This window comes from Iodobacter sp. CM08 (genome assembly GCF_033446605.1).
GTDB lineage: Bacteria > Pseudomonadota > Gammaproteobacteria > Burkholderiales > Chitinibacteraceae > Iodobacter.
Genome location: NZ_JAWQUO010000040.1, coordinates 1 through 42,651, shown reverse-complemented (window position 1 = coordinate 42,651; position 42,651 = coordinate 1). Strand labels below are relative to the sequence as shown.

At 49.2% G+C, this 42,651-nt stretch carries 35 protein-coding genes; 14 read left to right on the top strand and 21 right to left on the bottom strand.

Going from position 1 to position 42,651, the window contains the following annotated elements:
• Window positions 1-432 precede the first annotated feature (432 nt).
• The 13 genes from R6242_RS18555 to gmk form a co-directional block, all read right to left on the bottom strand.
• Entirely contained in the window at window positions 433-1,602 is a 1,170-nt protein-coding gene (locus R6242_RS18555; protein WP_318429723.1) for an iron-containing alcohol dehydrogenase, read from the bottom strand.
• A gap of 501 nt (window positions 1,603-2,103) precedes the next feature.
• Complete coding sequence (locus tag R6242_RS18550; RefSeq protein ID WP_318429720.1) at window positions 2,104-3,489, bottom strand: aldehyde dehydrogenase family protein; 1,386 nt, start codon at window positions 3,487-3,489, stop codon at window positions 2,104-2,106.
• Between the two features lie 231 nt (window positions 3,490-3,720).
• Complete coding sequence (locus R6242_RS18545) at window positions 3,721-5,103, bottom strand: glutamine synthetase (RefSeq protein WP_318429718.1); 1,383 nt, start codon at window positions 5,101-5,103, stop codon at window positions 3,721-3,723.
• A gap of 411 nt (window positions 5,104-5,514) precedes the next feature.
• Window positions 5,515-6,909 carry an ethanolamine permease gene (gene eat / locus R6242_RS18540; RefSeq protein ID WP_318429716.1) on the bottom strand — a complete coding sequence of 465 codons (1,395 nt, stop codon included), beginning with the start codon at window positions 6,907-6,909 and terminating at the stop codon, window positions 5,515-5,517.
• Window positions 6,910-7,833: 924 nt separating this feature from the next.
• Window positions 7,834-8,172: a hypothetical protein gene (locus R6242_RS18535; protein WP_318429712.1), complete on the bottom strand. Its 339-nt coding sequence runs from the start codon at window positions 8,170-8,172 to the stop codon at window positions 7,834-7,836.
• The gene (locus tag R6242_RS18530) at window positions 8,169-9,530 is read right to left on the bottom strand and encodes a flagella assembly protein FlgT middle domain-containing protein (RefSeq protein WP_318429710.1); all 1,362 of its coding nucleotides are present in this window, start codon (window positions 9,528-9,530) and stop codon (window positions 8,169-8,171) included. Before R6242_RS18530 ends, R6242_RS18535 begins: the two co-directional genes overlap by 4 nt.
• Window positions 9,530-9,952, bottom strand: coding sequence for an LPP20 family lipoprotein (locus R6242_RS18525; RefSeq protein WP_318429708.1), 423 nt, complete (start codon window positions 9,950-9,952; stop codon window positions 9,530-9,532). Before R6242_RS18525 ends, R6242_RS18530 begins: the two co-directional genes overlap by 1 nt.
• 275 nt (window positions 9,953-10,227) lie before the next feature.
• A complete protein-coding gene (trmB, locus tag R6242_RS18520; RefSeq protein ID WP_318429706.1) occupies window positions 10,228-10,908 on the bottom strand; it encodes a tRNA (guanosine(46)-N7)-methyltransferase TrmB in 681 nt (226 codons plus the stop codon).
• 414 nt (window positions 10,909-11,322) lie between these two features.
• On the bottom strand, window positions 11,323-12,111 hold the full coding sequence (locus R6242_RS18515) for a thiazole synthase (protein WP_318429704.1): 789 nt from the start codon (window positions 12,109-12,111) through the stop codon (window positions 11,323-11,325).
• Between the two features lie 66 nt (window positions 12,112-12,177).
• Window positions 12,178-12,378 (bottom strand): sulfur carrier protein ThiS, encoded by a 201-nt coding sequence (thiS, locus tag R6242_RS18510; protein ID WP_293932192.1) that lies wholly within the window; start codon window positions 12,376-12,378, stop codon window positions 12,178-12,180.
• A 34-nt stretch (window positions 12,379-12,412) separates the two neighbouring features.
• A complete protein-coding gene (locus R6242_RS18505) occupies window positions 12,413-14,596 on the bottom strand; it encodes a RelA/SpoT family protein (RefSeq protein WP_412100568.1) in 2,184 nt (727 codons plus the stop codon).
• A 53-nt stretch (window positions 14,597-14,649) separates the two neighbouring features.
• Window positions 14,650-14,856 (bottom strand): DNA-directed RNA polymerase subunit omega, encoded by a 207-nt coding sequence (gene rpoZ / locus R6242_RS18500; protein WP_130106914.1) that lies wholly within the window; start codon window positions 14,854-14,856, stop codon window positions 14,650-14,652.
• A 123-nt stretch (window positions 14,857-14,979) separates the two neighbouring features.
• On the bottom strand, window positions 14,980-15,597 hold the full coding sequence (gene gmk, locus R6242_RS18495; RefSeq protein ID WP_318429699.1) for a guanylate kinase: 618 nt from the start codon (window positions 15,595-15,597) through the stop codon (window positions 14,980-14,982).
• 284 nt (window positions 15,598-15,881) lie between these two features.
• On the opposite strand from gmk, the gene R6242_RS18490 reads away from it, so the two are divergent.
• From R6242_RS18490 to R6242_RS18470, 5 genes are all read left to right on the top strand, one after another.
• Window positions 15,882-17,252 (top strand): efflux transporter outer membrane subunit, encoded by a 1,371-nt coding sequence (locus tag R6242_RS18490; RefSeq protein WP_318429697.1) that lies wholly within the window; start codon window positions 15,882-15,884, stop codon window positions 17,250-17,252.
• A 134-nt stretch (window positions 17,253-17,386) separates the two neighbouring features.
• On the top strand, window positions 17,387-18,508 hold the full coding sequence (locus R6242_RS18485) for an efflux RND transporter periplasmic adaptor subunit (RefSeq protein WP_318429694.1): 1,122 nt from the start codon (window positions 17,387-17,389) through the stop codon (window positions 18,506-18,508).
• 192 nt (window positions 18,509-18,700) lie between these two features.
• Window positions 18,701-21,742, top strand: coding sequence for an efflux RND transporter permease subunit (locus R6242_RS18480; protein ID WP_318429692.1), 3,042 nt, complete (start codon window positions 18,701-18,703; stop codon window positions 21,740-21,742).
• A gap of 54 nt (window positions 21,743-21,796) precedes the next feature.
• Window positions 21,797-22,051 carry a hypothetical protein gene (locus tag R6242_RS18475; RefSeq protein WP_318429690.1) on the top strand — a complete coding sequence of 85 codons (255 nt, stop codon included), beginning with the start codon at window positions 21,797-21,799 and terminating at the stop codon, window positions 22,049-22,051.
• A 33-nt stretch (window positions 22,052-22,084) separates the two neighbouring features.
• Entirely contained in the window at window positions 22,085-22,666 is a 582-nt protein-coding gene (locus R6242_RS18470; protein WP_318429688.1) for a GNAT family protein, read from the top strand.
• 475 nt (window positions 22,667-23,141) lie between these two features.
• Here R6242_RS18470 and R6242_RS18465 read toward each other — a convergent pair whose 3' ends face one another.
• The 5 genes from R6242_RS18465 to hutW all read right to left on the bottom strand — a co-directional run bounded on the left by R6242_RS18465 (window position 23,142) and on the right by hutW (window position 29,749).
• Window positions 23,142-25,700, bottom strand: a complete 2,559-nt coding sequence (locus tag R6242_RS18465) for an EAL domain-containing protein (protein WP_318429686.1) — start codon at window positions 25,698-25,700, stop codon at window positions 23,142-23,144.
• A gap of 713 nt (window positions 25,701-26,413) precedes the next feature.
• A complete protein-coding gene (locus tag R6242_RS18460) occupies window positions 26,414-27,175 on the bottom strand; it encodes a ChaN family lipoprotein (protein ID WP_318429684.1) in 762 nt (253 codons plus the stop codon).
• Between the two features lie 12 nt (window positions 27,176-27,187).
• The gene (locus R6242_RS18455) at window positions 27,188-27,868 is read right to left on the bottom strand and encodes an NAD(P)-binding oxidoreductase (protein ID WP_318429681.1); all 681 of its coding nucleotides are present in this window, start codon (window positions 27,866-27,868) and stop codon (window positions 27,188-27,190) included.
• A gap of 118 nt (window positions 27,869-27,986) precedes the next feature.
• On the bottom strand, window positions 27,987-28,478 hold the full coding sequence (gene hutX, locus R6242_RS18450) for a heme utilization cystosolic carrier protein HutX (RefSeq protein ID WP_318429678.1): 492 nt from the start codon (window positions 28,476-28,478) through the stop codon (window positions 27,987-27,989).
• The gene (hutW, locus tag R6242_RS18445; RefSeq protein WP_318429676.1) at window positions 28,475-29,749 is read right to left on the bottom strand and encodes a heme anaerobic degradation radical SAM methyltransferase ChuW/HutW; all 1,275 of its coding nucleotides are present in this window, start codon (window positions 29,747-29,749) and stop codon (window positions 28,475-28,477) included. The genes hutX and hutW overlap by 4 nt, the downstream gene beginning before the upstream one ends.
• Before the next feature lie 613 nt (window positions 29,750-30,362).
• On the opposite strand from hutW, the gene R6242_RS18440 reads away from it, so the two are divergent.
• From R6242_RS18440 to R6242_RS18420, 5 genes are all read left to right on the top strand, one after another.
• Window positions 30,363-32,498 (top strand): TonB-dependent hemoglobin/transferrin/lactoferrin family receptor, encoded by a 2,136-nt coding sequence (locus tag R6242_RS18440; RefSeq protein ID WP_318429674.1) that lies wholly within the window; start codon window positions 30,363-30,365, stop codon window positions 32,496-32,498.
• 207 nt (window positions 32,499-32,705) lie between these two features.
• Complete coding sequence (locus R6242_RS18435; RefSeq protein ID WP_318429673.1) at window positions 32,706-33,752, top strand: hemin-degrading factor; 1,047 nt, start codon at window positions 32,706-32,708, stop codon at window positions 33,750-33,752.
• Window positions 33,753-33,756: 4 nt separating this feature from the next.
• Window positions 33,757-34,566 carry a heme/hemin ABC transporter substrate-binding protein gene (locus tag R6242_RS18430; RefSeq protein ID WP_318429671.1) on the top strand — a complete coding sequence of 270 codons (810 nt, stop codon included), beginning with the start codon at window positions 33,757-33,759 and terminating at the stop codon, window positions 34,564-34,566.
• 504 nt (window positions 34,567-35,070) lie between these two features.
• Entirely contained in the window at window positions 35,071-36,096 is a 1,026-nt protein-coding gene (locus R6242_RS18425; protein WP_318429668.1) for an iron ABC transporter permease, read from the top strand.
• Window positions 36,097-36,098: 2 nt separating this feature from the next.
• Window positions 36,099-36,890, top strand: coding sequence for a heme ABC transporter ATP-binding protein (locus tag R6242_RS18420; protein WP_318429666.1), 792 nt, complete (start codon window positions 36,099-36,101; stop codon window positions 36,888-36,890).
• Window positions 36,891-37,107: 217 nt separating this feature from the next.
• Here R6242_RS18420 and R6242_RS18415 read toward each other — a convergent pair whose 3' ends face one another.
• Window positions 37,108-37,560, bottom strand: coding sequence for a rhodanese-like domain-containing protein (locus R6242_RS18415; RefSeq protein ID WP_318429665.1), 453 nt, complete (start codon window positions 37,558-37,560; stop codon window positions 37,108-37,110).
• A gap of 643 nt (window positions 37,561-38,203) precedes the next feature.
• Here R6242_RS18415 and groES point away from each other — a divergent pair.
• A complete protein-coding gene (groES, locus tag R6242_RS18410) occupies window positions 38,204-38,494 on the top strand; it encodes a co-chaperone GroES (RefSeq protein WP_046350280.1) in 291 nt (96 codons plus the stop codon).
• Window positions 38,495-38,560: 66 nt separating this feature from the next.
• Window positions 38,561-40,201, top strand: coding sequence for a chaperonin GroEL (gene groL / locus R6242_RS18405; RefSeq protein WP_318429662.1), 1,641 nt, complete (start codon window positions 38,561-38,563; stop codon window positions 40,199-40,201).
• 65 nt (window positions 40,202-40,266) lie between these two features.
• Here groL and R6242_RS18400 read toward each other — a convergent pair whose 3' ends face one another.
• Window positions 40,267-40,743, bottom strand: a complete 477-nt coding sequence (locus R6242_RS18400; RefSeq protein WP_318429660.1) for an acyl-CoA thioesterase — start codon at window positions 40,741-40,743, stop codon at window positions 40,267-40,269.
• A gap of 276 nt (window positions 40,744-41,019) precedes the next feature.
• Between R6242_RS18400 and R6242_RS18395 the strand changes: the two genes are divergently transcribed.
• Both R6242_RS18395 and R6242_RS18390 read left to right on the top strand, forming a co-directional pair.
• On the top strand, window positions 41,020-41,298 hold the full coding sequence (locus R6242_RS18395; RefSeq protein WP_318429658.1) for a hypothetical protein: 279 nt from the start codon (window positions 41,020-41,022) through the stop codon (window positions 41,296-41,298).
• Window positions 41,299-41,359: 61 nt separating this feature from the next.
• The gene (locus tag R6242_RS18390) at window positions 41,360-41,980 is read left to right on the top strand and encodes a hypothetical protein (RefSeq protein ID WP_318429656.1); all 621 of its coding nucleotides are present in this window, start codon (window positions 41,360-41,362) and stop codon (window positions 41,978-41,980) included.
• A gap of 382 nt (window positions 41,981-42,362) precedes the next feature.
• Here the strand turns inward: R6242_RS18390 and R6242_RS18385 are convergent, their stop codons facing one another.
• On the bottom strand, window positions 42,363-42,527 hold the full coding sequence (locus R6242_RS18385; protein WP_318429653.1) for a hypothetical protein: 165 nt from the start codon (window positions 42,525-42,527) through the stop codon (window positions 42,363-42,365).
• Between the last annotated feature and the right edge of the window lie 124 nt (window positions 42,528-42,651).

Below are 42,651 nucleotides of genomic sequence, written 5' to 3'. Positions count from 1 at the left end.
GTTGTTCGAGTACTAATTTAACGGCTTCTGCACGAAATGCAGCGGTATAACGACTTGCCATGACTTACCTCCAGAGATGATTTTATCTCAATTGAAGGTGTCCATATTTAGCAGCCTACATCAGCCAAGCCACAACCCCAATAACACGAAGGCCCCTGCGCTGCGGACAATCGAGTCGGCGGCGGGCGGGATTGGCTCGCTGCCTCGCTCCCTTGCCGAAATCCCGCCCCGCTTGTTCCTCGCTCCGGCGTGTTTCAAGGGGAGATTTAAGCCCACTGCCACTCATAGCGATACGAATCCTAATTGCTGAGTTTTGAAATACTTAAAACCTAGAAAGCAACGTAATTCAAGGCTTGTTTTTCTCCGTGAAACTCCGTGTTCTCTGTGGCCTCCGTGGTTCAAGATTTGGGTTTGGCAAAGCCCCAAAAACTTCTACAACAATCCGTCCAAAGCCGCCGCGCAAATATTGCGATATTGCTGTGGAGTAAACGGAATCGGGTTGGTGCCGTGCGAGCCATCCGCCACGGCCTCTGCACCGATGGTTTCCAGACAGGATTCATCTAGGCCTATGCTTTTTAAGGTATGTGGGATGCCAACTTCTTCGCGCAGACGCAAAATCCAGTCTAGAAAGGCGGCAAACGAAGGGTTGGGCAGGCCAAGGTAGCGGGCGGCGGCGGTGATACGCTCGTCAATGGCGGCCTGATTGGCTTTTAAAACATAGGGCATCAGAATGGCGTTGAGCATGCCGTGATGGGCATCAAAACGCGCACCCAGCGGGTGCGCCAAGGCGTGCATTGCACCCAGGCCGCGCTGAAACGCCGTCGCCCCCATACTGGATGCCACCAGCATTTGCATCCGCGCCTCCAGATCTGTGCCATCGGCAACGGCACGCGGCAGCCACTCACGTACTAGTTGCATGCCTTCCAAGGCAATACCGCTAGCCATGGGGTGATAAAACGGTGAGCAATAGGCTTCTAAGCTGTGGCTTAAGGCATCCATACCCGTGGCTGCGGTGAGCTTAGCGGGCAAGCCGGTGCTCAAAACAGGATCTAAAATCACAATGGCAGGCAACATGCGCGGGTGAAAAATAATCTTTTTAGCGTGCTCGGCTTCATGGGTAATCACCGAAGCTCGGCCTACTTCGGAGCCTGTGCCCGCCGTGGTAGGAATGGCAATAAGCGGAGCCATGCCTTCCGTTTTAATCCTCAGCCAGTTGTCCCCTTCATCCACATAATCCCAAAGCGGGCCGCTCTGCCCAACCATCATCGCCACCGCTTTGGCCGCGTCCAGCGCCGAGCCACCGCCCAGCGCAATGATGCCGTCATAGCCGCCCTCGCTGTAAGCCTGCACCCCGTCGGCCACATTTTGCCCAGTTGGGTTGCCCTTAATCTGATGAAACAGGCCTGCGTGCAAATCAGCCCCATCCAGCAAGGTCAGAGTGCTCAGTACGGGCGATAAAGTGGCCAGCCCCGGGTCGGTAATCAGCAATGGCTTTTTAATGCCTAAAGATCGCGCTAGCTGCGGCAAATCCCTCACCCGCCCCACGCCACATTTCACATTGGTGGGGTAATTCCAATTTACGGTGTAGCGATCGAGATTCATTTAAGTATCCTGTGGTTGATTTCAGTTTCCATCATCGTAGGGCGGGTGAAACCCGCCGCTTTTACCTTAGACTTGGCAAGTTGTAACGTAGATTAAAATCACAACAGATCTTTTAAGTGCCTTCGGCACAGTATTTAGGTGCGGTAGCCACCGCAGGGGCCTTCCTTTCTTGCTTCGCCAAGAAACGAAGCCAAAGAAGGCGCCCCCACGAAGCACGAAGGCCCCTCGCTGCGGATAATCGCCTCGGCGAAAAAGGCTGCGCGCTCGCTGCCTCGCTACCCCTTTTCCGAAACCCCGAGCCGCTTATTCCTCGCTCGGCGTGCTTCAAGGGGATTATTAAGCCCCATGCGGAGAGCCGAGATTTAAACTCCGTTTTCTGAAATTAAATCGACTCAAAACCCAATCACCTACTAGACCCTCGATGCTTTTCCTCCGTGAAACTCCGTGTGTCCTGTGGCCTCCGTGGTTGAAGATTTGGGTTTTTCTACATAAAGAAAAACATTACATCTGCTTCAAATGAAATGACTTCGGCCTTGTCAGGTAGTCGTACCCCAGTACCGATAAAGTCGCTCCCCGCCCAGTTTGTTTAATGCCGGTCCAAGGTAGAGCGGGGTCTAGGTAATCGCAACGGTTCATAAAAAACGTACCGCATTCCAGCTGATCGCCTAGGCTGAGCGCGATGTTTTCGTCGCGGCTAAATACGGCAGAGGTTAGGCCGTATGGGCTGTCGTTCATCAATTGGATGGCTTCTTCGTCGTTTTTTACCGGCATGATGCCCACCACAGGGCCGAAGCATTCGTCGGCCATCAGCTGCATATGGTGATTTACGCCGGTAAAAATCCTTGGGGCCAGATAAGCACCTTTGCCATCATCCAGCGTAAAGCGGCGGGTATCGACAATCTGGCTTGCGCCTTTAGCCAGTGCATCAGCCTCTACCGCTCGCACTGCATTGGCGGCGGCCACGCGCACCACAGGGCCGAGGGTGGTGGCGGCATCCAGCGGATTGCCCAAAACATATTGCTCGGTCAGCGCCAGTGCGCGATCGACAAAATCTTGATACACCGACTGGTGCACATAGATGCGCTGAGTACCGCAGCAGCTTTGCCCAGAGTTAAAAAACGCGCCATCAACCAGCGTATCCACGGCATGCGCAATATCGGCATCGCTACGCACTAGCGCCGCATCGTTGCCACCCAGCTCTAAACCCACGCCAATAAAACGCCCCGCAGCGGCCTGCTCCACGGCGATGCCGCCAGCGACCGAGCCGGTAAAGCAAACATGTTTGATTTCTTTAGCCTGAATCAGCTTTTGCGTGCTGGCGTGATCGGTATGCAAATATTGGAACACGCCAGCAGGCAGGCCTGCAGCCACAAAGGCGGCGTGGATTTGCTCGGCGCACAGCGGGGTTTGTGCCGAGTGTTTTAGGATCACCGTATTGCCCGCCATCAGCGCCGGAATAATCGCGTTCACTGCAGTTAGCAGCGGGTAATTCCACGGTGCCACCACCAGCACCACGCCCAGCGCTTCGCGGCGGATAAAGCGATTAAAGCCATCGATCGGCGTTGGCCGGATATCAGCCAATGCCTCAGGCGCAATCGCCATCATATGCCGCGCCCGAGTATCAAAACCAAGCACTTCATTGGGTGTATAGCGAATAGGCCGGCCAATCTGGCGCGTAATCGCCTCTGCAATCGCATCCTTATTGGCGGTAAAACCATCCACCGCCCGGCTCAGCACCGCCGCACGCTCCAGCAGAGAAACCTGCCGCCAATCCCGCTGGGCAATCTTGGCACGGCGTAAAGTAGCCGCGATATGGTGCTCATCGGCATAAGCACGCCGCACCACTTCGCTACCATCGATAGGACTCATCGTAATCAGTTCAGGCATAGCTACTCCAAGTGGGTGGAATGGTTTTTAAAAAAATTCTTTAAAAAGATCTGTAGACACAGAGAAAACTGAGCACACAAAGAACACAGAGAAAAATCTTCATAGGAAACCCTTGTAGGGTGAGCACAATGGTTTATCGTGCCCACGCGGAGAGTCACGCACAGCCCGCGTGGGCAAAAAACTTGCCCACCCTACATTCCTGTCCTCTGTGCCCACAGACCTTTTTCAGCGTCAGATAATCTCAAAATAGCGTTTTAATTCCCAATCCGTTACATGTTTGCGAAATTCTCTTTCTTCCCATTCGCGCGTGGCGACAAAGTGATTCACAAAGGGCGTGCCAAAGAGGGCTTGGGCGGCTTCGGATGCTTTTAGGCGTTGTGCGGCTTCCCCAAGGGTATTGGGCAGGTGTAAGCGATCTGGAAAGGTTTGGGTATAGGCATTACCCACCACCATTTCTTCTGGCTCCCACTGATGCTCAATGCCGTAGAGGCCTGCACCAAGCGCTGCGGCAAGGGCGATATAGGGATTGGCATCTGCCGAGCCGATGCGTACTTCCACCCTTTGCGATTTAGCCGATCCAGGGATAAGCCGCAGTGCGGTGGTGCGGTTTTCTAGGCCCCATGTGGCATCCAGTGGTGCCCAGTAGCCTGGCACCAGCCGTGAATAGCTATTCACCGTCTGACCAAACATCGCCATAAATTCAGGTAACAGCCTTTGCACCCCAGCTAAAAAGTGCCGCTGGGTTTTGCTCATATTGTGTGGCTGGGTAGGATCGTAAAACACCGATTTGCCGGTTTTAATATCATTTAAAGATAAATGAATATGGCCGCTTTGCCCTGGTAGCTCGGCCGACCATTTGGCCATAAAGGTGGCCATCAGATTATTTTGCTGCGCCAGCACCTTACAGAAAGTTTTAAATAAGAAAGCTTTATCCCCAGCGCGGCTGGCTTCATCCACGGCAATCGCGGCCTCTAATACGCCTGGGCCGGTTTCGGTATGCAGGCCTTCGATGCCCATATCCATGGTTTCACATAGCTTGAGCAGTTGATGATAAAAATCGGCATGCACCGTGCTGCGCAAAATGGAATACCCAAAATAACCGGGTGTCCAGGGGATGAGGTTTTGATAGTTTTTAGCCCGCACTGATTCTGGCGTTTCTTTAAACACAAAGAATTCGTACTCCAGCGCGGAATAAGCCAGATACCCCATATCAGCGGCTTTTTTAACGATGCGGCTTAAAAGCTGGCGCGGGCAAATGGCTTCGGCGTCGCCACTGAATTCGCCCAAGAAAAACAGCATCGGCTTGCCATCAACCATTTCTAGCGGCAGCTCACGGCAGCTTTCGGGAATAATATGCGCCTGAGCATCGGGGTAAGCGGTGTGCCAGCCGGTGTATTCCACATTGTCATAGAGCTGATCGTTGCTATCCCAACCCATCACCACATTGCAAAAACAAAGACCGCCTTTAAGTATGGAAAAAAACTTTTCTTTCGATACATATTTGCCACGCATCACGCCATCGATATCAGATATTCCCACTTTGATATGGCTCAGTCCGCTGGCTTCCACCACGGCTATTGCATCTTCTATTGTTTTCACTTCACGAGCTTGCATATTGATCCCCTGATGCGGTGTGCGTGAGAGTGGGTATTTACCCACTTACTTAAAGATTAAGTGCCTTCGGCACGTTGATTTTGGAGCGGTTGCCACCGCGGACCCTTCCTTTCTTGCTTCGCCAAGAAACGAAGCCAAAGAAGGCCACCCCACGAAACACGAAGGCCCCTGCGCTGCGGACAATCGAGTCGGCGGCGGGCGAGATTGGCTCGCTGCCTCGCTCTCTGGCCGAAACCCCGCCCCGCTTGTTCCTCGCTCCGGCGTGTTTCAAGGGGTGATTTAAAGCCCCGTGCGACGAGCTATGATATGGATCCAGATTGCTGGGCTTTAAGTAATTAAAACGCTTTTCTCCGTGAAACTCCGTGTCCTCTGTGGCCTCCGTGGTTCAAGATTTGGGTTTTAATGTTGGCCTTACTTCACCACATCCCCCACCGTTTGCAGCATTTCATCATGGGGTGCATCGTCTCTGGCTTGACGGGTAGCTAGGAAGTAGGCGTAGCCGCCGAGCATAAAGCCTATAAAAATCCAGAAAATAGTTTGGTTGAAATAAATCATGGCGACTAAGGCAACGAGGGCTAAGGCCAGCGCAACACAGGGGAAGATAGGATAAAAAGGCACGCTATAAGGGCGCTCTAAAGCAGGCTCGCTACGGCGTAATTTAAACAGGGCTGCCATAGAGATGATGTACATCACGATTGCACCAAATACCGACATGGTGATAATCGCGGCGGTAAGCGACATACCTTGCAGCTGGATCACTGAATCCGCATAAATGGCCGCCACACCCACCACACCACCCGCCAAAATCGCCCAGTGTGGGGTTTGAAAGCGCTGATTCACTTTGGCTAGCACGCTAGGCAAATAACCCGCCCGCCCTAGCGCATAGATCTGCCGTGAATAGCCCATGATAATGCCGTGAAAAGAGGCAATCAGCCCAAATAGCCCAATCCACACCAGCATATGCAGCCAGCCTGAATTCGTCCCAACCACCATTTGCATAGCCTTAGGTAAAGGCTCGTTGATATTAGCCAACTGACGCCAATCCCCCACACCGCCCGCAAACACCATCACACCAATGGCCAGCACCACCAACGTTAAAATGCCGCTGATATAGGCACGAGGAATCGTTTTACGTGGGTCTTCTGCTTCTTCTGCCGCCATGGCCGCGCCTTCAATCGCTAAAAAGAACCAGATGGCAAAGGGAATCGCCGCAAACATGCCGCTAATGGATGCGCTACTAAAATGATCCGCTCCCGACCAGCCGTGGGCCATAAAATTGCTCCATGCAAAGCCTGGCGCCACCACGCCCATAAACACCATCAGCTCTAAAATTGCCAAGATGGTGACACAAAGCTCAAAAGTTGCCGCAATGGTCACGCCAATCACATTCAAAAACATAAACACGATATAAGCACCCAAAGCCGCGTGTTTTGGGTCTAAGCCAGGAAACTGCACGCCTAAATAAGCGCCAATAGCCAGCGCAATAGCGGGCGGGGCAAACACAAACTCAATTAAGGTAGCCATGCCTGCGATATAACCACCTGTGGGGCCAAAGGCGCGCCTTGCATAGGCGAACGGCCCGCCCGCATGGGGAATCGAGGTGGTTAGCTCGGTATAGCTAAAAATAAAAGTGGTATACATGGCCGCAATCACCAAGGAGGTGATCATAAACCCCAGCGTGCCCGCCTTATCCCAGCCATAACTCCAGCCAAAATACTCGCCAGAAATCACCAAACCCACCGCAATGCCCCATAGGTGGATGGTTTTCAGCGAGCGCTTTAACTCCCGTTTAACTTGCTCTGCCATGATGTTTCCTTTATTAAAAAGTGAAAGCACTCGCATACAGAAACTAAATCGCGGCCAAAAACAAACTAAAAGCTGCGACTGAAAGCTGTGATGTCAGTTTATGGCGGGGGAATTTATGACGACAAGCACTATCGTTTTAGCTTATTTATTACTATTGCTTACACTTATCTTTGCGCGTTGCAACAATAATCTTTCAAGGCTGAAGAAATTAATAACAGAAGGTAGGCACAGTTGAGCCTAAATCCTCAACCACGGGAGGGCGCGGAGGACACGGCGTTTCACAGAAAAAAGGGAATATTGAATTAAGACATTATTTGAGTTTTAAGCGTTTTTAAGCTCAAACACAGGGCTTGAAAAACCCTTTAAAGATGAGGAATAAGGCAGGGTTTCGGCAAGCATGGCGCTGCATAGCATTAGTTTTAAGGCTAATCAAAAAGCGGAGGGGAGGAGGAACGATCCTGTCAACTTAAGCATTTTTAGGGTGGCCAAGATAAACCGCCTTTGCCCACCCTAAGAAAACCGATTTCTCTAATGACATCGCTTAAATTGACCTGATTATGCCTCTCGCTCATTTTTTGCCGTTTATCTAAGATGATCGACATTTATGGATATAAGCCGTAGGGGCGCTGCTTGCTGCGCCCACTGCATATTGGCCTACATGCAATTATATGGCTTTGTCTGAGCAAGAGACATAATCAGGTAAATTAATAGGATTGGAAACAGCAATGGTTGGCGAGTCGTTGCAATATTTTGCCCAACTAAGCATGGCCGTAGAGAACAACGCTGGGTGCGCCGCAATATCAACTTAACTGATGTTACGCAGGTCTTTAGGCGGAATGTGCTCTGTCGCTGATTGAGGAAATGGTAACCCATTAATTTTTAATGATGGGTGCGTAACATCAGAGCTTAATAATCAGTCTGCCCCTAAGGGTAGCTGTATAGCCGCCAGCGCAGCTCGTTTTCTTGTGCTGTGCTTAATTTTGGCTCGGAGTATGTCATGCCACTACTTGTCATCGGTGCTGCGGCCGAGCGCGTCAGAACCGTGGCAGGTAAGGTTTCAACATGCGGCTGTGGCCTAGCCTGCACCGTTGGCCCTGACTTACTGCTGGCTGTAGAGCCATGTGTGACCTTAGCTGGGGCTGGGGCCGGAGCATGCGCAGACACTCGGCGGCCATTGTGGCCAAAGCGATAGGGAGGAGAGGCTTCTACGGCGGTCATCGTCAACACGATAGTGGCCGCAATGCTTAGCCTAAGGATCTTCATCGGGATTCCTTCATACTAAAACGCACATAATCCCCCACCTCTGGGGTGATGCTGCCGTTTTCTAAAACTGCAATGGCAAACAAAGGTTGTACTTGGGTAATGGTCACCGCGCTAACCAATTCTTCTGGCATGCCCAAAGACATACTGCTATCCCCATTCAGCGCAGCCACCACTTGATTGGTGCTCTTTACGCGGAACAGCTGTAATTTATCACCTTTAGCCAATCTAGCCGTACTGCCTGCGTCAAGAAAAACACGGTTTTTTTCGACTCGGCTAATTCTGGCGGCAAACGCTTGGCAGGCTAAAGCATCATCCACACCCGCCACAATTTTGCCCAATTGCTGCTCAACCATCTGACCAAAATCAGTGTCATAAAAACGCCGTGATCCAAACACATAATCACTGCCTTGCATCACCTCGCCAGTGGCCGAATCCGTAAAGCGCTGCTGTTTTAATAGTGCACCACTGGCACCATCAAACACATAGAGATCGGCCTCAAACCGGCGCGAGGAAGGTTTTACTTTTAGCCCTAGTGGGGCAATGCTTGGCAAGCCGCTAGAAAGCTGCAACATAGGAATACTCGGGCTAATCCTACGCTCGCCGCTTTTTATATCATTCCCCCAAGCAAGACTATAGCGCTCACCATATGGGCCAATATCCCGCACCACGCCCCCCACCACAAACTGAGTGCCATAGCGGCGGGCTAGCTCTCTCACTCGTTCTGGTTGCAATATGGGGTCATAAAAGCCTGGCTGCAGATTAAAAGCGGCTTCATTGACCGTGCGCAGCGGCAGGTAATGATCAGATGCGGCAAGCAGCCGGCTCAGCTCTTGCTGAAAACCATCTTGAAAATGCACAATATCATTGGCATCCGCTGGGTTTTGCAACTGGAAATGCGCTAATAATAGTTTTTTTCTGTAGGCAAAATCTGCCTGTGGACACTGAGCATAACGTGGCGCAGTTGGCGGCAAAACATTGGCTGCAGCCATGCTCTCTGCGGGTTTTACTGCAGTAACGGCGCTGGCGACGGGGGCTTTGCTGAGCGGCACTTCTGGCGCTGGATCGCTCTCTATCAGTACATGATAAAAACTACCTTCACGCCATTCTCGCAGCAATTTATACCGGCTTAGCTCTTGCACCGGCACTACCCGTTGCAGCTCGCTGACGCGGCCTTCCTCAACCAAACTACTGGCTTCGACTTTTGCCCCATTCCACAAAGAAGCCTGCATCAAAGCATCTTGAATCGCCTCCTGCTTAGCCATAGGAACACCGCCTACGCCAATAGCAGATAAGCCCTCAATCTCTGCTGCATAGCTATTACTCAGCAGCAAACAGCTAAGCACACAGGCTTTGATCACTAACGACCTCGCATCATAAAGGGATGATTTGAGCTAGATTCGCCAGCAAATTTAGACATATCCAGCTCTAAAATAGTTTCATAAGCGCCCTCTGGCAGGGCATTCATCGATACCACACGTGCACCACGCAAATAGGCATCTACATAGGTGCGAAAGCTGTCATTTTGCACCGATAAAGCCGCCACCGTACTATTACCTGCCAATCTAAAACCCTGTACCGTTTCGGCCAAGGCACGATAGGCATCCAGCTTAGAAGCACGCATCGACATTAAGCGGCGCTGTGCGCCCGATAAACCTTCAATTTGCGGCGGCGCGCCATAGCCAGCGGCAGACACGACTTGATTACTACCGTCATCCGCGTAAGCAGTAGCAGCACAAGCCAGCATGGTCGCAAGCGACAGTAAAATATGTTTAATCCGCATTTTTATCCCACCTTTTAGGCTCTGCCGGTATTTAATCCACAGCTGCGAATCTAATACCAACAGCGCTTTATTTACTTTTTACCCACCATATTCTGACGAAAGAACAGGCTCATCACTGGGTTATCGGCAAGTATCAGGAAAAATAAAGCGCTATTGCACGAAATACCCCATTCAGTGGTAAAAAAGCGAATGCAAGCAAGAACAAGCACCACAGGCGCAGCGGCTTACATCGTATTTAAAGCGTATTGAGTTTGGCTAAGGCCACGCCCCAAGCACTATACCTTACGGAACACCAAATCCCACACGCCATGGCCAAGCTTGATGCCGCGGTTTTCAAACTTAGTCAGCGGGCGATAATCTGGCCTTTCGGCATAGCTTGCTGCGGTGTTTTGCAATGCTGGCTCATTAGAAAGCACTTCTAACATCTGGATGGCGTAGTCTTCCCAATCGGTGGCCAAATGCACATAGCCGCCAGCTTTGATACGAGAGCATAAAAGCTTCACCAAATCTGGCTGAATCAAACGACGCTTGTTATGGCGTTTTTTATGCCAAGGATCGGGGAAGAAAATATGCGCCCCATCTAGGCTATTGGCAGCGAGCATTTTTTCTAGCACTTCTACCGCATCGTGCTGCACGATACGCACGTTTTGTAAGCCCTGCTCGCCCAAGAGCTTGAGCAAGCTACCCACGCCTGGCGTGTGAACCTCTACCCCAAGGTAATCCGTTTCTGGCTTATTGCTGGCGATCTCCGCCGTGGGGCCACCCATACCAAAACCGATTTCTAAAATCTTTGGACCAGTACGGGCAAAAGCCGCATTTAAATCCAAAACTTCAGCCTGATAGGGAATGCAAAATTGCTCGCCAAATTCAGCAATAGCGCGCTCTTGGCCAGTAGATAAATGCCCTTGGCGCAGCACAAAACTGCGAATACGGCGCATATAATTTGGGTGTTCCATTTCTCAATTCCTTGCAAACAAAAACGCCGCATCGCGCGGCGTGTTTTCTAATTAAAGCTATTTTATAACAAAACCCAAACCGTGAACCACGGAGTTAAGGAGAACACGGACTCTCACGGAGAAAAACAGTTTTAAATTGAGCCCTTTGCTGATAAAGCACAATTACTTTTCTCATTATGTCTCTTGCTCATTTTTTGTCGTTGGTCTGAGAATATCAACGCCAATAGTGCTAACTCGTAGGGGCGCTGCTTGCTGCGCCCTCGCTGAACAGGGCGCAGCAAGCAGCGCCCCTACAGAATATTGGCCTACATGTCATGGCTTTGTTTGAGCAAGAGACATAATCAGGATTGCTTTTCTCTGTGTAACTCCGTGTCCTCTGTGTTCTCCGTGCTTAAAGGTTTGGATTTGTTTTATTTACTTCGCAGCAATCAAGCCAGAAACCGGCGAGCTTGGGTCTGCCGTATAAAGTTTTCGTGGAATACGGCCAGCTAAGAATGCATCGCGCCCTGCCATTACGGCTAGCTTCATGGCACGGGCCATGAGGATTGGATCTTTTGCGCCAGCAATCGCGGTATTCATCAAAATCCCATCGCAGCCTAGTTCCATCGCAATGGCGGCATCCGATGCCGTACCTACACCGGCATCCACTAGTACCGGCACTTTAGCCGACTCAATAATCAGCCGCAGATTCCATGGGTTTAAGATGCCCATGCCTGAGCCAATTAAAGAAGCCAAAGGCATAATGGCGCAGCAGCCGATGTCTTCTAGCTCTTTAGCCACAATCGGGTCATCCGATGTATAAACCATCACATCAAAACCTTCTTTAACCAAGGTTTCAGCGGCAATCAAAGTTTCACGCACATTTGGGTAAAGCGTATTAGCATCCCCAAGCACTTCTAGCTTAACCAACTTATGCCCGTCTAATAGCTCGCGGGCCAAGCGCAAGGTGCGCACGGCATCGGTGGCGTTGTAACAGCCTGCTGTATTTGGCAGGTAAGTGAATTGGGATGGCGGTAGATATTCAAGCAAAGAGGGTTGGTTTGCGTCTTGACCGATATTTACCCGACGAATCGCCACGGTAATAATCTCTGCACCTGAGGCATCGACCGCCGCGCGGGTCTGAGCAAAATCTTGGTATTTTCCTGTGCCCACAATCAAGCGTGATTGATAAGCTTGTCCTGCAATTTGAAATTGATCCGACATATACGCCCCTTAACTCTGAATAGAAACACGGTAGGAGCAAGTTTTATACTCGCCCATTAGCCTAACTTAACCACCACCGACGGCAACCACCATTTCTAACACATCGCCTTCGCTAAGATACGTGGTGGCGTGCTGGCTTTTAGGTACGATTTCGCCATTTTGCTCGATTGCAATCCGCTTGCCCTTGAGCTCAAGCAAAGCTATTAAATCCAGCAGGGTAAGTGGAGCGGTAAATTCGCGGGCTTCGCCATTTATTGAGATTTGCATGATGTGTTTTATTTAAGATATAAAAAATTAAACGCTATGCTCGCATTCTTTGAATGCGATAAGCCGAAGGTAATTGGCGAAGGTTTTTCATCACCTTGGCTAAATGTGTACGATTACTCACCTGCAAGGTAAATTGAATCTGCATATAGCGCTCAGAAAAGCCTTCTGGCTCTTGGGTAGCCACGGCGGTGATATTGGCATCGGCATCGGCAATCGCCAAAGCAATTTGCGCTAAAGTGCCTCTATCATTTTGCGCCAAAATACGCACAGGCACATCAAATAGCCGATTCACATCAGCATCCCATTCCACATCAATGAGCTTTTCGCTATCAATTCGGCCATGGGCAATTTGCGGGCAATCGTGAGTATGAATCACGAGCCCTTGATCTTTTTTAACAAAACCTAAAATAGGATCGCCAGGGATAGGATTACAACATCGCGCGCATTGAATCGCCATGCCTTCCCCACCACGTACAGCAACCGCTGCGGGTTTACGCCCTAAGGCAGCTTCATCTTGCCAACTACCGGCTAATTGCAATAAACGTTTAGCTACCACAACCGCCAAACGCTTACCTAAACCTAATTCCGCTTTCACTACTTCGCGCGATTTTTCGCCATTTTCTTTTAAATAGCGATCCCACACATCATCACTGACATTTTGCAAAGGCTGATTTAAATTAGCAAAGCCTTGGGCCAATAAGCGCTCACCCAGCAATACCGATTCTTCGAAACGCATGCCTTTTAAGAAATGCCGAATATGCGATCTGGCCTTGCCGGTAGTCACAAAGGTTAGCCAAGAGGGATTTGGCCGTGCGTGTACCGCAGAAACAATCTCCACCTGATCGCCATTTTTTAAGCGGGTGCGTAATGGCACTAATTCATGATTAATTTTTGCCGCAATACAGCTATCGCCAATATCTGAATGCACGGCGTAGGCAAAATCAACGCAGCTTGATCCGGCAGGCATATTAAAAATCTTGCCCTTAGGGGTAAATACGTAGACCTGATCAGGGAATAGATCAACCTTGATATGCTCTAAAAACTCAACTGCATCGCCGGATTCGGCTTGAATTTCTAATAAAGATTGCAGCCATTGATGGGTTTTTTTCTGCACATCAGAAAACCCCTCATCGCCGCTTTTATACATCCAATGACTAGCCACGCCAGCATCAGCAATGCGGTGCATATCACCAGAGCGAATTTGAATCTCAATAGGCGTACCATAAGGGCCAAATAGCGTGGTATGCAGGCTTTGATAGCCATTGGCTTTGGGGATCGCAATATAGTCTTTAAATTTGCCTGGAATTGGTTTAAATAAAGCATGCAAGGAGCCCAGCGTGAGATAGCTGGTAGGCACGTCTTTTACAATCACTCTAAACGCATAGATATCTAGCACTTCAGAAAAACTGAGTTGTTTTTCCTGCATTTTGCGATAAATGCTATAGAGGTTTTTTTCACGCCCAGTGACGCTGGCTTCAATTTTAGCCGTAGCCAATTTATCTTTAATCGAATCTAAAATCTTACCCACCACTTCGCGGCGATTACCGCGTGCGGCTTTTAATGCCTTAGACAATACCCCATAGCGATTTGGGTGCAAATATTTAAAAGCTAAATCGTCTAATTCTTGATAGGCGCTATTGAGGCCAATTCTATTGGCGATTGGCGCATAGATTTCCATCGTTTCACGCGCAATACGCTTTTGCTTATCTGGACGCATCGCATCCATAGTGCGCATATTATGCAAACGATCGGCAAGTTTAATCAGCATAACGCGTAAATCACGCGCCATAGCTAAGAGCATTTTGCGGAAATTCTCTGCCTGCGCTTCTTCTTTACTTTGGAATTCAAGCTTATCGATTTTGCTCATGCCATCGACGAGCTCGGCAACTGTTTTACCAAACTTTTCGGTGAGTTCTAGTTTGGTAACGCCGCTGTCTTCCATCACATCGTGCAGCAATGCGCCTGCCAAAGCTTGGGCATCGAGCTTCCATTGGGTAAGAATGGTGGCAACTGCGAGCGGATGTGAGATATAAGGCTCGCCAGAACGGCGAGTTTGGCCCCGATGTGAGGCATCGGCAAAGCAAAAAGCGGCGGCCAAGAATTGCCGGTCTTCTATCTTTAAATACGATGTGTTTAGCGATAAAAAACGATTTGCATCGGCGAACACTTCCGGAGCTGTACTCGCCAACTCTGGCAAATCAATATCTGCTAGTAACATTTCCATATTCAAAGCCCAAAAAAAACAGGCCCAGCAAGCTGGGCCAGAAAAGCTTAAGAGCGCTTAATCAAGATATCTTTGCTTACCAAACCAGCGGCTACTTCACGCAGCGCAAGTACAGTTGGCTTTTCACGGCCATTGTGCTCGATCTGTGGAGTAGAACCGTTTGCAATTTGGCGAGCGCGGTAAGCTGCAGCTAAGGTCAAATCAAAACGATTTTCGATGCGGTTAAGGCAGTCGTCTACGGTAACGCGAGCCATGGCAGTGTCCCTTGTGATGGTGATTCGCAGATTCCTGCGACTAACCCTTGATTCTAGCAGAAAATAGCCTGCTTCGTAAGGAGATTGCCCAGTAAATCTGCAAACTTCATATTAAAAGGAGGCTTAGCCCGCTTTTAAGCTACTAATCAGCACTTGGTGACGGGCACTTTGCCTATGCAATTTCAGACGTTCTGCCCGCACAGCACTCACGATATCACGCACGGCTTCGTCGATATGCTCGTTTACAATCACGTAATCAAACTCTTCTACATGGCTGATTTCTTCTTTTGCTACCGCCATTCTACGCTCGATCACTTCATCGCTATCTTTGCCACGGTTTTTTAAGCGCTGCTCTAATACCTCAACCGAAGGCGGCAAAACAAACAGCCCAACAGCGTCTGGAAATAAACGACGAACTTGCGCTGCGCCCTGCCAATCGATCTCAAGCAGAATATCGCGGCCAGTATCAATAGCCTTATTAATCCATGTTTGCGAGGTACCGTAGTAATTGCCGTAAACCTCGGCATGCTCAAAAAAATCACCGTTTAGGATCATTTGCTCAAACACTTCACGCGCTACAAAATGATAATCCTTACCATCAACTTCACCTGGACGTGGTGCGCGGGTGGTGAATGATACGGATAATTGCACGTTTTGGTCTGCAGCAAGCAGCGCTGCGACCAATGTGGTTTTGCCTGCGCCGGAAGGTGCAGTCACCACAAATAGATTACCTTTTGCCATCGAACAAATCCTGTAATAAAACTACACGAAGATTAGCATTAGACGGCAAATCTGGCGAGATTGCCGCATAAAACATTTACGATAAAAATTTGGCTACCACCAATAAAGAGTAGATCAAGCCATCTTACGACAGTTGCAAACAAGTAATGATATTTTTATCAATATGTATAAATGTCAAACCACGGTTGCCTTAGTAATATGACTCATTTAGCATAGTGACCAGCACAAACTATGCCCAAAAATAACAACTATCCCACCACCTATCGCGTTGCTCAAGGATCTGTATGCCGCATCTGTTCCGCTTGCTAGGATTGGCTTGTCTACTATCAGGCTGTGCAGTGACGATCCCTAAACCGGCAGATGGCGATCTAGCTACGGCCAGCGAGTGGAATGCCCCATATCTATCCTCGCAGCAAACCACCAATAGCTGGGCCAGCTGGCAGGATCAAACGCTCAATACTTTACTGCAACAAACGCTGGCTAACCACCCAACTATGGCGCAAGCCAAGGCTAAAATTAGCGAAGCCCGTGCAGAGGCTGCCGCGATTGGCGCTCATTTATGGCCCAATGTCAGCGCCACTGCTAGCTACAATCGTAGCTTACATAATTTACCAGACCCAGGCTCGGCCCAGAATTTAGCTAGCCTAGGCCTTGATGCCCGCTGGGAGCTAGATCTTTGGGGCGGGATTGCTGCAGCCAAGCAAAGCCTTTACGCCAATATGGCCAGCAGCGAAAGCGCACAGCAGCTTACCGAAGCCAGCCTAGCCGCCGAAGTAGCCAATACCTTGGTGAGCTACCGTGCTTGCAAAGGGCAGGCAAACTTAGCAGATCAAGTACTGCAATCGCAAAAACTCAGCGCAAGCTTGCTGCATAGTAAAGTGGATGTGGGCCTTGCTAGCGTGGTGGATGCCGCCAAAGCAGATAACGAAGCCAGTGATGCTAGCTATCATTTGGCCGAGTTAGCAACGCAATGCCGCGTCACACTCAAAGCGCTGGTCGCACTGACTGGCATGCCAGAAGCCAAGCTTGGTGAGATGCTGGCGGCTGAAGCAGGGCTGATGCCTGCTCGGCCAGCCCTTGCTATTAAAAGCGTTCCCGCCGAAGTGCTGGCCGAACGCCCCGATATCCGCATTGCTGGCTACACCTTAGATTCTGCGGCTGCCGAAGTCGCCGTGCGCAAAGTAGCGCGTTACCCATCCGCCTCTTTACTTGGCATGATTTGCGTGGGCTGCCAAATCAGCGAAGGCATTAATTTAGATAGCCGTAACTGGTCTTACGGCATCAGCTTTAATATCCCCATTTTTAATGCAGGCGAACTTAGCTCTAAACAAGACGCAGCGTTTGCCCGCTACCAGCAGGCCACCGCCAATTACCAGCTACAAGTACGCCAAGCCGTGCGTGAAATAGAAGAATATATGCTGCGTTTGGATGATAGCCAACACAGAACCGCAGAATTAGAACACCAGCTCAGCTACGCCCGTGTGCAGCTCAAAGCCAGCCAAGCCCTATACAAGGTGGGCAGTGCCAGCCAGCTGCAAGTGGCAGAAGTAGCGCGCTATGAGCTAGCCGCCCAAACTCGTTTGCTGGCCCTTCAAAGAGAGCAAAGCGCAAATTGGATCGCCCTGTATAAGGCATTGGGTGGGCGGGCGATGTAAGTCGGGTGAACTGTACCTTGCCCATGGCATTAAGTTAGGGATATTTCATCAACAAACCTTAGGGTGTGCAATAAGTCTGAGGCTTGATTCAGACGCATTGCACCTTGTAGGCCAAGCACAATGGATCATTCTTCATGCAAAAATTAAGCGCCAAAATTAAGCAGCACCCGAAACTGGCCGTTGTGAGTGCCTGCTTGCTGCTGCTGGGCCTGATCACGCTGATTACCACGCCCAAGAGTATCGCCAAGCCCGCCGCAGAGGCCGCTCGCGCCGCCATGACCGTTACCCTTACTGCCCCCCAAAGCCAAAATTGGCCGGTCATCATTAGCGCTAATGGCAATATCGAAGCGTGGCAAGAATCGATCGTAGGGGCAGAGATTGGTGGCTATGCCTTGGCCGAAGTACAAGCGGCGGTGGGTGATGAAGTAAAGCGCGGCCAAGTCTTGGCGCAATTTGTCAGTGAAACACTCAAGCTTGAGCTAGCCCAGCAGCAAGCCGCCCTTGCCGAGGCGGAGGCCGCATGGAATGAAGCACACGATAATGCCGAGCGCGTTAGAAAGCTCGACAGTAATGGCGCACTCAGTGCCCAGCAAATTCAACAAGCACTGCTGCAAGAAGGCGCAGCTAACGCGCGATTAGCTGCGGCCAAAGCGCGTTTTGCTAGCCAGCAATTACGCATCAAACAAAGCCAAGTCACTGCACCCGATGATGGCGTGATCTCATCACGCAGCGCCACCGTGGGTGCCGTAGTGCAAGCTGGGCAGGAGTTATTTAAGCTGGTAAGGCAAAGCCGCTTGGAATGGCGGGCCGAAGTCAGCGCCGCTGAAGTGCTACGTATCAAGACAGGGCAAAAGGCTAATCTCATCCTGCCAAACGGCAAGACGGTAGAAGGCGTGGTGCGTAAAGCCGCTCCTACCGTTGACCCGCGTACCCGCAATCTGCTGGTATATGTCGATTTAAAAAGCCGCTCACTCGATGAAGCCAAGCCAGGCATGTTTGCCAAAGGCACGCTACAAACTGGCCAAGGCGAAGTGCTGACCCTGCCAGGCAATAGCATTGTGATGCGCGATGGCTTTGCCCATGTATTTGTACTGGGCGCTGCCAATAAAGTGAAGATGCAGCGCGTGACTTTAGGGCGACAAGATAGCAATCGCGTGGCCGTGAATGGCATTAGTAAAGACTCCAAAATCATCCAAAGTGGCGCAGGATTTTTAGCCGATGGCGATATCGTAAAAGTCATTACTGCCGCGCATTGAGTTTATTTTGTAAGGTTTAAGGATGGGCAGCTACCCACGCAGAAATAAATAACCTTGCCACGCGTGGGCACAAAAGCGTGCCCTATAGGTATCAAGCCAAGGCCATTACATTTACAAACTGTAGGGTGTAATAAGTCTGAGGCTTTATTCAGACGCATTGCACCTTATTAACCCAGCTATCAAGGATGAGTAATGAATTTTTCAGCTTGGTCGATCAGAAATCCTATTCCGGCCATTATGTTATTTGTCTTACTGTCTTTGGCTGGTGTGCTGTCTTTTCATAGCATGAAGGTGCAAGACTTCCCTGATATTGAATTACCGATGGTAACGGTAACGGCAATTCAGCCAGGAGCAGCACCGGCACAGCTAGAAACCGAAGTAGCTAGAAAGCTAGAAAACTCGGTCTCCGCCTTGCAAGGCGTAAAGCACGTTTATAGCAAGATTCAGGATGGCAGCGTGCTGCTGACCGTAGAGTTTGCCCTAGAAAAACCCGTTAATGAAGCGGTTGACGACGTTAGAAATGCCGTCAACGGCGTGCGTGGCGACTTACCCAGCGATTTAAAAGACCCGATTATTGGCAAGGTAGAATTCTCTGGCGTGCCATTTTTAGTATTTACCGTGGCATCCAATACCTTGGGTGAAGAACAGCTTTCTTGGCTAGTCGATAATAAAATCAGCAAGGAAGTGCGCGCTGTTTCTGGCGTCGGTAAATTTGGCCGCGTGGGCGGGATTAACCGCGAAGTGCGCGTAGAGCTGGATCCCTCTCGCCTTGCCGCCCTAGGTATTTCTGCCGCAGATGTGTCCAGAAGCCTAGCCCAAACCCAGCGTGATGCATCGGGGGGCCGTAGCGATTTAATCGGTAGCGAGCAGGCGATTCGCACCATTGCCACCGTACAAAGCGCGGCAGAATTAGGGCAAATGATTTTGCCGCTGAATGATGGCCGCAGCATTCGCCTAGACCAAGTGGCCAGCATTGCGGACACCACCGCCGAGCGCCGCTCAATCGCGCTACTTGATGGCAAGCAAGTCGTGGGCTTTGAAATTAGCCGCTCACGTGGGGCCAGCGAAATTGAAGTAGCAGCCGGCATCCATGCCGCGCTGGCAAAGATCAAGCAAGCCAACCCGGGCCTTGTCATTACCGAAGCTTACAATATGGCCGAGCCAGTGCAGGAGTCCTTCGATGGATCGATGACGCTGCTGTGGGAGGGCGCGATACTGGCGGTGTTGGTGGTGTGGTGGTTTTTGCGCGACTGGCGCGCCACGCTGGTCTCTGCCGCAGCGCTGCCGCTGTCTATCTTGCCCGCATTTATTGGCATGGCTTACTTGGGCTTTAGCTTGAATACCATCACCCTATTATCTCTCGCCCTTGTGGTGGGGATTTTAGTCGACGATGCGATTGTAGAAATCGAAAATATCGTCCGCCATTTGCGTATGGGCAAAACGCCTTACCAAGCCGCGATGGAAGCCGCCGATGAGATTGGCCTTGCGGTAGTGGCCACCACCTTTGCCTTGATTGCGGTGTTTTTACCTACCGCATTTATGGCGGGGATTCCTGGTAAATTCTTTAAGCAATTTGGCTGGACAGCCGCGCTAGCAGTGATGGCCTCCTTGATTGTGGCGCGCTTACTTACGCCGATGATGGCCGCTTATATCCTTAAGCCCATTACCCACGCACAAAAAGAAGGCCGCATTATGCAGGCCTATTTAAAAATGGCCCGCTGGTGCTTGCAGCACCGCAAGCTTACCGCGCTATTCTCCTTACTGTTTTTTATTGGCTCGCTCATGCTGGTGCCACTGCTGCCAACTGGCTTTATTCCGCCTGACGATCGATCGCAAACGCTGGTAAAAATTGAGCTGCCACCTGGCGCCACTTTAGATGAAACAGCCGCTGTGGCAGAGCGTGCCCGCAAAATGTTGAGCACTGAAAAATCCATCATCCGTATCTATACCGCCATTGGCGGCGGGGGAGCGGGAGCCGATCCTTTTGCGGCGGGCGGTGTCAGCGAGGTCAATAAAGCCAATCTCACCCTCACCCTAACCGAGCGCACCACTAGGGACAAAAAGATTCATATCGAATCCCGCTTACGCACGCTATTGCAAGATATTCCCGGCGTGCGTATTGCTGTGGGCTTGGGTGGATCGGGAGAGAAATTTCAGCTGATTTTACGTGGGGACGACCCAGCGATCTTAGTCGCCACCGCACAAAATGTAGAGCGCGATATGCGCACTCTGCAAGGCGTAGGGGCCGTCACTTCTAGCGCCAGCTTAGTGCGCCCCGAGGTGAGTATCCGTCCAGACCTAGCCAAAGCCGCTGATTTAGGCGTGAGCATCGCCAGCATTTCAGACACTATTAGAGTCGCAACGGTGGGTGATTTTGATACCGCAGTGGCCAAGCTTAATTTACCCGAGCGGCAAATCCCCATCATGGTGCGCCTGCCAGATAGCACCCGCCAAGACTTAGAACAATTAAAGCGGCTAAAAGTGCCCGCCAAAAGCGGTGATGTAACGCTTGGGCAAGTCGCCGAGCTGGCGCTTTCATCCGGCCCTAGCCAGATTGATCGCTACGATAGAGCCCGTGATGTGATTTTTGATATTGAGCTTAATGGCAGATCACTTGGGGACTTAAGCAATGAAGTCGATCAGTTGCCCAGCTTAAAGCAACTGCCAGCAGGGGTAGAGCGTGCCGAATTTGGCGATGCAGAAGAGATGAAAAAGCTGTTTGCCAGCTTTGGTATCGCCATGCTGACCGGCGTGCTGTGCATTTATATGGTGCTGGTGCTGCTGTTTAAAGACTTTATGCAGCCGCTCACCATTTTAGCCGCGCTACCGCTGTCCATTGGCGGGGCCTTCTTGGCGCTGCTGATTGCACAAAGCTCGTTTTCTATGCCAACCTTGATTGGCCTGATTATGCTAATGGGCATTGCCACCAAGAACTCCATCTTACTGGTGGAATACGCCATCGTCGCCCGCCGCGAGGGAATGAGCCGCTTTGATGCGCTGATGGACGCAGGCCTAAAACGCGCCCGCCCGATTGTGATGACCACCATCGCCATGGGCGCAGGCATGTTCCCCATTGCACTGGGCATTGGCGTAGATCCAAGCTTTAGATCCCCAATGGCCATTGCCGTGATCGGCGGGCTAATCACCTCTACCCTACTCAGCCTACTGGTGATACCGGTAGTGTTTACCTTTGTGGATGACTTTGTGCAGTGGCTTAAAAAGAAAAAATCGTAGGGGCACGGCATGCCGTGTTCACCCGAAACCCAAAAGTGACAAAAAGAAAACCCGATGAAATACATCGCCCTCAGAGTTCGCACCGCCATGCTGATGCACGGCTATACCGCAGATAATCAAGAAATCATCGAAGAATTTCATGATGAAGCTTTTATGGAAAAACTGATTGCCATAGAGCGTATTCAATCCATTACCGAGAAATATCTCTTAGTTAATTCATCACACGATAGGGTGATGTATTGGGAATACGAAGGCGATCTTAATTCGATTGCGCAAAGGCTAAATAGCGCGGGGCTGCTGATTGCTTAATAATTTACTTAACCACGTGAGGGCATAAACACTATGCCCACCCTAGATAATGCTTTTCCACAGATTAAAACAGCTCGGCTAATTTTGCGCGAAATCAGCGCCGCCGATGCATCTGCATTATTTGCAATTCATAGCGATTCCAGTGCCATGCGCTGGTTTGGCTGTGATGCGATGACAGATCTGGCAGAGGCCGATAAACTGATCGATATCTTTGCCCATTGGCGCACCATGCCCAATCCCGGCACCCGCTGGGGGATTGAATACAATGGCAAGTTTATTGGCAGCTGTGGCTTATTTAAATGGGATAAAAATTGGCAGTCATGCCATATAGGCTATGAATTAGCCCCTAGCCATCAGGGCAAGGGTTTGATGAAAGAGGCATTATTGGCCATGCTGGCTTGGGGTTTTAAGCATATGCTGCTAAACCGAATTCATGGCCAAGTGCACCCACAAAATATTGCCTCAATTAAATCATTGCAATCACTTGGCTTTATTCAGGAAGGCTGCTTTAGAGAGGCAGGTTTTTGGAATGGGCAATATCATGATTTATTGCAATTTGCTTTACTCAGAAAAGATTACCAACCCGCCATATCAGCAATGATGCTGCCAATTTAAACCAGCAACATAAATAGTCGGTTATGTAGGGCAGGTACAAGCCTATGTGCACTAAAGCAAAGTTACATAAAACCTTACCTGATTATGCCTCTTCCTCAATGGACTAGGCCAAAGCTTTATTTCCTCTGTGAAACTCTGTGGGTCTCTGTGTTCTCTGTGGTTTAAGATTTAACCCTCTAATTTATATAATAGTTTTTCCTGATTATGTCTCTTGCTCAATCTCATTATAAATATCGTAGGGCGGGTGAAACCCGCGTATTTATTCAATATGGTTCGCGGGTTTCACCCGCCCTACGCATTCAAAAACCAAGCCCAGCACTCAAGAAATTTATCTACAAAGAGTTCATTGAGCAAGAGACATAATCAGGTAGTTTTTTTAGTTAGCACATATGGGATGCAAGTCGCTTTTTTCGATATCGCTCGCGGGTTTCACCCACCATACAAATAGCACTTTATTTAAATTTACAGCAATGGATTAAATCTCTGGCCAATCTTCTAAGGGTATTGGGCGGCCAAAGTAATAGCCCTGAGCACGCTGGCAGCCTAGCTCCAGCAGCCTTTGTGCCTGCTCTGCCGTTTCTACCCCTTCAGCCACCAGCGGCACATCAAAACCACCCGCTAGGCGAATAATCGCAGAGACAATGGCCTCGCTTTTATGATTATCCAAAAAGCGGCTCACAAAGGATTGATCGATTTTCAAGCAATCAAAAGCAAATTGATGCAAATAAGACATTGATGAATAACCAGTGCCAAAGTCATCAATGGCAATTTCTACCCCCAAGCTTCTGATTCGGCTAATCAGTGTAGCAATCACATTACTATCTTCAATCAAAATAGATTCAGTAATTTCTAGCGTTAAATTATGCGGTGGTAAATCAAATTCTTGTAATGTTGCTTCTAATACTTGGTAGAAATCAGATTGAATTAACTGACGCACCGATACATTGACGTGCACATCAAAATTACTAGCCCAACCACTCTTTAAACGTTCGGCAATTTGCCGACATGATTCCCTAAGCACCCAATGCCCAATAGGTAGAATTAAACCCGATTCCTCTGCTAATGGAATAAATAAGCCAGGAGAAACCAAGCCACGCTGGCCACTTTGCCAGCGAACCAAAGCCTCTGCACCAATCACTTTACTATCGCTTAACCTAACAACCGGCTGAAAATAAACTCTAAATTCATTTTTCTCAATCGCAGCATTAAGCTCTGAAATTAAATGAATTTTTTGCGTAGACTGCTCAACCATATCACTTTGAAATATTTCATATGAGCTAGCCCCTTTACCCTTGGCTTTATTCAAAGCCATGCTCGCATTTCTTAAGTTTTCGATCAAATCAAGATGATTAAAGCGGGCGGATACCACACCAAGGCTGGCACTAATCAAAACCTCATCGTACTGCAAATGAAAAGATTGAGTAAAGCTATCTAATATCCCCTGAATTAATTCAGTCATGCAAATTTTATCAACATCAATATCCATGCAAATAACAAACTCTGTATCTGCAACCCGGGCAAACAGCGCCTGCTCTGGCAAATGCTGCTTAAGATTATTAACAATGGCGCAGAGTAATTCTTCCCCCTGATCATAGCCAATGCTGTCATGAATACTTCTGTAATTATCTAAACCAATCAGCAGTAATGCATCCCACTTGCTAGCGGAGTCTTTTTTAACTAACTCAGACATTTCTTCACGCAGACCTTCACGGCTAAGCAGGCCGGTGACTTGATCATGACGAATTCGGTAATTAAGCTGCTCAAACGAGCTAGATAAGGCACTCGACATTTCATCAAATGCATTTGCAAGCAAAGTGGTTTCTTTTAATTGTAGCCCACCTGCAATCGTAGGCTGCCACTCTTGCTTAGCTAATAATTTAGCAGTTTGCGCTGCCAGCAAAATGGGCTTCGTAATACTGGCCAATATTTTCCACGCCGCCAAGGCGGCTATTAATCCAATACATAATACAATAGCCAAAGTAACCATCATATCTTTGATTAAATCACCCAACAAATCCCGCTCTGGAATAAGAATAACAATTCTCCAATCCAAACCATTGTCATCGGCTAATTTAAAAACTCTGCCATATATTTTTTCATCACCAAGATTAAATTCAATATCATTAATTTCTTTATTTTCAATAAATTTTGCACTCATTCTTACCATTTCATTAGAGCTATCCTTGGCCTTAAGCAAAGTAGCGTTATCTTGTTTCGATAGCTCAGTAATTGATAACCGTGGCAAAGGCTTTTCATTACTTGAATGAGAAATAAGTTCATTATGTTGATCAACAATGTAAATAGCCCCTCTACCTAGATTAGGGCTAGATTTTAAATACTGATTAAAATTACTTAATTTAATATCACTAGCAACAACACCAATCATACTTTTATTTTTATCATAAAGCGGGCTGCTAAATGAAATAGTGACTCCTTGAATGGCATCATAATCTTGATATGCGGTAGTCCACATTGGTTTTTTACTGCGACTAACGGGGGCATACCAAGGCCTAACCCTTGGATCATAAGGATTAAACTGATGCAGAATTGAATCAGTAGATTTTAAACCACTATAAAAATTTAAACTGCCGCCGGTTCTACCATCTTTAAGTAGTAAAGAAAATTTATTGGTGAGTATTTCACGACTAACCGCAATATATTCACCATGAATGGAGCCAAAAGAGATCAAGCTAAGGTGTTTTTGGTCTGGAAATATTTTTTCTAAGATATGGGTAAATGGCGCTTCAAACTGGGATAAATCTTTATCTAAATTTGAATACTGCTCCGTCAGCAATACCGCAGCCATTCGATTAGCCAGAGCGGGAGCACGAAGAAAAATATTTAAATCGCTCCGCACTGCGGCCACTTCTGCAGAAATCACTTTATTGCTCAAATTTTTGAGCATTTTTCCTTGGTTGCTCATTTGCAAAGTAATAATTGCGCCAAGGGTTAGCACCAGCATAACCATAAAGGTAACTGTAACTGCAAACTGCAGAGAAATGCGCCCACGCAGCGCAAGTTTTTCTAGTTTCAAAGCACGCCTCAACGATTCGTTTCACTACACCAGCTAATCACGTATTAGTAAGCAAGAATTATTTAGCATAAACACCGCTAATTTTCCCGTGGTAGAGCAAAAATTTCAATAATCTCTAAGCACCTAAGCTTACAGAAAAGGGAACTACTCCCTTTTTAGCACAATTATTGTAAGTAATTATTATTTTAGAAAACTAAATGAATAGCAGTCTTTCTGTTAGATAAGCTCTGCATATTACTAAATTCTAATGCAGATTAGCAACCTGCATATTTTTTTGATTAAAAATACTCATATTTATATAAAATAAACCGCATATTAGCTATAGATTGCCGGTAGAAAAAATACAAATAGCGCTTAAATGTTAAGCCGAAATCTTCATTCCTACTTACATTCCCCTCTTATTTTTCAAGCTAGATTTGGGCTGCCCTAAGAGGGCTTCTAAAAGCCCACTTTTGCCATAGCTGAAGTAAAAACCAAGAAAAAAAGCACCGTAGATGACTGATATTTAAGGGTTTTATATAAAAATAAGCATAGAATTTCATAAAAAAAAACGGTGCTGAGCCTCAGCTAACAGCCCCTCAACGCCTCACTTCATCATTGATACAAACGACAGCGATAGAATTAAAAAAGCGCCAAGCTTTTTTTCTAAAAAGAAAAGGCTTGGCGCTTATATTCTATTTTTAAAAAATAGATAACAATCTAAAAATTATAGCTTATAAACCTGCACAAGGATCTGCCCGCTGAGCAGGCGCAATCAAGTTTTCCTGATCAAATATATCTTTATGACTTGCCTCTACAAAACCTAAAGATAAGGTATTAGGCAACCAAAGTGGCACTCCCACATCACGGCGAACATGGCCGTTGCCCGCAAGCAGCACCACTCCACGTGTTTGATAAGGCTTCATCACCTTAGCCATCGCCGTATCTCGGGCGATTTGTGCCAAGGCCATGCCGTCAAGTAGGTTTTCTGGCAACTTACCGCAGTGCCCTACTCTCACCTCCTCACGCTGGGCAGCGAGTAAGCCCGCCGGCAGAGGCTGCATCAGGCCTAACTCTTGCGCATCCGCTAAGGCGCTTACGCCCTGTTTGACCACCACCGATGCGTCTTTACGCGATAAATTAGCCGCCACAATGGGTAAATCGTAGCGCAGCGCCAGCTCAATCACTGGCCGATACAATGACCAATCCCAACGGCTGCCGCCTACTTTTTGAATTAAATAATCAGGATTATTTGGCTGCTCGCTGCGGGCTTGATCTAGCTCGGCCTGGCGTTCCCGATCAAATTGCTCCATGGCAATCGCGGGCCGCCAGCCTTGTTGCACGGCCTGCTCTAAAGCCTTAAACCGAGCCTGATGCCCCAACGCATTATCGTGTACCTCGCCCATCAGCACATAAGATTTACCTGCAAAAGGCACATTTGATGTGGCGCAGCCAGCTAAAACCAGCACACTACATAGCAAAAATTTTTTATACATCACTCACCTAAGTTATTTAGTTTCTGGCTCATTACCATGCTGCGTGGCATCTACTTGGGCTGGCCCCAAAATAGTCCACGCCTGATACAGGCGCTCATCCTGATCCAAAATGGCCAGCATTGCCTCTGCCACATCGGCACGCGGCAGATAATTGCCGGCATCATCACGCTGCGCTAAAACACGGTATTGCCCCGTGCCCTGTTGATGGCTTAGCCCCGCTGGTCGCGCAATCATCCATACCAAAGCGCTTTGCTTTAAATATTGCTCGGCCTCATTTTTAGCCAAAATAGCCTCGCCCAGCATGAGCTTGGCGGCTTCTGCCAAGCCATCCCATTGCTCACCACAACCTAGAGAAGTGCTGAGTAACAGCCGTGTAGCAGGCATGCTGGCCTCTAGCGCTTGGATCACGTTTAAGTTGCCTAGTGCGTCGATACGCCGCCCTGCCGCATTTTTGCCACCTAATACACTGATCACCCGCCTAGGCTGCGTCTGCTCTAGCGCCGATATGCAATCTGCTAGGCTAAAAGCATCGCCTTGGATTAAAGTCACGCCCAACGCGCTTAAAGCACGGCAATCGCTTTCTGCCCTCACCATAGCGGCCACCTTTTCACCGCGCTGCACGCTGGCCTTGGCAAGACAAAGCCCTAGGCCTCGGCTGGCACCAAAAATCAATACATCATGTGGATTGGCCAAGCTTTGGCTCCTTTATCTAAACAATATCAAACAATATTAATTGCAAATAACAATCATCATCATTTAAACATTACCGCGCTTTTTGCATTGCTGCACCATAAATAATGCAGCAAGCCTTTTATTTTTGAGTAAAAAAACGCTTTAAAGCCAGCAGCTGCTCGGCCGATAAATGACCGTTGCTATCCCTGCCTAAAAACACCTTAAACATTACTCCGCCATCATGATTGGTAAACAAAACCGAGGCCGTGGCGCGGCCCATAAACAGGCGTTCTATGGCATAAATAGCCCCGCAATGATCCACTCTTAAATGTCCATGCAGGCCACTTGGCCCTGGTAAGTTAAAAAAGCCGTGGCTTAATTCGCCAAGCGGAATCGGGCCGGTAAACTCCATAATCACATCCGCGCTATGCATAATCACCGTCACATCGCCCCAGCCTGCCATTTCTAGCAGCAACTGCGCCATCTGCGAGCCAGCAATGCGCTGCCACATTTCTACAGGCAAGGATTCGATTACCGCGCTCATCGGCAGTGCGCTGCTAAGCGCCAAGCCTTCCAGTACTACTCCCGGATTTTTGCTGAGTCGTTCACGCAATTGCTGAGTGTTATTCATGCTGCTTTCCTTTGTGTTAAATCTACCAGCGCACGCGCCATGCTTGGCCCCCAAAAACGCGCAAGTACGTCTATCTTCCAAAGATCGGCATTCAGCGGGCTAATCAGGCCCTGCTGCTGCCATGTATGCAGCAAAGGCATGCAGGCGGCGGGCAATAAAGTGGCGTTGATCTGCCCCACTTCGATGCTGCCCTGCAAAGCGGCCACCCAATGCTGGGTGGGGTCTGCCTGAGCAATCCGCGATACCGCAGCAGGTGGGGCGCTTAAATAGCGTTCTAAATCAGGCTCAATACTGTAGGCATAGCCTGCATGGCTACCGCCTGCTCCGGAGCCAAAAGCGAGGCAGCTTTGCCCTGATTTAATCGCCAAATTGTAGCGATTACGTTCACGCCCCAAGGCAGAACCAAAGTGACTATTAGAAAGCTGCTGCCAGCCCGCTGCTGCAAAACGGGACAATGCCATTTGATAAAACCCAAGCTGCTCTGGCAAAGCGCTCATCGGCGGGAATACGCCTTTTTCCAACATGCGCTGTATGGGCAGGCCAGGGAAAAGATTGAATGCATACACATCAATGCCATCCAGCCCTAAGCTTAAAGCTGTGTCTAAATCATGGGCCCAAAGCTGCGTGTCCTGCCCTGGTAGGCCAAACATCAGATCAGCCACGATCACCGCATCCGTGCCCGCAGCTAGCTCTGCCAGATAGGCAGCGGCTTCTTCGCCACTATGCTGACGGCCCAAGCGGCGGCGCAGCGGGCTATGAAAAGTCTGCACTCCGATCGAAAACCGATTTGCCCCAGCGCCAAGGCAGGCCTCTGCCTTAGCGCGGTCAAAGTGAGAGATACGCCCTTCAACGGTGATTTCACAATCCTCACTCAGCGGTAAATACTGCTGCACTGCCCGCAGCAAGCGAGCTAAATCTGCCCCAGATAAAGCAGTAGGCGTGCCACCGCCCAAATACACTGCCGATATCTCCCCACCCGCCACACGGCTAGCCGCCGACTGCTGCAAATCAGCAATTAGCCGATCAACATAAGGCTTGCCGTGCTCTTCTTTCCAAGCGTTTTTATAAAAGCCGCAGAACACACAGCGGTTAGCGCAAAAGGGGATATGAATATATGCCAGTGCAGTATTTTTAAGTGGTGTTTGATTTATGTCTTGCCACGCAGCCGGCCAAGCTTCAGCGGCAAGCGGCTGCTGCCCCCAAAAAGGCATTAAGGCCCGACGCTGAGAAAACGCCTCGGCAATAGCCGGTTTCAATTCAATCGTTTGCAAAGTATTGGCCTGCTTAAGTTAACGATAATGATTATCGTTAACTTAATAGCCAAGCGCCAGAACAACGCCACCATAAGCTGATTTAAATCAATTTTTTAAAGCAATAAATACCAAGAGGGTAAATAAGCCACGCTGCCCACCGCTATTTATATCAGGCCTATATTTTATTTATTTATCATTTATATATTGCGCCAACTGCTATTCATAAACGCTTTTCTCTACTGATAATTTATTTATAAGCCTTTTTTTCATTAAAAAAACCATACGCTGTAAATTTAAAAAAATACTTATGGATGAAACAAGCAAGGCCATTGTCATTAATGATGGTAATAAAAATATTGCCAACAACCATCAAGACCTTATAAATACTCAAAAAAAGAATATTTAAACTCTTTTTAAAAACCATTAAATATCTGGCATCTGTTTTACAAGCAAAGAAAGAATTTTTTATAGCGGTAGCAAAGGATAAAAATACATTGATAATGAGAATGACTATTGATACGATGATACGCAGCTGAGATCAGCCCTGCTTTATTTAGGCACGCTCTGCAGCCAAAGCAGCCTATCTACAAAGCTTGGCCTCAGCCCGCCCCCGTATTTATCAGGAATCAGTATGCAACGCAGCACCCACGCCCTTGCGCTTACTCTTTTAGCCGCTACATTTCAAAGCGCATTTGCAGCCGGTACCGCTTCAGCGCCTGCCACAGTCCTCGCTCCGGTTGTAGTCACCGCAACCCGTACCGCTAAAAGCCTAGATGATCTGCCCCCATCGGTAAGCAGCACCGATCGCGCAGAGCTAGATCAAGGCTTTATCAGCAATTACCGCGATTTAGCCAGTACCGAGCCAGGCATTAATATTAGCCGTAACGGGCGCTATGGTTTATCCAGCGTGAATGTGCGTGGCTTAGAAGGCAACCGAGTATTGATGATGGTGGATGGCATACGCCTGCCGGATGCTTTTGCCTTTGGTGCTTACTTAAATAGCGGCCGCGATCAGGTCGATTTTAGCCAGCTTAGCGCCATTGAAATTGCCCGTGGCCCATCTTCTACCCTCTACGGCTCGGATGCTTTGGGTGGTGTAGTTGGCCTGCGAACCACCTCCCCAGCGGATTTACTGCGTGGCCGTGGCTCATTTGCGGGCGTGGTTAAATCTGATTATGACTCTGCCGATCAAGGCATCAATCTTCATGCCGCCGTGGCGGGAATGCTCAGCCCAGATACCTTATGGCTGCTGCAAGCGGCCCAGCGCCAAGGGCATGAATTTGATAATAAGGGCACGGTAAATAGCCAAGATTTCCGCCGCACCACGCCTAATCCGCAAGACAGCAACAAGCGCAGCGTGCTGGCAAAAGTAGAGCACTACTTTGAAAATGGCCACAAGCTAGCACTGGCGACAGAAAACTATCGCAGTGAAGTAGATACCACGCTCTACACCGATATTGGCGCGCCGATGACACCAAGCATTACCGATAGCAAGGCCAATGATGTGCAGACCCGCAGCCGAGTGTCTCTAGATTACAGCTACACCGCACCAGCCAAGGGGCTAATCGATGCAGCACAAGCCAAGCTGTATTACCAGACCCAAAAAAATGAGCAATCCACCACCCAACAGCGCCGCAATGTAGCCAGCTGGCAGCGTCTTTCTATCTACGACCAAGACATGATCGGCATGTCTGGCTTAGTAGAAAAACAAATAGATGGCGCCATCAGCCAGCACTGGACCATCGGCGGAGAATGGCTACAAAACGATTTAGCCGCACTACGTACCGGCACCATTAGCCCAGTTCGTGACGTACCTAAAACTCAAACCACACAATGGGGTATTTACGCGCAAAACGAATTAGGTTGGGATCAAGGCCGCTTCCTGCTCACCCCTTCGCTGCGTTATGACGCATTTAAACTAGGCCCAGAAATAGACGCTGAATTTAGCCGCCAAAGTGGTAAGGCCGTGCCACTAGATGATGCCAAGGTATCGCCTAAGCTGGCCGCCAGCTGGAAAATCGCCGAGCAAATCACCCTGTTTGGCCAATACAGCGAGGGCTTTCGCGCCCCCAATGCCATGGAGCTAAATAGCAGCTATGTGTCCCCAATGGGCTATGCCGCCATTGCTAATCCAGATTTAAAACCAGAGACCAGCCGTGGTGTAGAGCTGGGCGCGCGTTTAGGCACGGCTCATTTAGGTGGGAGCTTGACTGCTTTTGATAATCGCTACCAAGACTTTATCGAGCTAGTCAGTATTAACTGCCCAGGCAACTCGCTCTGCGTTCCAGGCACAAATATTACCTACCAAAATCAAAACCAAAGCCAAGTACGCATCTACGGTGCCGAAGCCCGCAGCCACTGGCAAATCAGCAGCGCATGGCGCACTTACAGCAATATCGCTTGGTCGGTGGGGCGCAATGAAAGCAGCAATGAATCGCTCGATAGCGTGGCACCACTCAAAGGCGTATTTGGCCTTGAATACAGCCAAGAGCAATGGGGCGGCAATGCCCTGCTCACCGCCGCCAGCGCCAAAACCCGCGTCTCCCAAGCCTCATATTTTAAAAACCCAGGCTACGGCACCGTCGATTTAGCCCTGTGGTGGAGCCCAGTCAAAGACCTAAAAGTATCCGGTGGGGTATTTAATATTGGCGATCAAAAATACTGGATCGACAGCGATGTCCGCTCCTTAGCCAGCAACAACCCACAGCTAGACCGCTACACCCAGCCAGGCCGCAATGTACGGGTGTCGGCTGAATGGCGTTTTTAAACAAGCTGCGGTAAAAAAAACCCAAGTCTTGAACCACTTCGGCCCCAGAGAACACGGAGTTTCACGGAGAAAACTATGGGTCATTGCCTTTCTCCGTGGGCTGCTGCGTTCTCCTTCACTCCGTGTTTCAAGGTTTGGGATTTAGTCCCTGCAAGATCATCCATTCATTTGTTAACGGCCCTGTCTCAGTGCCACAAGGACAACACCATGCATGCACAATCATCCCAAGAACGGGTTGCCGTTCTGAAAGCCAATTACGATGCCCTGATGGCCGCCGAGCCTAAGCTGCGTGCAAGAGAGCGCGCCACTCGCCTGCAAGTATCTGAAGCCGAGCTGGTTGCCGCGCAATGTGGCGTTGCAGCCAAAGCATTAAACGGCACACCGCAAGAAATCTTCAACGAGCTAGCCAGCCTTGGCGAAGTAATGGTGCTCAGCCGTAACGACTGGTGTGTCCACGAGCGCCATGGCCGCTACGAAGAAGTCCACACCAAAGGGCCTGTAGGCATGGTGTTGGGTAAAGATATCGATTTGCGGATGTTTTTTTCCAACTGGAAACACGCTTTTGCCGTGACAGAAAATGGCCGACTCAGCGTGCAGTTTTTTGATGCTGAAGGGATTGCCATCCATAAGGTGTATATCACGGACAACAGCGATGTGGCCGCTTACCACGCCTTCGTAGCAAAGCTGGCCGCAGAGCAAATCCCTGCAATTCAGATTGAAGCCTATCCAGCCGACAGCACACCAAGCCACTCTGAAGACCCAGCGGCTTTGCGCGCACACTGGCAATCTTTAACCGATACGCATAGCTTTTTCCCTATGCTGAAACAACATAAAGTGACTCGCCTTGGCGCGCTCAAAGCAGCAGGCGCAGATCTGGCGCAAGTTGTCGCCATTGATACCGTAGAAACCATGCTGCAAGGCGCAGCAGAGCTGCAAGTTGCCATAATGTGTTTTGTTAGCAACCGTGGCATGGTGCAAATCCACTCTGGCCCAGTACAAAAACTACTGCGCACCGGCCCTTGGTTCAATATTCTTGACCCGATGTTTAATCTGCATCTGGATACCAGCGCCATCAGCGAATGCTGGGTAGTCAACAAGCCAACCAGCGATGGCTGGGTGACATCGCTAGAGGTTTACACCGCAAATGGCGAGCTGATTGTGCAATTCTTTGGCGCAAGAAAGCCTGGCGTGCCAGAGCTGCCAGAATGGCGCAAGCTGATGTGCGATCTGTGCACCACCCCACTGGCAGGCTAATCTCATGAAAAAATGGCTTGCCTCCACCCTGCTGCTGGCGCTGATCGGCCCTGCGCTGGCCGCTCCACCTAAAAAAATTGTCACCTTAGGCGGATCGCTTACCGAGATTGTTTATGCCCTGAACGAAGAACAGCGCTTAGTGGCCGTTGATCAATCCAGCAGCTACCCACCGGCCGCAGCTAAGCTGCCCAAGGTGGGCTACTACCGTGCTTTTTCAGTAGAAGGGGTATTAGCGCAAAAGCCAGACTTAGTGCTGGCCTCTGATCAAGCTGGCCCACCCGAAGCGCTGGCTAAACTGCAACGCAGCGGAGTGCCTGTCATCGTGTTACCCAGCGCGCCTAATTTAGCCGCGCTGGAACAACGCATCACAGGAATTGCCAGTGCAGTGCAAGAAGTGGAAAAAGGCAAAGCCATTAATGCTCGGCTTAAACGCGAGGTGGTGCAGGCCCCAGCCAGCAACACCCGCACCCTGCTTTTGATTAGCCGCAGCGGCAGCCCAGAAGGCGCCGGCAGTGAAACCACCGCCGATGCTATTCTAAAACTAGCAGGATTAAACAATGTGCTCGCCAAACAGCAGGGCTACAAACCGCTAGCGATGGAAAGCATTGTGGCGCTGCAGCCCGATGTAATTGTGCTATCGAGCATGTCGATTCAAAACCTTGGTGGCATGGAAAAAGTCCTCGCCATGCCTGGCCTTGCGCAGACTCCCGCAGCTAAAAACAAGAAAATCATCGTGATGGATGACTTACTGCTACTGGGCTTTGGCATCCGCCTGCCAGAAGCTTTGCAGCAGTTAAAGCAGGCGGCGAAGTAAGTAAGTAAGTAAGTAAGCCCAGCACAACCAACACATTGCACCACAGGGAACACGGCGTTTCACGGAGAAAAACAGGAGCTAAATTTAGTTTTTTTTTGAGTTTGATATAGTCACTTTCAAACCCAAGCTCCTGAGTTTTATCGCTGCCCGTGGCACGGGGCTTCAATGCCAATCTTATCAACTTAAGCAAAACTTGTAGGGCGGGTGAAACCCGCGAGCGATGCAAAAAAACGCGGGTTGCACCCGCCCTACGATGTTTTAACGCAGCGTAGGGCGTAATCGCTTGGTGTGCGACAGCTTTTCGTCGCTCAGCCAAGCATTCGCCAAACGGTAATCGCCTAGCCTGCGACCGCTTTTGACCGCAACATAAACCACAGACTAAAGCGCCCATTTTCTCTGTAAAACGCTCTGCTCTCTATGGGACTGAGGGTTCAAGACTTTGCACTGACTCAATATTTTTTAGCCCATCTGGGCTCGTCCCCGCCACACACTTTTGGATTTTTTATGACCGCAATCACTCATCCACCAAGCAGCGTGCCGCAGATATCCAACAGGCTGTTGTGGGTGCTGGCAGGCTTGCTGCTGCTCTTGATGATGATTTCAGCCAGCAGCGGCGCGGTGGCGATTCCGCTTAAAGTATTGCCACAGCTTTTATTTAGCGCCCAGACTTTTGAAACCGGCACCGAGCTACAGCTCTGGCACAGCGTATTGCTAGATCTGCGTCTGCCCCGCGTGCTGTTTGCCGCGCTGGCAGGGGCGGTGTTGGCGTTAACCGGTGCGGCCATGCAGGCATTGTTTCGTAATCCACTGGCCGAACCCGGCTTACTTGGCGTTTCATCAGGCGCTTCTTTAGGTGCGGTTTGCGCTATTTTATTTGGTGGCGGCAGCTTTATGGTGCTCGCCCCTGCGGCCTTTGTTGGTAGCTTAATCGCCACCGCGCTGGCCTATCATCTGGGCAAACGCTATCCCGGCATGGCAGGCCTCTTGCTGGCAGGCATCGCCATCAACGCCATTTGCGGCAGCCTGATTGGGCTGATGACTTATATGGCCAATGATGTGCAATTAAAAAGCTTAACCTTTTGGAATATGGGCAGCTTAGCCGGTGCCAGCTGGCCGCTGCTAGCCACACTCAGCCCGCTGATGCTGATTATTGCTGCGCTGGTGCTGCGCCACTGGCGAGCCATGAACGCCCTTTTGCTGGGTGAGCGTGAAGCACAGCATTTAGGCTTTCCCATCAAAGCGGTGCGCCGCAAATTGGTGCTGCTTACGGCCTTATTAATTGGCCCGCTGGTTGCCGCCACAGGAGGCATCGGCTTTGTTGGCCTGGTTGTGCCGCATCTGGTCAGAATGATGACCGGAGCCGACCACCGCCGCTTACTCCCAGCCGCCATGCTGGGTGGTGCCATCGCGCTGGTCGCCGCCGATTGCCTTGCTCGGCTCGTGGCCCAGCCCGCCGAGCTACCCATCGGCATTGTGACCAGCCTAATCGGTGGGCCTTTCTTTTTATGGCTTTTGATGGTGCGAAAATAACCATGCCCAGCTTATTAAATATCCACAATCTGTGTTTTAAACGCGGCAGCCAGCTTACGCTGGATGCTATTTCTTTAGAATTACGCCGTGGTAAAATCACCGCTATTCTGGGCGCAAATGGCGCGGGTAAATCCACGCTATTGTCCCTACTGGCAGGAGAAATCACTCCTTATCAGGGCGAGATCAGCTTACAGGGTGAAAGCATCTTAACGATGCCTGCAACTAGACTGGCCCGCCAGCGTGCCATGCTGCCGCAAAATCCTAATCTGACCTTTGACTTGGGCGTAACAGAAGTGATCGCAATGGGGGCTTATCCCTTTGCCGAATTATCACCACAGCAAGTCGCCAAGCTAAGCCAGCGCGTTTTGCAGCTAGCGGATATCAGCCATTTGGCCAAGCGCCGCTACCCACAGCTATCGGGTGGCGAGCAGCAGCGCGTGCAATTTGCCCGTGTCTTGCTACAAATCCTTGCCAACCCAGATCAGCCGCGCTATCTGCTGCTGGACGAGCCTACCGCCAGCCTAGACCCGCGCCACCAGCACGATTTACTCGCCGTGGTGAGCCGCATTGCCCATGAAGAAAATATTGCAGTAGCGGTGGTATTACACGATGTAAACCTTGCCGCTCGCTGGTGCAGCCACCTGCTGCTGCTAAAAAACGGCAGCCAAGTGGCTTACGGCACACCGCAGCAAGTGCTCACCCCCGAGCTACTCGCCACCACCTATGGCATCACCTCCACCGTCATCCCCCACCCACAGAATGCAGAGCGGTGTTTGGTATTGTTTGAAGGGTAGAAATAATGCCTATAGAAGAACAAGGTGATCGTAAGGTGGGTTAGGCCATTCTTGCTGCCCAACGGATTGAATCGTCATTCCCGCGAAGGCGGGAATCCAGCTCTGCAGCACTTAAAACCTATGGATCTCCGATAACAACACTCGGGGATAACGATTTTCTTGCCTTTAATTGTTTGAAATGATTTTTGCTGAACTATCCCACTAATCAAGACTAGATTTATCCTTGAGTCCAAGGCAAACCGGCCGCTTTCCAGCCATTAACTTGGCCACGTTGGCCTGCGGTGTTTTTATCGCCCTCAAAGCCTTCCAAGATATTAAATGCTTGGCTATAGCCATTAGCGCTGGCCAAAGCCGCTGCGTCATGAGATCTGGCACCAGTGCGGCACAAAAACATCACCACGGCATCTGGATCAACCGCAGCCTGCAAGCTTGCCAAAAAGTGAGGGTTGGTTTCCATTTTTGGGTAGGTTTTCCATTCAATCATTTCTGATTCAGGCACAAACCCTACAAACTGCCATTCTGCGTGAGTGCGTACATCCACCAGCTTTACGTTTGGCAATGCCGCCAATAAAACCGCAGCCTCGGCGGGTGTCAGCGCCCCTTGATATGCCAAATGGGATGATTCCGCCCTAACGTGGGCTTGTTGCAAAATAGTTGTAGCGTCGCTCATTACATGTCTCCGTTTAATTAATAAGTGCCCAATACAGCAAGATACCATTCGTGGAACGGGTAAAGCCCGTGAGCAATGTAGGAAAAAACGCGGCCTGCTCCCTCTACAATGTTGCAACACTTGCGATGGGTAACTGATGTTACGCATCGATCAATTTTTAAGTGCCTTCGGCACGTTGATTTTGGGGCGGTCTCCCCACGAACGATTTGATTTACGTAGGGGCGCTGCTTGCTGCGCCCTCGCTGAACAGGGCGCAGCAAGCAGCGCCCCTACAGGATATTGGCCTACATATGCAGCGAGTGTCTGTTGATGCATTTAAAATTTGCAATGATTTTTGCTGAGCTATCCTGCTCATCAAGGCATCTTTAACATCTTACCTTGAAGCCGCATTGCCGTGCGCTTAGCGCCTGCCCCTATATGATTTAGCACTGTAGCCCAAGGCTAAACGGTGGCGATTTACCGTGCAAACTGCGCTACCTTGAATGCAATAAAGGTACACACCCGCCAATTTACTTTAAAAATATCCCCATTCCCCACTTGAAAAGCCCTTGTTGCGCCCACACTATTTAGCACTCGTTAGCCTTGAGTGCTAACAGCGTTCTGTAGTTAATGAATGCCACTTTTTATCTGGAGAGTGAACACTATGAAAATTCGTCCTTTGCATGACCGTGTAGTAATCAAACGCGTTGAAGCTGAAGAAAAAACTGCATCTGGCATCGTGTTGCCAGGTAACGCTGCTGAAAAGCCGGATATGGGCGAAGTAGTTGCCGTCGGTAACGGTAAGATTTTAGAAAACGGCTCAGTACGCCCAATGGCTGTTAAAGCTGGCGACAAGGTTATTTTTGGTAAGTACAGCGGCCAAACCGTGAAAGTAGATGGCGACGAACTGCTAGTAATGCGTGAAGAAGACATCATGGGCGTGATCGAAGGCTAAGCCTTCTCTCGTCATTGCTATGCGCGGGTTACACCCGCCCTACACACATAATGGAGTTATAACAACATGGCAGCAAAAGAAGTTAAATTTGGCGATTCAGCACGCGCTCGCATGGTAGCCGGTGTAAACATCCTGGCCGATGCAGTTAAAGTAACGCTGGGCCCTAAGGGCCGTAACGTGGTGCTAGAACGCAGCTATGGCGCGCCTACCATCACCAAAGACGGTGTATCTGTCGCCAAAGAAATCGAATTAAAAGACCGCTTCGAAAACATGGGCGCGCAAATGGTGAAGGAAGTTGCATCTAAGACTTCTGACATCGCCGGTGACGGTACCACCACCGCTACTGTACTGGCACAAGCCATCGTACAAGAAGGCATGAAATACGTTGCTGCCGGTATGAACCCAATGGACTTGAAGCGCGGTATCGACAAGGCTGTGATTGCCTTGGTAGCTGAGCTGAAAAACATTGCTAAGCCTTGCTCTACCACTAAAGAAATCGCTCAAGTTGGCTCTATCTCTGCTAACAGCGACGAAATCATCGGCGAAAAAATCGCTGCTGCGATGGAAAAAGTAGGTAAAGAAGGCGTGATTACCGTTGAAGACGGTACTGGCCTTGAAGATGAGTTGGATGTAGTTGAAGGGATGCAGTTTGATCGCGGCTACCTCTCACCGTACTTTATCAACAACCCAGAAAAACAAATTGCCCTGCTGGACAATCCGTTTGTGCTGCTTTTCGACAAGAAAATCAGCAACATCCGTGACCTGCTGCCGGTACTAGAACAAGTGGCTAAGGCTGGCCGCCCACTGTTGATTATTGCTGAAGATGTAGACGGCGAAGCGCTGGCTACTCTGGTGGTAAACAACATCCGCGGTATTCTGAAGACTGTAGCGGTTAAGGCTCCAGGCTTTGGCGATCGTCGTAAAGCCATGTTGGAAGACATTGCTACCCTGACTGGCGGTACTGTGATCGCTGAAGAAGTAGGCCTGACTCTAGAAAAAGCCACTCTGGCTGAACTGGGCTCGGCTAAGCGTATCGAAGTATCTAAAGAAAACACCATCATCATCGATGGCGCGGGTAATGAAGAAGCCATCAAAACACGCGTTGGCCTGATCCGTAAGCAAATCGAAGATGCAAGCAGCGATTACGACCGTGAAAAACTGCAAGAACGCGTAGCTAAATTGGCTGGCGGCGTTGCAGTCATCAAAGTTGGCGCAGCCACTGAAGTAGAAATGAAAGAAAAGAAAGCCCGCGTTGAAGACGCACTGCACGCAACACGCGCAGCTGTGGAAGAAGGCATTGTGGCCGGTGGTGGTGTAGCCCTGCTACGCGCACGCTCTTCTATCGTTGATCTGAAAGGCGCTAACGTTGATCAAGATGCAGGTATCAAGATCGTACTGAAAGCCATCGAAGCACCATTGCGTCAGATCGTACAAAACGCAGGCGACGAGCCTAGCGTTGTGGTTTCTAAAGTACTGGAAGGCAAAGGTAACTTCGGTTACAACGCCGGTACTGGCGTTTACGGCGACATGGTAGAAATGGGTGTTCTTGATCCAGCTAAAGTAACGCGCTCGGCTCTGCAACACGCAGCGTCTATTGCTGGCCTGATGCTGACTACAGACTGCATGATTGCTGAGCTGCCAAAAGAAGAAGGCTCAGGCATGCCAGATATGGGCGGCATGGGTGGAATGGGCGGCATGGGCATGTAATGCCAGCTGTTTAAGCCTCAAGAAAAACGCCACTTCTTTGGAAGTGGCGTTTTTTTATGCCGCAGCTATTTCTTAAATACCATTTTCTCTGCCAGCATCAGCCGAATATCCCGCCTAGCCTCAGCGGCCACCCAACGCGCTTCTGCATCATCATCGGCAGGGGCAAGCGGCGGCACCACCACAGATTTACCATCATCCCCCATCGCCACCATCGTGAAATAACAGCTATTAGTATGACGCTCGGTCTGAGTGCGGATGTTCTCTGCCACCACCCGAATACCCACTTCCATTGAAGTACGCCCAGTGTAATTAATGCTAGCCAGAAAATGCACCAACTCCCCCACAAACACCGGCTGCTTAAAAATCACCTGATCCACCGAAAGCGTCACCGCATAAGCCCCTGCATAGCGGCTGGCACAGGCATAAGCCACCTGATCCAGCTCTTTAAGCAAAGCCCCACCGTGCACCTTGCCAGAAAAATTAGCCATATCCGGCGTCATCAACACCGTCATCATCATTTGGTGCCGAGGCAGATTCAACATATCGCACTTCCTTTGTAAGATTTATTACAGCATAGCGCGAGGGAGGGGAATCTGAAATAGAGTGAAAATAATTAGATATAAACAAGAGAGTTAACCAGTCTGGATTCAGGGGGGTAATTGCGATATTTCCTGGGATTGATTCATCAGTCATCCGCTGTAAAAAGTACCTCAGGCAAGGCAAGTCTTGTAACTCAACAAATAGCTTCCTATATTGTTGGATTAATAGACCTACCCCTTATCCCCCTAATCTGAACATCATGCTTCAAAGGAAAATCCGTGAATACATCTGACAACAGTAATAAAACCCTTAAGCAATGGCTTGGTTTTAATACATGGCATACAAATCACGATCTTGATATGAATCGGTTTTATGAATTCGTCAATGCATATATCATAGACAACGGTCTGCTAATCAATGACGAATCAGTATTAGCTGAAACTATTGCTAATCAAGTTGATATTAAAACAACAGATCCGAGATTTGAAACCATTAAAGAAAAAGTAACTTTAATGTACAGCATCATAGATTTTCTTAAAGTAACAGGTAGAAAATAATGAAGCATAACAAGTCGCTAAAGAGCGCCCCTTATGTCAAATGTTAGCTGATGCTGCTCACATGAACAACTTTGAAAAATACAAAGAGCTCTCCGCACAAAGTATATGCCAAGCAACAATGATTTTTGACCTAGCTAGGTCTGCGGAAAAACTTGTTGATCCGAATTGCTCAGGATTGAATAATCCAGCATGGTCAGAAGGCCCCTACTTGGCACCCTATGTAGGCGCACCAGAAATACCAAAGGCACATCCTTACGTAATAATGATTAGCATTGAGTCTCAAGCGGCTGTAAATATATCCCACACTGGTAGCGCTAGTCGTGCACCCACTTCAAATGATGGTATAATTCAATTAATTTTGCCGGAAAATAATGGCTCTAGAGCCGATAGATACATTTCAAAACTTGTAACAATTGAGCAGTTTGAGATTTTGAAAGACTTCCTTGTTTCAATTTCTGCACCAATTAATAAAAAACAGTCGCTCAAAAGTATTGGGAAAATAGAACCTGTAGTGCTATCTGAACTTGAAGCCATAATTGCACGCAGAAATGAGTTAACACATGAAATCTCACCTCCAATTTCAAATATGAGGGAAGCTGTAGAATATTACAATTCATGCATATGGCTGGCGCAAGTTTTTAATGATTCAGAGCACTACGGTAAAAGATTTACCCTCAGCTAACCGCCCCTTAGCTTAATCGTTAGAAAACCTCTATACAAATCATTTTCTCGCGAACCATACACACTTAACCAATTAAATAACTGATTAAATAACTGATTAAATAACTGAAATAAAATAACTGGGGTCAGGGTAAAGTTAAATTTGCTTGCTTTGGCTCTGAGGATATTAAACATAACTCATAAGTCGTAATGAATTCCTAGGGCGTAATAAGTCTGGGCAATTTTCCAGACGCATTACACCGTATAAAGCAACGGCGGTGTAATGCGCTCTCGCTGGGCGACGTAAATGTTGCACCCAGAGCTTATTGGCATCCTACAAAAACCATACGACTTACGGCCTTGGGGAGGGCCGATGGGGGGCTAAATCAATCTGTTTTGGGTGGTCATTTACCTGCATGACGATCGGCCCATCCACTCAGTAAATCGTATAAACGGTGCTGATTTAATTCAAGCGCCAATGAGCAAGCGGATTCGCCACGCTGATTACGTAAATAGGGGTCAGCGCCGTGTTCAAGCAGCCAGAGCGCTGCACTCACTTTTTTATTCACAAATAACTGGGGTCAGGGTAAAGTTAAATTTGCTTGCTTTGGCTCTGAGGATATTAAACATAACTCATAAGTCGTAATGAATTCCTAGGGCGTAATAAGTCTGGGCAATTTTCCAGACGCATTA

What these genes read in the sequence shown, in the direction of transcription:
- R6242_RS18555 (WP_318429723.1), bottom strand. Translation starts at nt 1,602, where the DNA reads ATGAATCTCGATCGCTACACCGTAAATTGGAATTACCCCACCAATGTG.
- R6242_RS18550 (WP_318429720.1), bottom strand. Translation starts at nt 3,489, where the DNA reads ATGCCTGAACTGATTACGATGAGTCCTATCGATGGTAGCGAAGTGGTG.
- R6242_RS18545 (WP_318429718.1), bottom strand. Translation starts at nt 5,103, where the DNA reads ATGCAAGCTCGTGAAGTGAAAACAATAGAAGATGCAATAGCCGTGGTG.
- eat (WP_318429716.1), bottom strand. Translation starts at nt 6,909, where the DNA reads ATGGCAGAGCAAGTTAAACGGGAGTTAAAGCGCTCGCTGAAAACCATC.
- R6242_RS18535 (WP_318429712.1), bottom strand. Translation starts at nt 8,172, where the DNA reads ATGAAGATCCTTAGGCTAAGCATTGCGGCCACTATCGTGTTGACGATG.
- R6242_RS18525 (WP_318429708.1), bottom strand. Translation starts at nt 9,952, where the DNA reads ATGCGGATTAAACATATTTTACTGTCGCTTGCGACCATGCTGGCTTGT.
- trmB (WP_318429706.1), bottom strand. Translation starts at nt 10,908, where the DNA reads ATGGAACACCCAAATTATATGCGCCGTATTCGCAGTTTTGTGCTGCGC.
- R6242_RS18515 (WP_318429704.1), bottom strand. Translation starts at nt 12,111, where the DNA reads ATGTCGGATCAATTTCAAATTGCAGGACAAGCTTATCAATCACGCTTG.
- thiS (WP_293932192.1), bottom strand. Translation starts at nt 12,378, where the DNA reads ATGCAAATCTCAATAAATGGCGAAGCCCGCGAATTTACCGCTCCACTT.
- R6242_RS18505 (WP_412100568.1), bottom strand. Translation starts at nt 14,596, where the DNA reads ATGTTACTAGCAGATATTGATTTGCCAGAGTTGGCGAGTACAGCTCCG.
- rpoZ (WP_130106914.1), bottom strand. Translation starts at nt 14,856, where the DNA reads ATGGCTCGCGTTACCGTAGACGACTGCCTTAACCGCATCGAAAATCGT.
- gmk (WP_318429699.1), bottom strand. Translation starts at nt 15,597, where the DNA reads ATGGCAAAAGGTAATCTATTTGTGGTGACTGCACCTTCCGGCGCAGGC.
- R6242_RS18490 (WP_318429697.1), top strand. Translation starts at nt 15,882, where the DNA reads ATGCCGCATCTGTTCCGCTTGCTAGGATTGGCTTGTCTACTATCAGGC.
- R6242_RS18485 (WP_318429694.1), top strand. Translation starts at nt 17,387, where the DNA reads ATGCAAAAATTAAGCGCCAAAATTAAGCAGCACCCGAAACTGGCCGTT.
- R6242_RS18480 (WP_318429692.1), top strand. Translation starts at nt 18,701, where the DNA reads ATGAATTTTTCAGCTTGGTCGATCAGAAATCCTATTCCGGCCATTATG.
- R6242_RS18475 (WP_318429690.1), top strand. Translation starts at nt 21,797, where the DNA reads ATGAAATACATCGCCCTCAGAGTTCGCACCGCCATGCTGATGCACGGC.
- R6242_RS18470 (WP_318429688.1), top strand. Translation starts at nt 22,085, where the DNA reads ATGCCCACCCTAGATAATGCTTTTCCACAGATTAAAACAGCTCGGCTA.
- R6242_RS18460 (WP_318429684.1), bottom strand. Translation starts at nt 27,175, where the DNA reads ATGTATAAAAAATTTTTGCTATGTAGTGTGCTGGTTTTAGCTGGCTGC.
- hutX (WP_318429678.1), bottom strand. Translation starts at nt 28,478, where the DNA reads ATGAATAACACTCAGCAATTGCGTGAACGACTCAGCAAAAATCCGGGA.
- R6242_RS18440 (WP_318429674.1), top strand. Translation starts at nt 30,363, where the DNA reads ATGCAACGCAGCACCCACGCCCTTGCGCTTACTCTTTTAGCCGCTACA.
- R6242_RS18435 (WP_318429673.1), top strand. Translation starts at nt 32,706, where the DNA reads ATGCATGCACAATCATCCCAAGAACGGGTTGCCGTTCTGAAAGCCAAT.
- R6242_RS18430 (WP_318429671.1), top strand. Translation starts at nt 33,757, where the DNA reads ATGAAAAAATGGCTTGCCTCCACCCTGCTGCTGGCGCTGATCGGCCCT.
- R6242_RS18425 (WP_318429668.1), top strand. Translation starts at nt 35,071, where the DNA reads ATGACCGCAATCACTCATCCACCAAGCAGCGTGCCGCAGATATCCAAC.
- R6242_RS18420 (WP_318429666.1), top strand. Translation starts at nt 36,099, where the DNA reads ATGCCCAGCTTATTAAATATCCACAATCTGTGTTTTAAACGCGGCAGC.
- R6242_RS18415 (WP_318429665.1), bottom strand. Translation starts at nt 37,560, where the DNA reads ATGAGCGACGCTACAACTATTTTGCAACAAGCCCACGTTAGGGCGGAA.
- groES (WP_046350280.1), top strand. Translation starts at nt 38,204, where the DNA reads ATGAAAATTCGTCCTTTGCATGACCGTGTAGTAATCAAACGCGTTGAA.
- groL (WP_318429662.1), top strand. Translation starts at nt 38,561, where the DNA reads ATGGCAGCAAAAGAAGTTAAATTTGGCGATTCAGCACGCGCTCGCATG.
- R6242_RS18400 (WP_318429660.1), bottom strand. Translation starts at nt 40,743, where the DNA reads ATGTTGAATCTGCCTCGGCACCAAATGATGATGACGGTGTTGATGACG.
- R6242_RS18390 (WP_318429656.1), top strand. Translation starts at nt 41,360, where the DNA reads ATGAACAACTTTGAAAAATACAAAGAGCTCTCCGCACAAAGTATATGC.